The organism is Nisaea nitritireducens, assembly GCF_014904795.1.
GTDB classification, from domain to species: Bacteria; Pseudomonadota; Alphaproteobacteria; order Thalassobaculales; family Thalassobaculaceae; genus Nisaea; species Nisaea nitritireducens.
In genome coordinates, this window is record NZ_JACZFS010000045.1 from 1 (window position 1) to 56027 (window position 56027).

Annotated in this window: 59 protein-coding genes (1 of these 59 running past the window's edge); 27 read left to right on the plus strand and 32 right to left on the minus strand. The window is 60.1% G+C overall.

The genetic code is table 11. The features are described 5' to 3' along the window. From IG629_RS14940 to rfaD, 7 genes are all read right to left on the minus strand, one after another. Positions 1–900 (minus strand): ribose-phosphate pyrophosphokinase (locus IG629_RS14940; protein ID WP_226886769.1); only part of this gene is annotated, 900 nt, incomplete at its 3' end. A gap of 142 nt (positions 901–1042) precedes the next feature. Next, positions 1043–1972, minus strand: a complete 930-nt coding sequence (locus tag IG629_RS14945) for a hypothetical protein (RefSeq protein ID WP_193172747.1) — start codon at positions 1970–1972, stop codon at positions 1043–1045. A 105-nt stretch (positions 1973–2077) separates the two neighbouring features. Then, on the minus strand, positions 2078–3226 hold the full coding sequence (locus tag IG629_RS14950; RefSeq protein ID WP_319025098.1) for a M24 family metallopeptidase: 1149 nt from the start codon (positions 3224–3226) through the stop codon (positions 2078–2080). Positions 3227–3229: 3 nt separating this feature from the next. After that, on the minus strand, positions 3230–3994 hold the full coding sequence (gene pgeF, locus IG629_RS14955; RefSeq protein WP_319025099.1) for a peptidoglycan editing factor PgeF: 765 nt from the start codon (positions 3992–3994) through the stop codon (positions 3230–3232). A 26-nt stretch (positions 3995–4020) separates the two neighbouring features. Beyond that, a complete protein-coding gene (locus IG629_RS14960) occupies positions 4021–5121 on the minus strand; it encodes a class I SAM-dependent methyltransferase (protein ID WP_193172748.1) in 1101 nt (366 codons plus the stop codon). After that, a complete protein-coding gene (lgt, locus tag IG629_RS14965) occupies positions 5118–5933 on the minus strand; it encodes a prolipoprotein diacylglyceryl transferase (RefSeq protein ID WP_193172749.1) in 816 nt (271 codons plus the stop codon). Before lgt ends, IG629_RS14960 begins: the two co-directional genes overlap by 4 nt. Before the next feature lie 17 nt (positions 5934–5950). Further along, a complete protein-coding gene (rfaD, locus tag IG629_RS14970; RefSeq protein ID WP_193172750.1) occupies positions 5951–6943 on the minus strand; it encodes an ADP-glyceromanno-heptose 6-epimerase in 993 nt (330 codons plus the stop codon). A gap of 156 nt (positions 6944–7099) precedes the next feature. On the opposite strand from rfaD, the gene IG629_RS14975 reads away from it, so the two are divergent. From IG629_RS14975 to proC, 3 genes are all read left to right on the plus strand, one after another. Beyond that, positions 7100–7447, plus strand: a complete 348-nt coding sequence (locus IG629_RS14975; protein ID WP_193172751.1) for an accessory factor UbiK family protein — start codon at positions 7100–7102, stop codon at positions 7445–7447. Between the two features lie 229 nt (positions 7448–7676). Further along, on the plus strand, positions 7677–8180 hold the full coding sequence (locus IG629_RS14980; protein WP_193172752.1) for a type III secretion system chaperone family protein: 504 nt from the start codon (positions 7677–7679) through the stop codon (positions 8178–8180). A gap of 7 nt (positions 8181–8187) precedes the next feature. After that, entirely contained in the window at positions 8188–9000 is an 813-nt protein-coding gene (proC, locus tag IG629_RS14985; RefSeq protein ID WP_193172753.1) for a pyrroline-5-carboxylate reductase, read from the plus strand. Here the strand turns inward: proC and IG629_RS14990 are convergent, their stop codons facing one another. After that, on the minus strand, positions 9001–9327 hold the full coding sequence (locus IG629_RS14990; RefSeq protein ID WP_226886760.1) for a cupin domain-containing protein: 327 nt from the start codon (positions 9325–9327) through the stop codon (positions 9001–9003). A gap of 102 nt (positions 9328–9429) precedes the next feature. Between IG629_RS14990 and IG629_RS14995 the strand changes: the two genes are divergently transcribed. The 4 genes from IG629_RS14995 to IG629_RS15010 all read left to right on the plus strand — a co-directional run bounded on the left by IG629_RS14995 (position 9430) and on the right by IG629_RS15010 (position 11613). Next, positions 9430–9864 carry an Lrp/AsnC family transcriptional regulator gene (locus IG629_RS14995; RefSeq protein ID WP_193172754.1) on the plus strand — a complete coding sequence of 145 codons (435 nt, stop codon included), beginning with the start codon at positions 9430–9432 and terminating at the stop codon, positions 9862–9864. Positions 9865–9940: 76 nt separating this feature from the next. Then, positions 9941–10555 (plus strand): TetR/AcrR family transcriptional regulator, encoded by a 615-nt coding sequence (locus IG629_RS15000; protein ID WP_193172755.1) that lies wholly within the window; start codon positions 9941–9943, stop codon positions 10553–10555. Positions 10556–10717: 162 nt separating this feature from the next. Next, positions 10718–11143, plus strand: coding sequence for a phasin family protein (locus IG629_RS15005; protein ID WP_193172756.1), 426 nt, complete (start codon positions 10718–10720; stop codon positions 11141–11143). Positions 11144–11277: 134 nt separating this feature from the next. Further along, on the plus strand, positions 11278–11613 hold the full coding sequence (locus IG629_RS15010) for a tRNA-binding protein (RefSeq protein WP_193172757.1): 336 nt from the start codon (positions 11278–11280) through the stop codon (positions 11611–11613). Here the strand turns inward: IG629_RS15010 and IG629_RS15015 are convergent. The 3 genes from IG629_RS15015 to IG629_RS15025 all read right to left on the minus strand — a co-directional run bounded on the left by IG629_RS15015 (position 11610) and on the right by IG629_RS15025 (position 14308). Then, the gene (locus IG629_RS15015; protein WP_193172758.1) at positions 11610–12968 is read right to left on the minus strand and encodes an ATP-binding protein; all 1359 of its coding nucleotides are present in this window, start codon (positions 12966–12968) and stop codon (positions 11610–11612) included. The two genes, IG629_RS15010 and IG629_RS15015, sit on opposite strands and share 4 nt — an antisense overlap. A gap of 102 nt (positions 12969–13070) precedes the next feature. Then, a complete protein-coding gene (locus tag IG629_RS15020; RefSeq protein WP_193172759.1) occupies positions 13071–13781 on the minus strand; it encodes a response regulator in 711 nt (236 codons plus the stop codon). 8 nt (positions 13782–13789) lie between these two features. After that, positions 13790–14308 (minus strand): MarR family winged helix-turn-helix transcriptional regulator, encoded by a 519-nt coding sequence (locus IG629_RS15025; RefSeq protein WP_193172760.1) that lies wholly within the window; start codon positions 14306–14308, stop codon positions 13790–13792. Between the two features lie 124 nt (positions 14309–14432). Between IG629_RS15025 and IG629_RS15030 the strand changes: the two genes are divergently transcribed. Beyond that, positions 14433–15338, plus strand: coding sequence for a branched-chain amino acid aminotransferase (locus tag IG629_RS15030; protein WP_193172761.1), 906 nt, complete (start codon positions 14433–14435; stop codon positions 15336–15338). 85 nt (positions 15339–15423) lie between these two features. Continuing rightward, positions 15424–16176, plus strand: a complete 753-nt coding sequence (locus tag IG629_RS15035; RefSeq protein ID WP_193172762.1) for a thioesterase family protein — start codon at positions 15424–15426, stop codon at positions 16174–16176. Positions 16177–16329: 153 nt separating this feature from the next. Here the strand turns inward: IG629_RS15035 and IG629_RS15040 are convergent, their stop codons facing one another. The 5 genes from IG629_RS15040 to IG629_RS15060 form a co-directional block, all read right to left on the minus strand. Next, complete coding sequence (locus IG629_RS15040; RefSeq protein WP_449867053.1) at positions 16330–17457, minus strand: type III PLP-dependent enzyme; 1128 nt, start codon at positions 17455–17457, stop codon at positions 16330–16332. Between the two features lie 289 nt (positions 17458–17746). Further along, positions 17747–18469 (minus strand): N-acetylmuramoyl-L-alanine amidase, encoded by a 723-nt coding sequence (locus IG629_RS15045; protein ID WP_193172764.1) that lies wholly within the window; start codon positions 18467–18469, stop codon positions 17747–17749. Between the two features lie 7 nt (positions 18470–18476). After that, positions 18477–19388, minus strand: coding sequence for a DMT family transporter (locus tag IG629_RS15050; RefSeq protein ID WP_193172765.1), 912 nt, complete (start codon positions 19386–19388; stop codon positions 18477–18479). Further along, positions 19385–21244 (minus strand): ATP-binding cassette domain-containing protein, encoded by a 1860-nt coding sequence (locus tag IG629_RS15055; protein WP_193172766.1) that lies wholly within the window; start codon positions 21242–21244, stop codon positions 19385–19387. The genes IG629_RS15050 and IG629_RS15055 overlap by 4 nt, the downstream gene beginning before the upstream one ends. Before the next feature lie 2 nt (positions 21245–21246). Further along, the gene (locus IG629_RS15060) at positions 21247–21981 is read right to left on the minus strand and encodes a TerB family tellurite resistance protein (protein WP_193172767.1); all 735 of its coding nucleotides are present in this window, start codon (positions 21979–21981) and stop codon (positions 21247–21249) included. A 176-nt stretch (positions 21982–22157) separates the two neighbouring features. On the opposite strand from IG629_RS15060, the gene IG629_RS15065 reads away from it, so the two are divergent. After that, positions 22158–23561: an FAD-binding oxidoreductase gene (locus IG629_RS15065; protein WP_193172768.1), complete on the plus strand. Its 1404-nt coding sequence runs from the start codon at positions 22158–22160 to the stop codon at positions 23559–23561. 8 nt (positions 23562–23569) lie between these two features. On the opposite strand, the gene IG629_RS15070 is transcribed toward IG629_RS15065, so the two are convergent. Beyond that, complete coding sequence (locus IG629_RS15070; RefSeq protein WP_193172769.1) at positions 23570–25036, minus strand: PAS domain-containing sensor histidine kinase; 1467 nt, start codon at positions 25034–25036, stop codon at positions 23570–23572. A 96-nt stretch (positions 25037–25132) separates the two neighbouring features. Then, on the minus strand, positions 25133–26251 hold the full coding sequence (locus tag IG629_RS15075; protein ID WP_193172770.1) for a serine hydrolase domain-containing protein: 1119 nt from the start codon (positions 26249–26251) through the stop codon (positions 25133–25135). A 128-nt stretch (positions 26252–26379) separates the two neighbouring features. Here IG629_RS15075 and speB point away from each other — a divergent pair, with 128 nt between their 5' ends. The 7 genes from speB to IG629_RS15110 all read left to right on the plus strand — a co-directional run bounded on the left by speB (position 26380) and on the right by IG629_RS15110 (position 33041). Beyond that, positions 26380–27336, plus strand: a complete 957-nt coding sequence (speB, locus tag IG629_RS15080) for an agmatinase (protein ID WP_028467189.1) — start codon at positions 26380–26382, stop codon at positions 27334–27336. A 4-nt stretch (positions 27337–27340) separates the two neighbouring features. After that, positions 27341–28144 carry a hypothetical protein gene (locus tag IG629_RS15085; RefSeq protein WP_193172771.1) on the plus strand — a complete coding sequence of 268 codons (804 nt, stop codon included), beginning with the start codon at positions 27341–27343 and terminating at the stop codon, positions 28142–28144. A 111-nt stretch (positions 28145–28255) separates the two neighbouring features. After that, positions 28256–29923 (plus strand): hypothetical protein, encoded by a 1668-nt coding sequence (locus IG629_RS15090; RefSeq protein WP_193172772.1) that lies wholly within the window; start codon positions 28256–28258, stop codon positions 29921–29923. After that, positions 29920–30474 carry a hypothetical protein gene (locus IG629_RS15095; protein WP_193172773.1) on the plus strand — a complete coding sequence of 185 codons (555 nt, stop codon included), beginning with the start codon at positions 29920–29922 and terminating at the stop codon, positions 30472–30474. The genes IG629_RS15090 and IG629_RS15095 overlap by 4 nt, the downstream gene beginning before the upstream one ends. Next, positions 30474–31586, plus strand: a complete 1113-nt coding sequence (locus IG629_RS15100; protein WP_193172774.1) for a hypothetical protein — start codon at positions 30474–30476, stop codon at positions 31584–31586. Before IG629_RS15095 ends, IG629_RS15100 begins: the two co-directional genes overlap by 1 nt. Positions 31587–31897: 311 nt before the next feature. Continuing rightward, positions 31898–32848: a DUF1194 domain-containing protein gene (locus tag IG629_RS15105; protein ID WP_226886761.1), complete on the plus strand. Its 951-nt coding sequence runs from the start codon at positions 31898–31900 to the stop codon at positions 32846–32848. Continuing rightward, entirely contained in the window at positions 32808–33041 is a 234-nt protein-coding gene (locus IG629_RS15110) for a sulfurtransferase TusA family protein (protein WP_193172775.1), read from the plus strand. The genes IG629_RS15105 and IG629_RS15110 overlap by 41 nt, the downstream gene beginning before the upstream one ends. Before the next feature lie 31 nt (positions 33042–33072). Here IG629_RS15110 and IG629_RS15115 read toward each other — a convergent pair whose 3' ends face one another. Both IG629_RS15115 and IG629_RS15120 read right to left on the minus strand, forming a co-directional pair. After that, the gene (locus IG629_RS15115) at positions 33073–34020 is read right to left on the minus strand and encodes a threonine ammonia-lyase (RefSeq protein WP_193172776.1); all 948 of its coding nucleotides are present in this window, start codon (positions 34018–34020) and stop codon (positions 33073–33075) included. Further along, positions 34017–34757: an SDR family oxidoreductase gene (locus IG629_RS15120; RefSeq protein ID WP_193172777.1), complete on the minus strand. Its 741-nt coding sequence runs from the start codon at positions 34755–34757 to the stop codon at positions 34017–34019. The genes IG629_RS15115 and IG629_RS15120 overlap by 4 nt, the downstream gene beginning before the upstream one ends. Positions 34758–34885: 128 nt before the next feature. On the opposite strand from IG629_RS15120, the gene IG629_RS15125 reads away from it, so the two are divergent. From IG629_RS15125 to IG629_RS15140, 4 genes are all read left to right on the plus strand, one after another. Continuing rightward, positions 34886–36433, plus strand: a complete 1548-nt coding sequence (locus tag IG629_RS15125; RefSeq protein ID WP_319025100.1) for a UxaA family hydrolase — start codon at positions 34886–34888, stop codon at positions 36431–36433. A 33-nt stretch (positions 36434–36466) separates the two neighbouring features. Next, positions 36467–36958 (plus strand): NUDIX hydrolase, encoded by a 492-nt coding sequence (locus tag IG629_RS15130; protein ID WP_193172778.1) that lies wholly within the window; start codon positions 36467–36469, stop codon positions 36956–36958. A gap of 14 nt (positions 36959–36972) precedes the next feature. Then, a complete protein-coding gene (locus IG629_RS15135) occupies positions 36973–37887 on the plus strand; it encodes an amidohydrolase family protein (protein WP_193172779.1) in 915 nt (304 codons plus the stop codon). 423 nt (positions 37888–38310) lie between these two features. After that, the gene (locus IG629_RS15140; protein ID WP_193172780.1) at positions 38311–39981 is read left to right on the plus strand and encodes a methyl-accepting chemotaxis protein; all 1671 of its coding nucleotides are present in this window, start codon (positions 38311–38313) and stop codon (positions 39979–39981) included. A gap of 150 nt (positions 39982–40131) precedes the next feature. Here the strand turns inward: IG629_RS15140 and IG629_RS15145 are convergent, their stop codons facing one another. Beyond that, the gene (locus IG629_RS15145) at positions 40132–40371 is read right to left on the minus strand and encodes a hypothetical protein (RefSeq protein WP_193172781.1); all 240 of its coding nucleotides are present in this window, start codon (positions 40369–40371) and stop codon (positions 40132–40134) included. A 251-nt stretch (positions 40372–40622) separates the two neighbouring features. On the opposite strand from IG629_RS15145, the gene IG629_RS15150 reads away from it, so the two are divergent. Then, a complete protein-coding gene (locus IG629_RS15150) occupies positions 40623–41642 on the plus strand; it encodes a methyltransferase (protein ID WP_226886763.1) in 1020 nt (339 codons plus the stop codon). A 27-nt stretch (positions 41643–41669) separates the two neighbouring features. Here IG629_RS15150 and IG629_RS15155 read toward each other — a convergent pair whose 3' ends face one another. Next, entirely contained in the window at positions 41670–42236 is a 567-nt protein-coding gene (locus tag IG629_RS15155) for a hypothetical protein (protein ID WP_193172782.1), read from the minus strand. 196 nt (positions 42237–42432) lie between these two features. On the opposite strand from IG629_RS15155, the gene IG629_RS15160 reads away from it, so the two are divergent. Both IG629_RS15160 and IG629_RS15165 read left to right on the plus strand, forming a co-directional pair. Further along, positions 42433–43164, plus strand: coding sequence for a ZIP family metal transporter (locus tag IG629_RS15160; RefSeq protein WP_193172783.1), 732 nt, complete (start codon positions 42433–42435; stop codon positions 43162–43164). 147 nt (positions 43165–43311) lie between these two features. Beyond that, the gene (locus IG629_RS15165) at positions 43312–43902 is read left to right on the plus strand and encodes a hypothetical protein (RefSeq protein ID WP_193172784.1); all 591 of its coding nucleotides are present in this window, start codon (positions 43312–43314) and stop codon (positions 43900–43902) included. 59 nt (positions 43903–43961) lie between these two features. On the opposite strand, the gene IG629_RS15170 is transcribed toward IG629_RS15165, so the two are convergent. The 7 genes from IG629_RS15170 to IG629_RS15200 form a co-directional block, all read right to left on the minus strand. Next, positions 43962–44318: a cupin domain-containing protein gene (locus IG629_RS15170; RefSeq protein ID WP_193172785.1), complete on the minus strand. Its 357-nt coding sequence runs from the start codon at positions 44316–44318 to the stop codon at positions 43962–43964. Positions 44319–44869: 551 nt separating this feature from the next. Beyond that, entirely contained in the window at positions 44870–45466 is a 597-nt protein-coding gene (locus IG629_RS15175) for a hypothetical protein (protein WP_193172786.1), read from the minus strand. Positions 45467–45580: 114 nt separating this feature from the next. Continuing rightward, entirely contained in the window at positions 45581–46042 is a 462-nt protein-coding gene (locus IG629_RS15180; protein WP_193172787.1) for a DUF3237 domain-containing protein, read from the minus strand. Positions 46043–46103: 61 nt separating this feature from the next. Continuing rightward, a complete protein-coding gene (locus IG629_RS15185) occupies positions 46104–46520 on the minus strand; it encodes a response regulator (protein ID WP_193172788.1) in 417 nt (138 codons plus the stop codon). Continuing rightward, entirely contained in the window at positions 46517–48817 is a 2301-nt protein-coding gene (locus IG629_RS15190; RefSeq protein WP_193172789.1) for an ATP-binding protein, read from the minus strand. The genes IG629_RS15185 and IG629_RS15190 overlap by 4 nt, the downstream gene beginning before the upstream one ends. 10 nt (positions 48818–48827) lie before the next feature. Beyond that, complete coding sequence (locus IG629_RS15195; RefSeq protein ID WP_193172790.1) at positions 48828–49202, minus strand: cupredoxin domain-containing protein; 375 nt, start codon at positions 49200–49202, stop codon at positions 48828–48830. Between the two features lie 63 nt (positions 49203–49265). Then, positions 49266–49640, minus strand: coding sequence for an AsnC family protein (locus tag IG629_RS15200; protein ID WP_226886765.1), 375 nt, complete (start codon positions 49638–49640; stop codon positions 49266–49268). A 102-nt stretch (positions 49641–49742) separates the two neighbouring features. Here IG629_RS15200 and IG629_RS15205 point away from each other — a divergent pair, with 102 nt between their 5' ends. Continuing rightward, positions 49743–50459, plus strand: coding sequence for a lysophospholipid acyltransferase family protein (locus IG629_RS15205; protein ID WP_193172791.1), 717 nt, complete (start codon positions 49743–49745; stop codon positions 50457–50459). Here IG629_RS15205 and IG629_RS15210 read toward each other — a convergent pair. Beyond that, entirely contained in the window at positions 50452–50958 is a 507-nt protein-coding gene (locus IG629_RS15210; RefSeq protein WP_193172792.1) for a flagellar basal body-associated FliL family protein, read from the minus strand. The genes IG629_RS15205 and IG629_RS15210 overlap by 8 nt on opposite strands. Before the next feature lie 139 nt (positions 50959–51097). On the opposite strand from IG629_RS15210, the gene IG629_RS15215 reads away from it, so the two are divergent. Next, complete coding sequence (locus IG629_RS15215; RefSeq protein WP_193172793.1) at positions 51098–51358, plus strand: hypothetical protein; 261 nt, start codon at positions 51098–51100, stop codon at positions 51356–51358. Here the strand turns inward: IG629_RS15215 and IG629_RS15220 are convergent. Further along, on the minus strand, positions 51355–53136 hold the full coding sequence (locus tag IG629_RS15220; protein ID WP_193172794.1) for a gamma-glutamyltransferase family protein: 1782 nt from the start codon (positions 53134–53136) through the stop codon (positions 51355–51357). The genes IG629_RS15215 and IG629_RS15220 overlap by 4 nt on opposite strands. A 204-nt stretch (positions 53137–53340) precedes the next feature. Here IG629_RS15220 and IG629_RS15225 point away from each other — a divergent pair, with 204 nt between their 5' ends. Beyond that, positions 53341–55839, plus strand: a complete 2499-nt coding sequence (locus IG629_RS15225; RefSeq protein ID WP_193172795.1) for a DUF1217 domain-containing protein — start codon at positions 53341–53343, stop codon at positions 55837–55839. A 23-nt stretch (positions 55840–55862) separates the two neighbouring features. On the opposite strand, the gene IG629_RS15230 is transcribed toward IG629_RS15225, so the two are convergent. After that, positions 55863–56027 carry the 3' end of an aspartate dehydrogenase gene (locus IG629_RS15230; RefSeq protein WP_226886767.1) on the minus strand. Its footprint extends 651 nt past the window's final position, so the window shows 165 of its 816 coding nt (coding positions 652–816); its start codon lies off the right edge, out of view; its stop codon occupies positions 55863–55865.

Here is a 56027-nt window from a genome sequence, read left to right on the forward strand (position 1 = left end):
GCTGATCCGTCGGATCGACTCGCCGAGCAGCGGGGCGACCGAAATCTGCCGGATATTCCGGGCTACCCGGACGGCTTCGGTGGTCGCGATGCTGTCGGTGGTGACCAGCGATTGCAGCGGAGAGGAGGTCACGCGCGCAACGGCGCCGCCAGACAGCACGCCGTGTGTGATGTAGGCGTCGACGGAAACCGCGCCGGATGCCATCAGAGCTTCGGCCGCATTACAGAGAGTGCCGCCACTGTCGACGATATCGTCGACCAGAATGCAGCGCCGGTCCTTCACGTCGCCGATGATGTTCATGACCTCGGAGACGCCGGCACGCTCGCGGCGTTTGTCGATGATCGCCAGATCGGCGTTCAACGGTTTGGCCAGGGCACGGGCACGCACCACGCCGCCGACATCGGGCGAGACGATGGTGATTTCCTCGTCGCCGTAGCGTTCGGTGATGTCCTTGTGGAACACCGGTGCGGCGAAAAGGTTGTCGGTCGGGATGTCGAAGAAGCCCTGGATCTGACCCGCATGGAGATCCATGGTCACAACCCGGTCGGCTCCGGCGGAGGTGATCAGGTTGGCGACCAGCTTGGCGGAGATCGGTGTCCGTGAACCCGACTTCCGATCCTGCCGGGCATAGCCGTAATAGGGAATGACTGCCGTGATCCGCCGGGCCGAGCTGCGCTTCAGCGCGTCGAGCGTCACCAGCAGCTCCATCAGGTTGTCGTTCGCCGGATAGGAGGTCGGCTGGATGACGAAGACGTCTTCCCCGCGCACGTTCTCCTGGATCTCGACGAACACTTCCATGTCCGAGAATCGGCGGACGTCGGCTTTCGTCAACGGCATGTTGAGGTAGGCGGCGATTGCTTCCGCCAGTGGCCTGTTACTGTTACAGGCCAGGATCTTCATACGAACGTCTGACATTCGTGCCCTGTGATCTCGGTTGGGAAAGGAGCGGTGAAATCCCTATCTTGCTGTGCGTGATCTCCGGGAAATCAGCATCAGTAGAAGCGGGCGGAACATATCAGCGCGTGTTGAAATCGTGCAAGGGTTATTGCCGCTTTGTGACAGGTTTCTCGCCTACTCTCTGGCGCTCATAGGCGCGCAGCAGCGGAAGCAGGCCTTGCAGTGCGCCGTCGGCGATCAGTGGAGAGGCGGCTACCCAATTGTCTTCCATGCTACCGGAAGGCACCGCGTTCTGCTGGTCGATCACGCCGATTTCCCGGGCGGCAGGATCGATGAGGCGCCAGGAAATGGAGACGATATCCGTATCCGAATTGATTGGTTTGATGTCGATCCGTCCCTTCAGGGACAGGATGCCGTCCGGAATCGCTCCGTTGTTCTCGACCGCCACCCCGCGGGCGCGAAGCGTGCGCAACAGGGCCTGACGCAGGATCGCGTTTCCGCTGCCAGCCTTGCCTTCAATCAAATCAACATAAAGCGGGGGCAGACCGGCTGCGGCGACGGTTTCCAGCTGAGGGAGCAGCCAGGCTGCGATCCCCGGCGCATTCTGGTTGGAGATGTCCTTGAAATGGGCCGCGTCGGGCGTCTCCCAGAACGCGGAAGGCGGGACTGAGGAGACACGCTTCTCGCCAATGACCTTGCCGGATGGATCGCTCAGCTCCCAATCAAGCACCAGTTCGGCCGGCTGTCCGATGTGGAGTTGCTGGTAGCCCTGACCTTTAAGGACATAGCTGCGCTTGTTCCGGGCGCTGGCGCTCGCAATGACATTATGTTTGACCAGCGATTGCGAGAGCGCCGCCGCCATGGCTTCTCCGACCCAGGATACAGGTCCCTCGATCGGCTCGACATATATGCCGGCGGCTTCGGGGGCGAGTAGAAACTCGATGTTGGGCTTCGCGTAAGGCTCTCGGCTGAACGGGCGGGGGATTTCCCCGCAGCCGGTCAGGAATAGCGTCAGCAGAACCGGCAGGATGAACAGGCGGCCGAAAAGGTCCCGGCCCGGGAGGCTGTCTTTCATGATGCGGGACTTAAATCACCAGGGCACAGCTGACAAGCAGCCCAAGGACCGTTGCGGCGAACAGGATATGGAGATGAGGCATCCTTCAACTTTTTCCCTGCGGCGCTACTTGTGGACAAGATCGAGCGGCAGTTTCGACAGCCGTTCGTTTCCGTCCTCGGTAACAATGAATGTTTCGCCAAGGGTCATCGCGAGGTCCTTGTCGCTGTCCATCAGGATCATATGGGCGAAGAACACCATACCGGGACGGATTTCAACCGGATTGCCATGGTAGAACATCGGGAAGTCCATCCAGATGGGGGCGAAGACGGCGCCGAGGGAATAGCCGCAGGCATTCATCCGGGCATGCCTGTAGCCGCGCCGATCCATCACACCGGCATGCGCGTCGAACACCGAGCCAACGATATTGCCGGGGCGTAGCGCCTCTCGGCAGGCCTCCAGCGCCTCGACGCAAGCGCTGTGCATGTCCACGTGCGCCGGCTTCAGCGGGCCGATGGGGATCGTGCGCATCATGCAGGCATGGTAGTGCCGGTATGCCCCGGCAAACTCCAATGTCAGTTGATCCTCGGCATCCAGCGTGCGGCGCCCGGTGAAGTAGCGGCAGAGCAGAGCGTCGGAGCCGGAGCCGATGATGAATTCGTTGCCGGGGTAGTCTCCGCCGCCCTTGAAGACAGCCCCCTGCATGGCCGCGAGTATGTCTCCTTCGAAAGCGCCGGGGGCGGTCAGGTCCTGACCGGCAACGAGGGCATCGTCCGCCAGTGCGGCGGCGCGGCGGACAAAGGAGAGCTCCTCCGGCGACTTCACCACGCGCAACTCCGAGACCAGCTCGGAGCTGTCGATGAGTTTGCAGAAACCGTCCAGTTCCGTGTTGATCGCCATGCCGTTCCGTGCGGTCAGGCCATAGGCTTCGTATTCGATGCCGAACGTCTTCCCGGCGCCGCCGAACTCGCTCAACATTGCTTTCAGCTCGCTCGCCGGTGTTGCGCCGTCCCGGTCCACCCAGATCCGGATGTCCTGGATCATGCTGGTGTTCTGCGCCTGCCGGAGGTCCGGCGCCCGTGTCATCAGGGCAAGGCGCCCGTCCGCGCCGAGATAGAGGCACTGGAAGAAGCAGAATCCGAACGTGTCATATCCTGTCAGGTAGAACATGCTCTCCTGGCGGAACATCAGCAGGCCGTCTAGGCCGCGGTCCTGCATGAGGGCGATAGTCCGCGCGCGGCGATCCGCGAGCTCCTTTTCGGTGAAGTGCAGCACAAGCTACTCCGATATGACGATGGTTGAGAGCTGCCGGCCGTAATCCGGCTCGTTGCGCAGACGGGAACGCCGGTAGCTGAAGAAGTTAGGCTCGTCCTTGCAGGTATCGCAATCGAGCCGGTAGACCTCGCCCAGCCCAAGGTTGGACAGACGCGAGGTGCAGTAGTTCGAGAGGTCGAACTGGAAATGACCCTCGCGTGCACCGGCGCTGAAATAGGCGGCGTTGTTCTTGTCCTGCTCCAGGAACGGCTGGGGGAATTCCGGGCCGACCTCGTAGGACGCCTGACCGATACACGGGCCGACGGCGGCCTGGATATTGTCCGCCCGGGCGCCGAGTTCGATCATTGCCTCGACTGTCGCTTCCATGACGCCGTTCAAAGCACCGCGCCAGCCCGCATGGCAGGCACCGATGATGCCATCGGCCGGGTCGGAAAACAGAACCGGCGTGCAATCCGCTGTGAGGACGCCGAGGGCGACGTTCTTGAGGGATGTCACCATGCCGTCGGCGCGCGGCGGCTCGTCCGGTCGCTCATCGCTGTCGATGACATGAACCGTGGCGGAATGGATCTGATTGCAGGTGAAGAGGAACTCCGCATCGCAATCGATCGCCGCCATGGTCCGTGCCCGATTGGCGACAACGGCTTTTCGTGTGTCTCCGGACCCGAGCCCACAATTAAGCGAGCGGTAGATCCCCTGGCTGACCCCGCCGCGTCTTGTATAGAAAGCGTGGCGGATCTTGCCCGTGTTCATTTCGTCAAGCTGTATCACCCTGAAAAGGCTCCTGTTTCACACAGCTACCGGTTTCGTGGCGGGCCGAAACCGGGAAGCGCACCTGCTCCCGGGGCGGCAATCGCCACAACCTTGAACAGCGTGCCCATTTCGGCGGGTTCGATCAAGCGGCGTGCGCCGCTACGGATTGTCGCCGCCTGTGCGGGCGAGGCATTACTAACAAGAGTTTCGACGCGGGCCTCTATGCCAAGCGCGGAAAGAAACTGTCCCTGTGTCACGGTGCCAAAGCAGATGCATCCGCCGGACGCGGCACTGTCGAGCAATGCGTCGAAGTCGACATGGGCGGTCAGATCCGCGGTCCCTGGCCTGTCCAGCACGTCCACATACTGATGGCCGCGCAGTGCCTGAAATGTATCGCCAAAGGCGCTTTTGCCGTGGCCGTAATCGAGGAACAGCCCGGCGCCGCCACAACGGGCAATATGCCGCGATATCTGTTCAGCGACGATCCGGCCGCCCTCGCAGATTTCGAATATGTCGCCATCGGCCGGGGAGAGGGTGGACGGCGCCAGCCCGGTTAGTTCCACAGGTGCCGGCCTATCCGTCCAGCCGAGTTGGCCGTTTATTTCGTCCAAGTGGATGCAGCGCTCCTGCCATGCACCGCCGCGATGGATCAGTTGCCGGATCGGCAGGGCATCGAAAAATTCATTGCCGAGAACGATGGAGGGCTGGTTCGGGAGCGTCTCGGGCCCGTCATGCCAGGTGACGTCGATATCCGGCAGCGTGGCACGCTGAAGCGCGCGAAGCCTCGGGCTGGCCTCGACGAGATGGACGTCAATGGCGTCGCGAAAACCCGGCACGATACGGGCAGCACGAAGCGCATCGGCCATCAATGTGCCGCGGCCGGGGCCGAATTCGACCAGCGCGATTTTGGACGGGCTGCCGGCCTGCTGCCAGACGGCGGCGCACCAGAGGCCGATCAACTCGCCAAAAACCTGGCTGATCTCCGGTGCTGTTATGAAGTCGCCGGCGACCCCGAACGGCTCGCGCGTTGTGTAATAACCGTGCTCGGGATGCAGCAGGGCTTCCCGCATATAGCGCGCGACGGTGAGCGGGCCGTCCGCTTCGATCAGGGCTTTCAGATGAACGGAAAGCGGGTCTGCCGTCATGCGTCTTCCGGGATAGGGGGACGGCGGAGAGCCCAGACCATGACCGCGATCCCGACCAGGATCATCGGTACTGAAAGAAGTTGTCCCATGGTTGCGCCGGCAAAAAGGAAGCCAAGCTGCGCGTCGGGCTCCCGGAAGAACTCGACGATGAAACGGGCAGTGCCGTAACCGGCAAAGAACAGGCCGCCGACGGCTCCGGGATAGCGCCTGATATCGGTGCGGGCGATCAGCAGCACAATGACGACGAAGAGAAGCAGACCTTCCAGGGCCGCTTCATAGAGCTGGCTCGGGTGCCGGGGCATCGGGCCGCCATGCGGAAACACCATGGACCAGGGAACATCCGCGGCCCGACCGTAGAGCTCGCCGTTGATGAAGTTCGCGATGCGTCCGAAGAACAATCCGATCGGCGCTGCCGCTGCCACGATGTCTCCGACTGCAAGCGGATTGATGCCGCGCCGCCGGGCGAACAGGAAAAGCCCGACGAGTGTGCCGAGCATGCCGCCGTGGAAGGCCATCCCGCCTTGCCAGACCATCAGGATTTGCGCCGGATTTTCGAGATAGTATGGAAGATTGTAGAACAGCACATAGCCGAGACGGCCGCCGAGCACGACGCCGAGCGTGGCATAGACAAGCAGGTCATCGAGCGAAGCCGGGTCCATGAAACGTGGCGCGCGGCGGCACAGATGAGCGCAATAGCGCCAGCCGAGCATCAGGCCGGCAATATAAGCCAGTGCGTACCAGCGGACAGCGAACGGCCCGATAGAGAAGATCACCGGATCGATATTCGGGAAAGGCAGGCCAGCCTGCTCCATCAGTGTCGCTCCCGCGCTCAGCGATAAGGATCTTCGGTGTCGAGATAGTCCTGAACGTAGCGTCGCACGCCTTCTTCAAGCGGGGTGAACTGTCCCGGATATCCGGCGTTCCGCAGCTTCTCCATGCGCGCTTCGGTGAAATACTGGTAACGGTCCCGGATCTCCACCGGTGTATCGACGAAATCAATTCGCGGGTCCTTCTCAAGCGCGACATAAACAGCGCGGGCGAGATCGCCGAAGGAGCGGGCCTGGCCGGTGCCGAGATTGAACAGGCCGGAGACATCCGGCGTGTCGTGCAGCCAGATCATCACGTCCACACAATCGCCGACCCAGACGAAATCGCGAAGCTGTCCGCCATCCTCGTAATCCGGGTTGTGTGAGCGGAAAAGAGTGGCCGGCAGGTTGGCTGCTGCGCGCGGGTAGATCTGCGCCACCACACTCTGCTGGCTACCCTTATGGGATTCGTTGGGGCCGTAGACATTGAAGAATTTGAGCCCGGCCCACTGTTTCGGAGTCTTACGCCCCTCGGCAACCAGCCGGGCGATCCGGCGGTCGAACAGATGCTTGCTCCAGCCATAGGGGTTGAGCGGCTGCAGACCGGCAAGGCCCTCGATGCTGGCATCGTCCTCGAAACCTTCGCTGCCGTCGCCATAGGTGGCGGCGGAAGAGGCATAGATCAGCCTCGCATCATTGTCGGCGCACCATTTCCAGAGATCGACGGAAGTCCGGAAGTTCTGTTTTACGATGAAATCGGCATCGCGTTCGGTGGTGGAAGAGCTGGCGCCGAGATGGAACACAGTCTCGACCATGCCTTTATGCGACTCGAGGAAGCTGAAGAGGTCTTCCGGGGGAATGATGTCGGCAAGCTCGCGCTTTGCGATGTTGCGCCACTTCTCGCCGGAGCCGAGCGTGTCGCAGACCACGATGTCCCGGGCCAGGTCCTCGCGTTCGCTGAGCGCGGCGACCAGGTTCGATCCGATAAATCCGGCGCCGCCTGTAACGACAATCATGCTCGTTCCTCCGCTCTTCGCTCTATATGACTGTTTCTCGCCCGACGCGGATTGCTTTCGCAAGCTCGAAAGTAGTAGGTCTGGGGACGGACGCTGCTTGTGCCCCGGGGTTCTGCCGATATTCCGGCAGCCGCGGCCAGATAGGAGGAGCCGCCGATGCAGACGAATAACAGGTTTTTTGACGACATCGCCAAGATGGCGAATGGCGCAATGTCCGCCGCGGCCGGTGTCCGCGAGGAGATGGAACAGCTGATTCGGCAGCAGTTCGAACGTTACCTCGGCGAGCACGATCTGGTGACCTATGAGGAGTTCGCGGCTGTGCGCGAACAGGCAAGCAAGGCGCGGTCCGAGCAGGAAAAGCTTGCAGAACGGGTCGCGGTGCTCGAAAAGGAGCTCGCGAGCCTCAAGGAAGCCAAGGCGAAGACCACGCGCCGGGCACCAAAGCAGGCAAAAACAACGGCTTCCGCCAAATCTGCCTCGCCGGATGCGGCAAAGAACAAATAAGCCGCTGTTTTGTAAAGAAAACTAAATATACCAATATTTCGGACGCGACCCACGAAATATAGGTTGATCGTGGGTTTCGCATTTGAGAGGCTACTTCTTGTGGTGTTTGGCGATTGGCACCACGCTAGATCTAGCCGGGCTGTTAGTCGCGGTCCGGCGGACCGAGCTTCCCTGTCTACGATCGTCCCGGAGCGCCGGACAGCGCACCTCTCAGAGGGGGTTTGATAGTATGTCTCTGACTTACGTCGAAACGGTTGAAGTTCCCCGTAATCCGTTAGACCTGATGGAGGAAATTGTCGGAGCCAATGATTGGGCTCACGAGCGTGCAAGCACAGACGAGCTTGCCGTCGAAATCCAAGGCCGCTGGGCTGACTACCGGCTCTTTTTCCTCTGGCAGGAGGATATGGGAGCGCTTCACTTCTCGTGCATTTTCGAAAGCCGGGTTCCGGTCGAGAAACGGCGCGAGGTCCATTCCCTGCTTGCAATGATCAACGAGAAGCTCTGGCTCGGTCATTTCGACCTCTCCACCGAGGACGGGACGCCGATGTTCCGGCAGACCTGCCTGCTGCGTGGTGCGCATTCCGCGAGCGTCGAGCAGCTTGAGGATCTTGTGGATGTTGCCCTGACCGAATGCGAGCGCTTCTTCCCCGCGTTCCAGTTCGTGATCTGGGGCGGAAAATCGGCGGAAGAGGCGATGCAGGCTTCTCTGCTGGATGTTGTCGGAGAAGCTTGACCTTCAAATGAACAAATCTCTCCTGCTGCTTGGATGCGGCAAAATGGGCGGCGCCCTCCTTCAAGGCTGGCTTGAAAAAGGCTACGCCGCTCATGGCATCTGCGTCATCGAACATTCCGAGGCCGCGACGGCCCAATTCGAAGGCATCGACGGTGTGACGATCGTCCGTGATATTGCGGACGTCCCGGAAGATTTCCATCCGGGCATGATCATGCTGGCGCTCAAGCCCCAGATGATGGATGCGGCGGCTCCGCTCGCCCGCTATGCCGGCCCGGAGACTGCCTTTCTCTCCATCGCCGCCGGCAAGACCATCCAGTACTTCGAGAGCCTTCTCGGCTCCGACGCCGCGATTATCCGGTCAATGCCGAATACGCCGGCCGCGGTCGGGCGCGGGATCACCGCCTATGTCGGCAACAAGGCCGCCAGCCAGGAACAGATGAACCTGGCGGGCGACCTGCTGTCCGCTGTCGGTGAAGCGCTGGAGGTCCCTGAAGAAGGCATGCTCGATGCGGTCACGGCCGTTTCCGGCAGTGGTCCGGCATATGTGTTTCTGGTCATCGAGGTGATGGCGGCGGCAGGTGAAAAGCTTGGCCTTCCGGCAGATCTCGCCATGCGGCTGGCCGCGGCCACCGTGTCCGGTGCGGGGGAGCTTGCCCGGCAATCGGATGAGCCGGCCGCGCAGTTGCGCCAGAACGTCACCAGTCCGGGCGGAACGACGGCGGAAGCCCTCAAAGTGCTGATGGCGGATGACGGCATCGGTCCGGTCTTCGAAAAAGCACTGAAAGCGGCGGCCGACCGTTCCCGGGAACTTGCAGGCTAGCTACACGCTGCCTTCCTGTTCAATAACGAGTATTCTGGCTTCGCCGATCGGCTCGGCGACATGCGAATCTCCGTCCTCGGCGTGGAAGATGTCCCCCGGTGTCAGCCGGATGGACCGTATTTCAGTTCCATCCAGGTATTTCATGTCGACTTCGCCGTCGAGCACGACGAAAACTTCCGGGCCATCGTTCACGTGCCATTTGTAGGCTTTGTCAGTCCAGTGCAGCCGTACGCTGGCATTCGCGATAACCTCGATATCCAGCGCTTGCCAGGCCTTTGAGGGGCGGAAGTCTGCGGCGTTGTAGTGCTTCATTGTGGGGGCCAACATCACGGTTTCAGGATCGTTCCTTGGTCGCAGGAAACGGCGCGGCGGGCAATTTGCGGGCTGACGTATCTGCCTTGCGAAAGGACGTGAATTTGGGAGGACGTCATGCAAAATGACGGAAAGCTGGATCCAACGAACCGGCGGTTGCTGGCTCTGCTGACGGAACACGGCCGTACCAGTGCATCCGATCTGGGCCGAAAGCTCGGCTTGTCGAGAACAGCGGTGCAGGACCGTATCCGGCGCCTGGAAAAAGCCGGAATCATCCTCGGCTACACAGCGATAGTGTCGGATGCCGAAGACCTGCCGCCTGTGGCGGCATTGGTGTCGATAACCATTTCAGAGCGACCCTGCGCCCCTGTCCTTGCGCACCTTCAGACATTGCCGGAAGTCGAGAGATTGTTCTCCGTGGCGGGGCCGACGGACGCGGTGATCCTCGTTCGGGTCTCCGATACGCAGGCGCTGTCTGCACTGGTCGACCGGATAACCGCGATTGAGCATGTCTCTTCAGCGACGGCAGCGGTGGTGTTGGGCGAGTATTAGCAGTAACCGGCGCGATGCGATTGTTTTGGCGCCGGTCCGGGACATATCGTGAAAGGGATGGCAACAGGAGCAGGCCATGGCACCGGTAGACAGCGACAAGGTTCTCGATGCGGTTCTCCAGACTGCGGGCGAGCATGGCTGGAGTGATTTGACCATTGAGATGGTGGCCGAGCGTGCCAGCCTTTCTGCATCTGAGATTATCCGTCTTTATCCGGGCAAGCGCGCGATACTGGATGCCATGGCAGACAGGTTTGAGCGGCAGGCAGACGAGACCGTCGATGCGGAAGCGCGCGATCCGTCCCTGCCGGTGCCGGAGCGGCTTTTTGACGCAATCATGACCCGGTTCGAGCTGCTGCAGGAGCATAGGGACGGTTATGCAGCGATTTTCGGCGCGGCGCGATCGAACCCCTGTTTGGCGCTTGCCGGCTTGGCTCGCCTCACTCCGGCGATGGGCATGGTGCTTCGGCAGACCGGACTCGATCACCGTGGGCCGCTCGGTTGTCTGCGCCGTAAGGTTCTGGGCGCACTCTATATTTCAGTCCTGCAGGTCTGGCTCAATGATGAGAGCGAGGATCTTGGTCCGACCATGGCCGCTCTCGACAAGCGGCTGAGACAGCTCGACGAGATTGTTGCGTCCACCCCCATGCGGCGAAAAAACCATTCAGAAGAAAGCAGTTTTTCAGGGCGGTGAGAGTTTTGTTGCAGTGCAACATATATCTTGACATTTACCTGAGATACGCCGATATCAATGTGGATAGTGCAGTGCAAAATAACGCTGTGACGCGAAAAATAACCACCGTATCCCGGTCATGATGGCACGCGTAATACGGGGTCAAAAATGTGGAGACGTTCAATGGCCAAGCAGGAAAACCCGTTCCTCAATATCGATTTCCAGAAGATGATGATGGACTTCAAGATGCCCGGCATCGATGCCGACGCGCTGATGAATGCGCAGCAGAAGAACATTGAAGCCATCACCAGCGCCAACCAGCTGGCCGCAGAAGGTCTGCAGGCCATTGGCAAGCGTCAGGCGGAACTTTTCCAGCAGGCTGTTGAGGAATCCCAGAAAACCCTCGGCGATCTGATGACGCAGGGTGCGCCGGAAGATCGGATTGCCAAGCAGGCCGAGACGGTGAAGACCACGATCGAGCGCACTGTTACGAACCTCCGCGAAATCTCCGAGATGCTCGCGAAGTCGAACCAGGAAGCCTTCGAAGTGATCAACAAGCGCATCACCGAAAGCCTCGAGGAAGTTCAGTCCCTCACCGGCAAGAAATAAGCTTTCCCCGAGAGAGTGCGAAGAGCCGTCGGAGCTTCTGGTTCCGGCGGCTTTTTGTTTTTCGGGCTGGATTAATCCCACTTCACGACAAATGCATGAGCGCATAAAGTCCGCTTCCGAACAGGGAGCTTCTTATGACCATCGAATTCTCAGACTTTCAAAAAGTTGAGATCCGCGTCGGCACCGTGACCGATGCTCAGCCATATCCCGAGGCCCGCAAGCCGGCGATCAAGCTCTGGATCGATTTCGGACCGGAGATCGGTGAGCGGAAGACTTCAGCGCAGATCACCAAGCACTACACGCCGGAAGATATGAAGGGCAAACAGGTGGTTGCCGTCGTGAACTTCCCGCCGAAACAGATCGGCAAGTTCATGAGCGAATGCCTGGTCGTCGGTTTCCCGGACGAGGATGGCGAAGTGGTACTGATCAGCCCGACACTCGATGTCCCGAATGGCGGGCGGCTGTACTAGACCGGCATTCTGATCCGGACACGCAGGCCGCCCAGCGGCGATTCCTCCAGGCTGATCTCGCCGCCGTGACTATGGACGATGTCGCGGGCGATGGTCAGGCCGAGGCCGGTTCCGCCCGTTTCCGGATTGCGGGACGGGTCGCCGCGATAGAAGGGTTTGAAGACGCGACCGCGCTCAGCCTCAGGGATGCCCGGGCCGTCGTCATCAACGAAAATCTCATAGGCATCGTCGGACGCATCAAGCGTGATACGCACGGTTTTTGCGTGCCGTCTCGCATTTGACACGAGGTTGGTGAGCGCCCGTTTCAGAGATTGCGGTTTCATCTCCACAGGCGGTATGGGGTGGCTGCTGACTTCAAGTTCGAGAGGGATGCCGCCGCGCCGCTCGCCGATAGCAAAATCCGTCACCAGAGCCTTGATATCCGTTGTGACGGCGGCCTCTGTCCCCTCGCCACGGGCAAAGGCGAGATAGCCTTCGACCATCCGCTCCATATCCTGCACATCGGCCTGAAGTTCCTGCACGGCCTTGTCCTCGCCGAGCATGGCGAGTTGCAGTTTCATCCGGGTAAGCGGAGTACGCAGATCGTGCGAGACGCCGCTCAGCATGTCGGTGCGCTGTTTGATCTGGCGCCGGATCCGGGCCCGCATCTGCTGGAAGGCTTCCGCCGCCTGCCGGACTTCGTGCGCGCCTTCCGGTTTGAAGTTGGGAACCTCGCGGCCCAGCCCGAAAGCGCGGGCGGCAATGGCGAGCCGCCGTATCGGTCGGATCTGGTTGCGCATGAAGATCAGCGCGATGGCGAACAGGATCAGGGCGCTGCCCAGCATCCACATGACGAAGATATAGGTGGTCGAGGTATAGAGGCGTTTCTCGTGTGCCAGCACCTCAAGCACGCCATCCGAAAGCTGCACCGTGATGGCGATCTGCCGGTCGCCCGCGTCGGTGTCGACCATGAAGGGGCGGCGCACCTGCTCGGTCATGGCATGACGCATCTGGCGCAGGGTCGGATCGAACAGGGTGACCGTGCCGCGGTTTTCCAGGATGGCGCCGGACCGGTAGGTGACGACCAGTCCAAGATGGTTTCGGGAAAGCCGGTCAATCCTGGCCAGGGCGGCCGGGCTGGAATCCGTCTCGACTTCCGTGACGATCAGGGCAATGTCTCCGGAGAGTGAGGTCGCAAGCCGGCGCACCATCGTGTCCCAATGCCGGTCATAGAAAACATAGGTCGAGATCGCCTGCATCAGGATCAACGGCGTCAGGAAGATCGCCAGCGCCCGTCCGAAAAGAGTCTTCGGCATGCGGCGCTTCAGCCAGGACCGGCGCTTGGTCCGCGGGGCGTTTTCGGCAAGTGTCGCCATCGATCGGATGCGGCTCTTTCTGTTGGCGTTCAGGCGCGAAGATTACGGGTAATGATAAAAGAAATCGGTGCGTGCCGATAGCAGTGCGCATCGGTGTGCCGGTCAGGCGTCGTTCGTATTTGCCTTCAGAACGTATCCTTTACCGCGTACGGTCTGCAGGAAGCGGGGAAACTTGGGATCTTTCTCGATCTTCCGGCGCAATCGGTTGATCTGTACGTCGACGGTGCGTTCATGGCCGTTCACCGCATTGCGGGCAACCAGATCTTGACGGCTGAGCGTGCGCCCCGGCGTCTGGGCAAAGCAGCCGAGCAGCAGTGCTTCCGACTCGGTCAGATGGACCGCGCTGCCTTCCCGCGTAAGCTCACCGCCCGTCCGATCGTAGATATAAGGGCCGAAACTGACACTTGACGTTGCTTCCGACATGTCCGGGGTGGCGGAACGGGTGCGGCGCAGGATCGTGCGGATGCGCAACAACAGCTCGCGCGGCTCGAACGGCTTGGTCAGGTAATCGTCGGCGCCGGTCTCCAACCCTTCGATGCGATCTTCCACTTCCCCCATGGCCGTGAGCAGCAGGATTGGAAGATCGCGGGTCTGTCGCATGGAGCGGGTCAGCTCGAAGCCGGTTTCACCGGGCATCATGACGTCCAGAACAATCAGGTCATAATCGATAGCCGCCAGTTTGCGCCTGGCATCGGCGGCATCGCCTGCGGCGGTAATACGGAAACCGTTCTCGCTCAGAAAGCGGGTCAGCAGGTCGCGCAGCCGACTGTCATCGTCGACTACCAGAATATGCGCCTGATCCACGGTGTTCATCTTACCGTTCAACCCTTGCCGCGGCGTTGTACCGGCATGGTCGGGGTAACAATCTCGAACCGCTCCTGATCGTTCGGATCGATGATGCCACGTAGCACCTCGCGAAACCCTTGAACGGCCTCTGCCCCGGCGGCCTTGTAGGCGCGGGCGATCCGCTTGCGCTGGTTTTCCGTCAGCCGGTGCTCCAGATCGACACCTTTTTCGGTCAGGGTCAGCAGTTTCTTGCGCCGGTCTCCCTGATCGGTGGTCTGGTCGATATAGCCTTCATTGACAAGCTGGCTGAGCACGCGCGACAGGCTCTGCTTGGTGATCTTCAGGATCTTCAGCAGGTCGGTCACCGTGATCCTGGGATTACGGCCGACGAAATAGATGACCCGGTGATGAGCCCGGCCAAGATCGATCTCCGCAAGGATGGCGTCCGGCTCTCCTGTGAAGTCCCGATAGGCAAAAAACAGCATCTCTATGCCTTGCCTCAATTCCTCCTCCCGCAGGAATAGCGGGTTGGCCATGCTTTTTACGTCAACCATGTTGACTTATTTCCTTTTGAATGTTAGTTCTTCGCCCGTGTTTGGGTAACAATCTAACCAAAGCGCCCGTCAACATGAACAATTCGAACGGGTTAGGCTTTGGAGCTTGCTGGGATGAAACTTCATGAGCCTGCTTCCTTTCGATGATCGCGACGGTGCCATCTGGATGGACGGTACCTTGTTGGACTGGCGTGACGCCAAATTGCATGTACTTAGCCACGGGCTGCATTATGCCAGTTCGGTGTTCGAGGGCGAACGGGTTTATAGCGGACAGATCTTCAAGTCCCGCGAGCATACCGAACGGCTGCATCGTTCCGCCGGAATTCTGGGCTTCAAGATCCCTTACGATGTCGATGCCATCGAGGCCGCCAAGCAGGCGGTGATCGACTCTATGGGGATCGTCGACGGTTATGTCCGCCCTGTTGCCTGGCGCGGTAGCGAAATGATGGGCGTCTCCGCCCAGCAGAACACCATTCACCTCGCCGTCGCCGCCTGGGAATGGCCGTCCTACTTTGATCCGGAAGCGAAGATGAAGGGAATCAATCTGGATATCGCCAAGTGGCGCCGTCCGGCTCCCGACACTGCGCCGACGAACAGCAAGGCCGCCGGTCTCTACATGATCGCGACCATGTCCAAGCACGATGCCGAAGCGCGCGGGTTCCACGATGCGCTGATGCTGGATTATCGCGGCTATGTCGCCGAGGCGACCGGCGCCAACATCTTCTTCCTGATGGATGATGGCCGTCTGCACACGCCGACTCCGGACTGCTTCCTCGACGGCATCACCCGCCGCACGGTGAAGCAGCTCGCTATCGATCTCGGCTACGAGATCGTCGAGCGGCATATCCGGCCGGAAGAGATGGCGCGGGCAACCGAATGCTTCCTGACCGGAACTGCCGCGGAAGTAACCCCGGTCGGCACCATCGGCACCTACAAGTTCACGCCGGGCGAGATGACCCGCAAGCTGGTTGACGCCTATGACGTGGCGGTGCGTGCCCACGCGACGGGCGTGCAGGTCGCGGCCGAGTAAGGCAAAACGATCACCGGGCCTGGGGGAACGATCCCGTTCTCTCCGGGCACTGGACATATCTTTCGTGAACGGGGGAAGCTGACATATGACAGCTTCCCCCGTTTGCATATTCGACGGCACCCATTGGGTTCCCGGACCGCTTGCCAAGGGACCTTTCCCGGGGCTGCATGGCGGCGTCGTAGGCGGCCTGCTTGCCGCCGAAATGGAAAAGACATCCCAGGAAAGCGGCGGCGGTATGGGGCTGCAGATGTCCCTTTCCCTGCTGCGCCCGACACCGGTGGAACCGGTCGCGATCTCCGTCCGCACGTTGCGTCAGGGCCGCCGTTCTCTCCAGCTCTCCGCGGAACTCGTCGCTGGCGGCAAGACCTGCGCCGTGGCGAGCGCGCTTTTCCTGACCCCGGAGGCATTACCATTCCTGGAGGAACAACCCGTGGAACGGGTTCCTGTTGCAGGCCAGGATTTCCATGTCGGCCGGAGGATGGACCAGCCCTGGTTTGCCGATGCCTGCGAGATGCGCCGGGAAGAGGGCGGCCGTGTCTGGATGCGGCATCTCAATCCGGTGGTGGAGGAGATGGGGCCGCTGACACGCGTTTTGTCATTGGCGGACTGGGCGACTGGTCTGTCACGCCCGTCCTGGGTCGATGCGGAAAAGGTGGTTTTTCCGAACCCGGAGATCACAATTCACCTGCACCGGCCGCCCGCTGGTGCCTGGCTGGGGGTCGACTCGCAGCCGTTCTGGAATGCCAGCGGTCTCGGTATTACCGCCAGCGACCTCTACGATGAGGCCGGCTATCTAGGCCGGGCAACACAGCCTGTTGTGCTCGCGGTGATGGAGTAAGATGACTACCGTTTCCTGGCTTCGCCCAAAGTTCTTTAATCACTGTCATCCCGTCGAAAGACGGGACCCAGAGATGACGGGCAACGCTCCGTGATCCTCTAGGTCCCTGCGTCCGCAGGGATGACGTATAGGACGATGGGGATGCCTGCGCGCTCAGATGCAGACGCTGGCGAGTGGTGGCAGGCCGTTGAAGGCGACCGAAGAATAGGTCGTCGTGTAGGCACCGGTACCGAGAATCCAGACCTTGTCGCCGACCTTCAGGTCGAGCGGCAGCGGATAGGGGTTTTTCTCGTACATGACATCGACGCTGTCGCAGGTCGGCCCGGCCAACACGGCAGGCACGGCTTCGCCGGAGCGGATGGTCTCGATCTGGTAGCGGATGGCTTCGTCCATGGTCTCGGCCAGTCCGTTGAACTTGCCGATATCGAGATAGACCCAGCGCGGCGCGTCACTGTCGTCCTTCTTGGACACCAGAACGACTTCGGCCTGGATAATGCCGGCATCGGCGACCAGGCCACGGCCCGGCTCGATGATCAGGTCGAGCGTGCGGTCTCCGAACTGCTCGCGCACTGCCGCCATGACGACCGCGCCATATTCCAGCAGGTCGGTCTCGCCATTGTCGTAGCGCGCGGGCATGCCGCCGCCGAGATTGATCATACGCAGGCCGACACCGGACAGGGCCAGCCGCTGCATCAGTTTGGCGACATCGGTCAGCGCTTCGCGCCAGGCGCGCGGGTTTTTCTGCTGAGAGCCGACATGAAAGGAAACACCATAGGCATCGAGGCCGAGGCGGTCGGCCTCAATCAGCAGGTCTCCGGCCATCTTTACGGAGCAGCCGAACTTGCGGGACAGCGGCCAGTCGGCACTGTCGTTCTCCGCCAGGATGCGGCAGAAGACGGACGCGCCCGGCGCGGAGCGGGCCAGCTTCTCGAGCTCGCCTTCGCTGTCGAAGGAGAACAGGCGGACACCGCAATCGAAGGCTTTGCGGATAGCGCTTTCTTTCTTGATGGTGTTGCCGAAGCTGATCCGGCTCGGGCTGACGCCACGGCTCAGCACCAGATCGATCTCACCCATGCTGGCGCAGTCGAAATACCCGCCGAGCGCAGCCACCCGGTCGAGGATCTCGACCGACGGGTTGGCCTTGATGGCATAAAAGATATCGGCGCCGCGGAAACCGGCAGCCAGGGTGTTGTAGCGGGCTTCAACCATCTCGAGGTCGACCGCGAGCTGAGGGCCGTCGATCACTTCGGTAGCGAAATAGTGTGCCAGGCGTCCGGACACGTCGGAAACCGCACGCGCTACCGACTCCTGTTCCAGCTCGACGAGCTGAATGGAGGTGTTTTGATTATCGGAACAAGGAACAGCGGCAATCGCGCCGCGTTTCGGCTCAAGCATCGGTGCTTCCCTCTCGGAACCGGTCCATTGGGACCTGAGTTTCAAAAAGGACGCCTCGTCGTTGCTTAACCTGCTTGGCTATCTCGCCTGGGCCAGTGGCACGTGCGCGCGTCGTGCGGACCATATGAACGTGTTGATGTGGTTATGCAAGTAGAAAGGGGCGCAAAAAGTGCGCTCAGGCATGAATTATTCTTGAATGCACCTCGCGAATGCGCGCTGCTGTCTCCGGCGTCAGGGCACCGGTCAGGTCGCGCGGCATCCAGCGGCGCTGAAACGCGAGCAAGACGCTGCGTGCTGACCGGCTCATCACGGTATCCTCAGGAGCCGCATATCCGATTTCCGAGAGCAGTCGCATCGCCTCCGAGAAATCGATGACTTCGGCGGCTGCTGAAGCCTGGGCGGGCCAGAGGCCGATGCCGCTGCGGGCAAGGCTCTCCCAGTTGAAGAGCTCGCCCGGGTCTTCCTTGCGGTCCGGGGCGACATCGGAATGGGCGAGGACACGCGTCGGCGGGATGGGATGGCGTCCGAGGATGGCTTTGGACAGGTGCGTGAGGCAGTCCATCTGCCTGTCCGGGAAATGTCGATAGCCGTATTGATGGCCCGGATTGACCAACTCGATGCCGATAGAGCGGGCATTGATGTCCGTTGCGCCCTGCCAGGAGGCAACGCCGGCATGCCAGGCCCGTCGGGCTTCATCGACCATCCGGTAGCAGCGGCCGTCCTCGTCGATCAGATAATGGGCGCTGACCTTGGCGTCAGGGTCGGTCAGCCGGTCGAGGGCAGCCTCGGCCGACTGCATGCCGGTATAATGCAGCAGCAGTATGTCGATCCCTGTCCCGTCCGGGCGAGCGTCGTGGTTCGGGGAGGGGCGCTCAATGATGTTCTCTATTCCCCCCATCCCGTACTTACCCCTCGGCTTTAGCTTCGGCTTTGGCTTCCGAGTCCACGCCCGCTTCCAGTTTCGGTGAGGGCGCCGACCGGCCGATGGTAACGGCGCCGACTCCGACGATGGTGAGCGCGGCACCGGCAATCTGGAAGGCGTCCATATGCTCGCCAAGGAAGGTAATGCCGGAGGCAGCGCCGACCAGCGGAGCCAGAATGGTCAGCGGCATGGTCTGTGACACGTCGTATTTCTGCAGAATCTTGTACCAGATCCCGTAGCCGAAAATGGTAACGCCCACTGCCATATAGATGACGCCGCCCCAACCGGCCGTCCCCGCTGTCTGCAGCGCTTCCCATTGCCCGTCCTCGAAGATGAACGAGGAGCCGAGGATCATGGGGGCGGCAAGCACGGACATCCAGGCATTCAGCACGAACGGGTTTATCGCCCCCATCCATTTCACCTGGATATGGGCGAGCCCCCAGAGCAGCGCGGCGATGATGACAAGGCCGAGATCGAACAGGCTGCTGGAGGTCTTCGGCGCGCCGGCCAGCATGGCGACACCGGCGAAGGCAATGGCGATGCCGAGGATCTGCCTCCGGTTCGGGCGCTCGCGGAAGAAAATGACCGCCAGGATCACGGCAAACGGCACCTGGATCTGTGCTGCGATGGCCGCCAGCGAGGCATCGGTACCCTTGAGCCCGGTAAACATGAAGGCGAAATGCAGGACGCCGAGAGTGACCGAGAGACCGAAGATATGCAGAAACTTGATACCCCGCCATCTCAGGAAGGGCACCAGCAGGATGGCGGTTAGCAGGTAGCGCAGGCCGACCAGCATCATCGGTGAGAATTCGGTCATGGCGATCTTGCCGAAGGCGAAATTCATGCCCCAGACCACCATGACAATGACGCCTAGCAGAATGTCCTGTGGCTTCATGAAGCGCGGGCTTTCTCTATCGACTCGCGCAGCTCCTCAAGTTCAAGCCAGCGGTTTTCCGCATCGTCGAGTTCGGTCTGGGCTGCCTCGAGTCGCGCGCTTGCAGCCTTGAACCGTTTGGGATCGCGGGTGAACAGGTCGGGGTTGGCAAGTTCGTTCCCGAGGGTCTCTATTTCCGTTCCGAGTTTGTCGATCGTGTCCGGAAGGGTGTCGAGCGCGCGCTGGTCCTTGTAGCTGAGCTTGGCGCGCGGCTGGGACGGTTTTTCGGCCGGGCTCGCCGATGGCTTGCTCTCGCGCTTTTTTGGTGCGGCCGCTCCTTCGGCTTCCGATTTCCGGAACGCCGCGTAGTCGCTGAAACCGCCGACGAATTCCTCGATCTTGCCGTCGCCCTCGACGGCGATGATGGAGGTCACCACCCGGTCGAGAAAGTCTCGGTCATGGCTGACGAGGATGATCGTGCCGTCATATTCGCCGAGCACTTCCTGCAGCAGATCGAGGGTTTCGATATCAAGATCGTTGGTCGGCTCGTCGAGCACCAGCAGGTTGTGCGGTCCGGCGAACAGCTTCGCCAGCAGCAGCCGGTTGCGCTCACCGCCGGAGAGGTTCTTCACCTGCGCCCGTGCCTGGCGCTCCTCGAACAGGAAGTCGCGGAGATAGGAGACGACATGCTTTGGTTTGCCATGAACGAAGACGGTATCGCCGCCGCCGGGGCAGAGTGTCGACCATAGGGTCGCATCGCCGTCCAGCGTCTCCCGGTACTGGTCGAAATAGACGGTTTCGACCCCGAAGCCTACCCGGACCCGGCCCTTGTCGGGTTTTTCCTGGTCGATCAGCATTTTCAGCAGCGTGGTCTTACCGGCCCCGTTGGCGCCGACCAGACCGATGCGGTCGCCCCGCTTGATGATGGTGGAGAAGTCTTTCGCCAGGACCTTCTCGCTGCCGTCGGGTTGCGTGTAGGACTTTGAAATATGGTTCGCTTCAATGACGAGCTGGCCGCCGGACTCGGCATCTCCGACGCTGAGATTGACCAGCCCCGTCCGCTTCATTCGCTCGGCGCGCTCCCGGCGCATGCCGAGCAGGCCACGGACTCGGCCCATGTTCCGCTTGCGCCGGGCAGTGAGCCCTTCTCGCAGCCACCGGGTTTCCTCGGCGATCTGTTTGTCGACCCGGCGCTGGGTCGCTTCCTCGTCCGCCAGCACCTTGTCCGCCCAATCGGCGAACGCTGAAAAGCCTTCGGAATTGCGGCGCACCTCGCCCCGGTCGATCCAGTAGGTCCTGTTCGACAGCCGGCTGAGGAAGGTCCGGTCATGGCTGATCAGCAGGATGCCGCCCTTGAAGGATTCCAGCTCCTCTTCGAGCCATTCGATAGTCGGCAGATCGAGGTGGTTTGTCGGCTCGTCCAGCAGCAGCACGTCGGGCTCAGACACCATCGCCCGGGCAAGTGCCACGCGGCGGGATTCGCCGCCGGACAGGGCGTCTGTCAGCCGGTCTCCGTCAAGGGAGAGGTGCAGCAGCATGGAATCGACCAGATATTCCGCCGGGTGCTCACCCGGATTGACCGACAGACCGCTCCGGACATGCTCGCGGATGGTGATGCCTTTCGGCAGGGGCGGGTCTTGCGGCAGGTAGGCGATCTTGGCACCGGGCTGCACAAACCGCTCGCCCTGGTCGAGATCAACTAATCCGGCGAGACATTTCAGCAGCGTCGATTTACCGGAGCCGTTGCGGCCGACGAGGCAGATACGTTCGCCCTTGGCGACGGTGACATCTACATCGTCGAACAGAATGCGTTCACTGAGGGTGAGCCGGGCGTTGCGAAGGGCGACGATCGGCGGCGCAGAAGAAGCTCGGGCCATACTCAGTTCATGCCGCGCTGTTTGGCGATACGGTCATAGGCGGCGTTGATGGCGGCCATTTTTTCGGTCGCGGCGGCAACAAATTCCTCCGGCAGACCCTCGGCTATCAGCCGGTCCGGGTGATGCTCACGGATCAGGGTGCGGTAGACCCGTTTGACCTCGGCATCGTCGGCGTCATGAGCAAGTCCGAGCACGCTGTATGGGTCCTCTGCATCCTTGTCGCCGGCGACGGCGCGCATGCGCTGGAAGGCAAGGGCATCGAAGCCGAAGATCTCGGAGAGGCGTTCAAGATAAGTGATCTCATTCTGGTGGATGACACCATCCGCCTTGGCAATATGGAAGAGGCTGAGCAACAGCTCTTCGAGCACGGGAGAGCCCGGATTGAACAGCCGGGCGATCTGCTGCGCGTAGACCTCGAAGCCCTCGGCATCGCGCCGGGCCAGATCCCACACCCGGCCGACATTCCGGATTTCTTCGGGGGGGATGTGGAAGACTTCCCGAAAGGCGGCGATCTCGTCACGGGTGACCACGCCATCCGCCTTCGCCATCTTGGCGCTGAGCACGACAACGCCAATGGTGAACGCGATTTTTCTGGTCGCGGCTTGCTCGTCTTTCGGCGCGTCGGAGCTGGCGAATCTGTCAACAGCATGGCCAGCGGTCGCGCCGAGCAGCGCGCCGATAGGACCGCCGAGCGCGAGACCGGCCGCGCCGCCAATGATTTTACCCCAGATACTCACGTTTCAAGCACTGCCGCGTATTGTGGAACATTTGTAGAATATCATCGGAACATGTCGGCTGCCGGGGATTCCGTCAACAGCGCGTGTCGCCGCACGCGCGACAGCGTAGCCCCCTTGCTGGAGCCTGGAGGCGGGAGTAGTTTGCCAGCCCCACCTTTTTGAATGGAGATCCCGATATGGACGTAGAGGCGAAGCCCGTCGATGCCGCCACCCGCGATGCAGCGCTTGATGCTCTGAAGCAGATATTCGGGGATCGATTCACCACCTCAGAAGCCGTGCGTCACCAGCATGGCAAGGACGAGAGCTATCACACCCCGATGGCACCGGACGCTGTCGTCTTCGCGGAGAGCGAAGAGGAGATCGCCCGTGCCGTTACAGTATGCAATCGGCTGAAATATCCGGTTATCCCGTTCGGCACCGGCACCTCGCTTGAAGGCCATATCGGGGCACTCAGAGGTGGTGTCTCTATTGATACCTCGCTGATGAACCGGGTGCTTGCGGTCCATGCCGAGGATCTGGACGTCACCGTGCAGCCGGGCGTGACCCGCAAGCAGCTGAACGAGCATCTGCGCGATACCGGCCTGTTCTTCCCGATCGACCCGGGGGCCGACGCCTCCATCGGCGGCATGACGGCGACCCGCGCTTCCGGTACCAACGCGGTGCGCTACGGCACCATGCGGGAAAACGTGCTGTCGCTGCGTATCGTCACGCCGAGCGGGGAAATCATCAGGACCTCGCGCCGGGCCCGCAAATCCTCCGCAGGCTATGACCTGACGCGCCTCTTCGTCGGCTCCGAGGGTACGCTCGGGGTGATCACGGAAATTACTCTCAAGGTCTATGGCATCCCGGAAGCGATCTCGTCGGCTGTCTGCCAGTTCGATACACTGGAAGGAGCGGTGGATTCCGTCATCACGACGATCCATGCCGGTGTTCCCGTGGCTCGGATGGAACTGCTGGACGAAGTTCAGATGGGCGCCTGTATCGAGTATTCTAAGCTTGAAGGATACGAGGCCAAGCCGACCATTTTCTTCGAATTCCACGGCAGCGAAGCCGGTGTTAAGGAGCAGGCGGAGACGGTTGAGGGCATCACCGGCGAGTTCGGTGGCAGCTCATTTCAGTGGGCGACCCGGACCGAGGACCGGAATGCGCTCTGGCAGGCCCGGCACGATGCCTTCTATGCCGCACTGGCCCAGCGTACCGGCTCGCAGGGCTGGCCGACGGATGTTTGCGTACCGGTCTCGCGCCTTGCTGAATGTATCCGCGAGACCAAGAAGGACATCGTTGAGTCCGGTCTGTACGCGCCATTGGTCGGCCATGTCGGGGATGGTAATTTCCATCTCGTCTACATCATCGATCCGGAGAATGAAGAAGAGTTGAGCCGGGCGAAGGCGCACAGCGAGCGCATGGTGCACCGCGCCCTCGATATGGACGGGACCTGCACGGGCGAGCACGGGGTCGGCTACGGCAAGATGCCGTATCTGGAGCAGGAACATGGCCCCGCGCTGAACATGATGCGCTCAATCAAGCGGGCGCTCGATCCAAACAACATCATGAATCCGGGGAAGATCGTCGAGATCTGAAGGCGCCTTTAGCAGGCGAGCGTCTCGATCGGGCCTGGAGCTTTCTCAAGGTCCTGAACCGGATAGGCGCGTACGCGATCAGCCGGCAGATGCACACGTACCAGAGTTCCGACACCTGGCTCGCTCTCGAGCTTGATCGTTCCGTCATGCAGTTCGGTCAGGTTCCGGGCAAGAGACAGGCCAAGACCGACGCCGCCGTAGCGCCGGGAGAGATCCTGTTCTGCTTGCTGGAAAGGCTCCATGACACGTTCAAGATCCTTCGCGGATATTCCGACGCCGGTATCTTCAACGGTGATCTCAAGGCCCCCGTCATCGACAGTATTGACACTGACTGAGATCTTTCCGCCCGAAGGGGTGAATTTCACGGCGTTCGTCAGCAAGTTGATCACGACCTGGCGGAGGCGTGTTTCGTCGCCGAGAAATGCCGGAAAATCCTCCGGAATATCCAGGCTGAGGGTGAGTTGCGCCGCTGAGATCTTTTCGTTCAGCATACGCGCGCATGACCGCATCATCCGCTGCACATCGATCACGTTTTCATCCAGCGTCAAGAAGCCGGCCTCGATACGGGAAATATCGAGCAGGTCGTTCAGAACTGTCAGCAGGTGCTGGCCGGTATCGTTGATGTCTTTCGCATATTCAAGATACCGGTCGTTCTGCATTTTCCCGAAGAGCTGATCGGTCAGAATCTCGGAAAATCCGATGATTGCGTTCAAAGGGGTCCGCAACTCGTGGCTCATATTCGCGAGGAATGCGCTCTTCGCCCGGTTCGCGTGATCCGCTTCGTATATCGTTTTCAGTAACTGCGCCTGACGGTCCCGCTCCTCGGTGATATCCGTGCCGGTCCCGCGATAGCCTTTGAACACATCTTCTTCGAAGATCGGCGTGCCGCTGATACGCCGGAAGCATGGCTCACCATTGGCCCCAAGGGCTGCATATTCGAAATCGCGGAACGACTCGCGGGCTTTGAGCGTTTCGCGATGCGCTTCCCACACGTCAGCCCGGTCTCTGTTCCAGCTCAGTGCTTCGAACCGCAGATATGAATCGCCGGGCTGGGCGGCGACTGGTTGTCCGGTGACGTTCTCGTATCTGTCCGACAAGTAAGTCAGTTTGTGCTCAGTATCGACTTCCCAGAACCAGTCGGGCGAGATGGAAGCGAAGTCCTGAAAACGCTTTTCGCTTGCCTTGAGCGCCTTGCTCAATCGGCGGCGGCGCAAATAACCGAATACCAAGAGGGTGATCAGGGCGCCTTGCAGCAGGAAAAAGAGCGCCCCGCACCAAATCAGGGTCGCACTCAGAAACGGAGATCTGGAACTGTCAGCCGTCGCAGAATCAGTGACGGCTTGTGTGGGGGATGATGGCTGGACTGGTGCCGTCGGGGCGGTGTTGGATTGCGCACTGACCGCGGTGTCATACAGCAGCACTATCGCTGCCAATCCCGTGAACAGGACCGCGTAACGCAGAGAATTGATGCGCATTCCTTCAACCTCGGCATTCGCTGTTTTGGAATTCCGTCGGTTCAGTTGGATGTCCAACCGAATGCGCAACAATCCTCTGTTTGGATTAATAAATTCTTACGTCTCCCGGACGGCATCCATCACGGCGGCACAGAATCCATCAAACGCATCGCGTTCGATCCAGCGGACCACGGCGACCATGTCGAGTTCCGGATCGATCCAGATGACGTTCGAGCCTTTGCCCTTGGCGAAATAGCTGGTGCGCGGTGCGGAAGGCGCGGAGCCACCCTCAACGTTGAGCCACCAGAGATAGCCGTAATCCGCATTGATCGGGCACGGAGTTGTGGCCTGGCCGATATAATTATCGGAGATCAGCTGCTTGCCATTCCAGGCGCCGCCACGGGCCATGAGCAGCCCGGTCCGGGCCTGATCGCGAGAGCTGATGAACATGCCGCCGCCCCAGTGCGAGCCGCCGGAGACCGATTGGATTTTCTTGCCGTCTATATCGACCCAGGAATTCTCGTAACCGTGCCATTCCCAGTCGGAGGATGCGCCGATCGGGTCCATGATGCGCTCTTTGATGACTTCCGGAAGCGGCCGCTTCCAGACCCGGAGCAGGGCGAGGGCCAGCCGGTTTACCCGAACATCGTTATATTCCCAGAAAGTGCCGGGGGTCTGCATGTCGCGGGTCTTGCCCTTGAGCGTGCCTTCTCCTGCCTGGGCGTCGAGATCGCGGTTGTGATCGATCCAGTCGGGCTTGCTCCACAGTGTGCCCTGCCACTCGCTGGTCTGCTGCAGCAGTTGCGCCCAGGTGATCGGTTTGTTCTGTGGGTCGTCGAAACCGCCATCGTCAACCAACTCGGCGACCGGACTGTCGAAGCTGGGGATCAGGCCGTCATCCAGCGCCAGACCGGCGCAGATCGAGAGGTAGCTCTTGGCGATGCTGAAGGTGATGTCCGGGCGCGTGGTGTCGCCCCATTCATGGACGATGCGGCCGCCCTTCAGGATTATGCCATGCGGGTCGGCGCGTGGCCGGGTGATGCCGATGACGTCGCGCAGGCCTTCCGGCTCTCCGAACAGATCGTTGTCGAGGGCGCGACGAATATCGCGGTCCATCGTGGATTCGTTCTTGATGGCGAAGTCGCTGGCGGCTTTCAGACCGGAGGCGTCGAAGCCGGCGTCACGCGGGTCGATGCGCTCCCAAGACTCGCTTGAGGCAGGAAAATACTGTGTCATCTCGGTCTCTTGATATCTCGGCAGGAGACGGACAGTAGCGCCCTTCTGTTGGGAGGGTCCAGACTTGCAATCCGCGCTGGCCCAATCGCAAACTGGAACGAAAGCACCGGGACCGGGGGACACAGGCGATGACGATGTCGGATCAGGAAATCAAGGCTATGGGATTGCCGCGTTACACAGGCATTCCGACATTCATGCGCACGCCCTACCGGGAGAGTGCGGCGGGCCTCGATATCGCCCTGGTCGGCGTGCCCTACGATGGCGGCGTGACCAACCGGCCTGGCGCCCGGCACGGACCGCGCGAGGTGCGCAATCAAAGCAGTCTGATGCGCACGATCAATCAGGCGACCGGGGTCTGTCCTTACGAGTTGTGCAGCATTGGCGACGTTGGTGATGCGGTGGTCGAGCGGCCTTTCCAGCTTGAAAGCGCCCATGAAGAGATCGAGCGTTACTACAAGGATCTGGCGGTTACCGGTGCTGTCCCGCTCAGCGTAGGCGGGGATCATTCCATTTCGCTTCCGATCCTGCGGGTTCTGGCCCGGGAGCGACCCGTCGGCCTGATCCAGATCGACGCTCATTGCGATACCGGGGACGATTATCTCGGTTCCCGCTTTCACCACGGCTCGCCATTCTCCCGCGCGGTTGAGGAAGGGCTGCTCGACCCGAAACGCTGCGTGCAGATCGGCATAAGGGGCGGTATCAATTCACGGGACCAGTGGGCCTTCAGTTACGAGCACGGCATGCGCGTGATCCAGATACATGAAGCCTACGAGATGGGGCTGGATGCGGTCATTGCCGAGGCGCGCCGGGTGATCGGCGACGGGCCAACCTATTTCACTTTCGATATCGACGGCATCGATCCGGCTTACGCGCCCGGCACCGGCACGCCGGAGATCGGCGGTTTCACCGCGCTCGAGGCGCAATTGCTCGTGCGCGGGATGAGCGGAGCGAACCTGATTGGCGGGGATGTGGTTGAGGTCTCGCCGCCTTTCGATCCGAGCGGCATTACCGCCCTGACAGGTGCCACGATCATGTTCGAGATCCTCTGTGTCCTCGCCGAGGCCGTCGCGGCACGCAAGAGCTGATCCGATGCGCGTGCTCCTGCTCGCGACCGTGATTGTCTCACTCTTCCTTATGGTGCCGCCGGTTGCTGGTGCGTCAGAGCAAGAGGTCCGGCTGGATGTGGCGGAACTTCGTGGCGGGGCCGTCCCGCGTGTCCATGTTGCCGCGTCTCCGCGCACGCGAAGTGCCGCTTTTTATGCCCGGACGGCGGACGGATTGGTCCAGCCTATCTACTTTAACGGCAGGCTGACGGTGGATGGGGCAGGGCCCGTGCTTCAGATCCCGGCGGGTGAGGAGAAGCTCATCCGGATTGGCGGCACGCCCGGGCTTTTTGTCGCCGCGCGGTCCGGGCTGCGGCAGGACCGGGAGGCGATGTTCGTTCTGCTGGCTGAGAGCCTCCCCGCCGTGCTTACAGAAACGAGACCTATCTCCGCGGATGTTTTTTTCCGACAGTTAGCGGCGGTCGCGCGGGGGCATTTGGGTGCGCTTCACATTCTTCCCTATACGATCGCCGCGGCGGGGCTTGCGCCGGAGGTCTCAAGGCAGGGCGAAGCCGTTGAGTTCGAGATCGCTTTCGACGGATTGGCTCTGGAAGCGGTCTTCACGGTTGCCGATATCCTTACGGTCGAGGGAGACGGGCCGTTGGCGCCTGTTGTCATCAACCTGCCGGAAGCGGGGGGCGGCATTGGCTTCAGCTACAGCAGCCCGGCATCCGGGGCTGAGTTCCGTGAGCGTTTGGGAAAGATCGTCGAGGGCGCGGGATTACCCGGAGCCCGGATCGTCGATCATGGAGACACCACCCATCTGACTGTCATCTTCCCAAAGCCCTGATCCGGTCTGTTCTGTGATGGATAAGATATTGCCGGTAATGGAAAAATCGACAAATATAAACACGTAAAAAACGAATAAATACAAACATATTCACCATATTGGGTAGGTTCGGTGCCAATTTTGGATTTCGGTGGCAGCGCATCTGGTCTCAGGACCGAGATCAGCAATGAGCTGGCTTCGACGCTTGCTGCCGTGCTCGATGCCTCTGGCGACGAAGGCGGGCGCTACGACGCGCGGACCCGCCGCAACCTGGTGCAGACAATCGCCGCCAGGGCTTATGGCAAACCCCTTCTCGAACTCGCCTATCTGATCGCGGCCGCGGACCGGCTTTCCGGCCGTCACGGGTATGTCGGTTTCTTCTGGGGTGTCCGGGCGGCGACGTCTGGTGCCTACAGGGCCGCTGCTTTCGCGGCAGCGGGGCGGAGTGCCGCGCCCAAGGAGATCGAGGCGGGAGCGGATGAACTGATCATCAGCTATCCGGGTCCGGTGTTCAGGGTAAGCTATGGGCGCATGCCCTTTCTGGCGGCGCTGCTGGATTTTTGCGTCACCGCGCTCGGGTTTGCCGAACTGGATGATGAAATATCCGCTTTCCTGTCTGGTCCGAAAGACCGGGAAGACATGCAGTCCTTTGCCAATGGATTGTCCCGGCGGCTCTATGACTTCCTGAAAGATCACCTGCCGTCGCAGCAATATGAGCGGAAGTTTAACGCGATGTGCAGCTTCATCGCGGACAGAACGGACCGGCGGGTCAGTGCCGATGCAATCGATGACAGAACGGTGCTCGCCTTCTGGGAGGAATGCTGTTCCGACCGTCGTTCTGGTGGCGACTTCAAGGGGTTCCGGACGGTTGCGATTAACTTTCTGCATCTGAGGGTGGCGCTGAAGACGGCTGCCGACCGGCTTGCCATCGATGCTGCCGCGCCGATTGGATCGTCAAGGGATGCTGGCGAAGTCGATCCGGAGGAGATTTGCGGTGCCCTCGAGGTGGTCGAGGGTAGGCGGTCCGTGCTTGCGGAATTGGCCCTGCCACCGGCTGACCGGTTGAAGGCCATCAACAAGCGTGAGAGCGCGCGGCTGGAACTGGTGATGGAGGCGGGCGATGCGGCCGCCGTCCTGCCTTTGACCATATTGAGAGCGGAATGTTTCGGCGCGCATCAGGCCCGGATCGTTCAGGCTGTCCGGAAAAGAAAGGCGACAGAGCCTCATGGGGCGGTTGAGGTCTTGATCGATCAGAAGCCGGTCGAGGATTACGGGGCTGCAACGGACGACTTCCAGGAGTTGACGGTGCAGATCAGGAAGGTCCGGCTCGCCCTGATGTTTACCCTGTTCCGGAATGCGCGGCCCGAAGCTTTCGAAATTGGTTTCGATCTGTTCCCGGAGGTCGCACGGGCATTGCGAAACCGGATCAACGAGCCTGAAGCTGACTTTGCTGACAACGTGGTGCCATTGCGCCCGGGCGGGGCGATCGGTCGTTTGCTGCAGGGCGCTGTTGAAGGTGATCCGGAGACGATGCCGGAAGCCGGTCTTTTCAAGGCGTCCCGTCTGGCTTTTGCCAAGGTAAACCGGCGGGGTTTTGAAGAGGAACGGGTGTGCGAGCCCGAGATCATGGAGGCCGCCACGGCATGTGAGCCGTTGTTGCGGGTATGCGGGGAAGAGCTGCGGGCGTTCCTTGCGGCACTTGAACGTCATTTCAACCTGATCCCCGCAGAGCAGGTGTTCGAAGAGGATTGCCGCCGTTTCCATACCGCACTCGCGGCGCTTTACCGGGAGACGGCATGACTGAACCAAAGCTCCCCGGGGACGATGACGGGTTTGCCAAAGCCCTTTTTGTAGCCAGTTCCGCAGACCGGGATCTCCGTCTCTGGCTTTCAGAGGCGGCGGAGGCGGAAGAAAAACCGGTTCCGTTCGCGGCGTTCGTGCAATGTCTTGCGGACCCCGAAAGCGCTACGGGGCGGCGCGTCATGGAAATGGCAGCGCGCCGTCCGGACGTCAGGGCTGCCCTCATGACGTTGGCCAGTCGGTTCGCCCTTGGGCATCTCCCTGCAGTTGCTGCCGCGAGTGATGGCGGCCTGACTGTACGTGAAACGGATGTTTTCCGGATGCGTCTGGAAGCTGCGTATGACGCCGGCGGTTTGGCGTATTTCATCGTGGAACGTCTGGATGACGGAAGTGACATGCCGCGTCTCGCGATTGGCATTCCCGAAGCGGGTGACCCCGTGATGCGGGCTTTGCCTGAAAGCGTCGATGGCGTGGTTCAGCTCATGTTGCCGTCCGATGATCCTTTCCTTCACTTGTTTCGCGACCCGGATAGCCGGTTTCTGTTGGCCTGATGGCGACGATGCCGCTGATCCGGGTGCTGATCGCAACAACGCGCGGGCCGGTAGAGGTCCAGAACATCGCGCGTGAAAACCCGGCGGTCCGCTCCGTCATCTGCGTCGGAGGGGCATTCACGGCCTTGCCGGTCAGCCCAGCCTACGATGCGTTCGTGCGCGAGCCGACAGGTGTTGTGGAGCGCATGACGGGGCATCCAGTTTACCGTACCGATGTTGCCGCACCGATAGAGGCGGGAGAGAGCTGGCAGCTGGGAATGTTCCTGGCTCATGCCTTCCAGCTTTCCGGTGTATTGGCGAAGCCGGGGGACACCGCGGAACAAACGATCCTGGTGACGGGAGGGCTGGACCGGGATCTGAATGTAACCCCGGTCTCGCATGTCGCTGAAAAACTGGCCCGTGCCCGTGCTCCGGATCGGGGCGCGTGCATGTTCCTGTACCCGCGTGGAGCACCCCCCGTCGCGGATGAGGATGGCTGGAAGTCTCTGCCGGTTGAGGACGCGCGGGAAGCGCTGGAGATCTGCCTCGGACAGCAGGCGGCAGAGCGTCTCTTGCCGCAGCAGACTCCGTCTTTATGGAAGAAAGTAATATCAACGCGCGGCCGTTTAACGGTGCCCGTCTTGGTGGGGGCAGGGTTTCTCGTTCTGTTTCTTGCCGCATTCGCGGGCTTTGTTCAGTGGTCCTCTTGGACAGATAGCAGAACTCAAAGCTCCAAGGGGAACGCAACCGGTTTAATCAGTCTTTCTATTGCACCCCGGGACCCCGAGAGCGGTGAATGCGGTAATGCGGTTCCCATCCCGGCTGATCTTAAAGTCTTCAAGGGGCCGGTTTGCTTTGGCCGGATGAGTGTTGCAGAGAGAGGCGAATACCGTATTCAGATGACTATTGACGGTGCTTTCTCCAGCTATGTCGATCAGAGTCGCTACAGACGTGAGCTTGAGCGGGCGACTGACGGCGGTGATCTCTTGGTTCTGCAGATAGATTTCCCCTATTGGGTGAGGGAGCCCGTCCGCCTCGAAGCGGAGGCTGATCTTTTGGCGATGGACGGGATGCCTGTTCGTTCGGCAAGACGAAGCCTAGAGGTGATACCCCGCGGTGGCGCGAATTTTTGAACAAATGCAGTGTAAAGTGATGTGGCGCGACAGTCCCTGTCGGTCATTTTACCGTGATGCATCTTGTGCCTTGAAGCTCCACACTCGGATCACTCTCAGCCTCACCTCTTTGATGTTTCGAAAAAGCGAAAGGATCAGTATATTTGCTTCGGATGTTGGCTTGGAAATGAGTTTTCAAGGCGAGTATTTCCCGCCGCTATTTCAGCCGAAATTCCAAACTGTGTATGGCTTGTGAATAATATTAATCTTTTCCAATTTAAACCGATATCCTGAATTGACTTTTAAGTCTGAATGTCAAGAGGCGAGTAACCATGGGGCGAGCGGGATCTCTCATATATAAAGCTTCTATCGCTCCCGAGCGGCCAAAAAAGTTATCCACAGGTAAGTTTCGGTTTTTTTCAAATAAGTTAAGTCTTCATGTCCGTTTTATGCGCGGCTGTCTGCCGATCGCTTTGGGGCTGCTCTGGGTAGTATCGTATGTGCCTTATGGTATTGCCCAGCCGGTAGATCTCGAGTTGGTTTTTGCCGCCGACGGTTCCGGTTCGATTGACGATGATGAACTTCTCCTGCAACGGCAGGGCTATGCCGATGCATTATTGGATTCGCGTGTTCTAGAGGCCGTGACATCTGGCCGCTGGGGCAAGATCGTTGTCAGCTACATCGAATGGGGTGATGAAGCGTCCCAGCACACGATTGTCGATTGGCGAGAGATTGCGGGACCGAAAGATGCTCGCGCATTTGGTGAGGCTCTGCTTTCCGCGCCAAGAGCCGCCTGGGGGTACAATTCGATCAGCGAGGCGATCGCCTATTCCACGGACAAGATTCTGACGAATACCTATGAGGGCGTGCGGATGGTCATCGATGTTTCCGGTGATGGCCCACAGATTGGCGGCCGGCCGATTGACTGGGCCCGGGATCGGGCGGTGGATGCGGGTATCACCATCAATGCTTTGGTTGTAAAGAGTCGTGGCGGTGGGCATCGGGGGCCGGGAAACATTCCGCTGGAAATGCATTACCGGCTGGACGTGATTGGCGGGCTCGGTGCCTTCGCTATGGTGGCGGACGAAGAGACGCCGTTCGCAGACGTCCTGCTTGCCAAGATTATCCGCGAGATTGCCGATGCTCGTCCGACGGGACACGGCCGAGACGTTACCGGGATTGGCATTACGGATCCTGCGATCCAATATGCAGAAAACGCGATCACCTGTGGGACGGAGACTTATGAGCGAACCGGCACTTACCCTGGATGCAAGCGGCCTTAAATGCCCGCTGCCGGTGTTGAAAACCCGTAAGGCCATCAAGGGCCTTGAGGCGGGCCAATTGATCTCCGTGCAGTCGACGGACCCGGCCTCGCCGCTGGATTTCAAACATTTCTGTAACAGCGGCGGTCATGAGCTTGTCAGCGAAGCTGAGGCGGAGGGCACTTTCACCTTTGTCATCCGCAAGGGCGCCTGAACAGGCGCCCTTGTCGGCGATAGAGGCTCCGCTAGCCCGCGGGTAGCCCGTCCGTGCCGGCGCCGCAGACAATGACGGCGACGGTGCTGCCAGCCGGTGCGGAGATCTTGCCTGTCATGAGCGCGGCCTGGGCCGCCGCACCGCTGAGTTCGGCGGACAGGCCTGTCTCTTCCCACAGCCATTCGGCGGCAGCTTTCATTTCCGCGTCAGTGACCAGTACCAGCTCGTCCACATTCTTCGAGATCAGCTCGAAATTAAGTGCGGCGGAGCTGCGCGGCGCCAGGGTTCCCGCTGCCGTCTCGATCTTGTCCAGCGTCACCAGATGGCCCGCCGCGCGCGCGGCATGATGGGTCGGCGCCCCGGTCGGCTCGACACCGATGACCTTGATGCCCGGTTTCAGCAGCTTGGCGGCAGTCGAAACACCGGAGATCAGCCCGCCGCCGCCGATTGCAACGACAAGCGTGTCGATTTCCGGCGCGTCTTCCAGCATTTCAAGCGCGATGGTGCCCTGTCCGGCGATGACGCGCGGATCGGCGAAGGGGTGGATGTAGGTCAGGCCACCCGCTTCTGCGTGGGCGAGGGCTGCCTTGTTCGCATCGTCCCAGACGGCGCCTTCGATGACGGTTTCTGCTCCCAGGGATTTCAGCTTTTCCACCTTCGAAGGCGGCGTGCTCGAGGGGAGATAGATCACCGCCGGGCAGCCGGTCATGCGGGCGCCGAAAGCGACACCGAGGCCGTGATTGCCGCCGGAGGCCGTGATCAGCCCGCGGGCACGCTCTTCATCCGAGAGAGACATCACGGTATTCGTGGCGCCGCGCACCTTGAAGGAACCGGTCGGTTGCAGGTTTTCGAGCTTCAGCAGCAACCGGGCGCCGGGCGCCGGATCGCTTTTCAGGGCGACGGCGTCCAGCAGCGGTGTGCGGCGGACCTTGCCGCGTATACGTTCCGCGGCGGCCTTGAAGTCGGACAGGTCGGTCAATTGAGGATGCCTCCATCGATTACAAATGCTTGGCCGGTTGTGTAGGCGCTTTCGTCCGAGGCGAGGTAAAGCACCATCGCCGCAATTTCCTCCGCCGTGCCAAGGCGGCCGAGTGGCTGACGGGCGATGAAGTCCTTGCGGGCCTGCACCGGATCGTCGAAAGCGTTGATCCGTCCATCCAGGGACGGAGACTGAACAGTGCCGGGGCAGACCGCGTTGCAGCGGATGCCCTGTTTCATGAAATCGGCGGAGATCGACTTGGTGAGGCCGATCACCGCCGCCTTGCTTGATCCATAGACGCAGCGCAGGGGAATCCCCTTCATGCTGGAGCTGACCGAAGACATGTTGATGATCGAGCCACCTCCTGCTTCGAGCATTGCGGGCAAGAAGGCCCTGCACATGCGGAACATCGCCTTGACGTTCAGATTGAAGGAGAAATCCCAATCCTCGTCGGATGTATCGAGGATTGAGCCGTGATGCACGAAGCCGGCGCAGTTGAACAGCGCATCCACCGCGCCGATCTCCGCTGCCGCGGCTTTCACCGCATCGCCGTCGAGGACGTCGAGCAGGCGCGTGCTGACACCGGCGAGTCCATCAAGTTCGGCGAGCTTTTCCCGGTTGATATCGGTCGCGATGACTGTCGCCCCTTCGCGGCTGAAGGCCTCGACAGTGGCCCGGCCGATACCCTGCGCGGATGCTGTCACAAGAGCGGTTTTCCCCGACAAACGTCCAGACATGATGTTTCCCCCGATTTTTATTTTCTTGATGCTCATGAGTACGGCATCGAGTTTCCCTGCGGCAAGCGTTTGCGCGGCACATGTGGTGGGCTATCATGACCACAATTAAATAAAAGGGAGTGCTGGTGGTGGCTGAAGCAGGCGGAGCGCAGGACGCGCAGAGACTGACGGTCCGATTGAACCCGGCGGACAATGTCGTTACCTCGCGGTCCGAGATTGGCGCCAACGTCAAGATCCCGGAGGAGATGGTGGCAACGCTCGCGCCAATTCCGCAGGGACACAAGATTGCGACGCGCCGTATCGGTGTCGGCGAGCCAGTGAAAAAATATAATCAGGTCATCGGCTTCGCGACCGAGGATATCCGGCCCGGCGCCCATGTTCATACTCATAATGTCGCCATGCAGGACTTCGAGCGCGACTACGCCTTTTGCATGGACAGGACCGAGACGGATTTTATACCGGAGGCGGAGCGCGCGACCTTCCAGGGGTTCCGGCGGAAGAACGGTAAGGTCGGGACGCGGAACTACATCGGTGTGCTGACGAGCGTGAACTGTTCGGCTTCAGCGGCGAAGTATATTGCCGAGGCGGTGACGCCGGAGCTGCTGCAGAAATATCCGAATGTTGATGGTGTTGTGGCGCTCAGTCACGCAACGGGCTGCGGCATGGCCGATACGGGCGAGGGGTACGAGAACCTGCAGCGCACGCTCTGGGGCTTTGCCGGACATCCGAACTTTGCCGGGATCATTCTTGTCGGCCTTGGTTGCGAGGTGAACCAGATCGACTTCCTGCTGGAAGCTCATCAGCTTGAGCGGGGTCCGCGCCTGCGAACCATGACGCTGCAGGAGACAGGCGGCACCCGGAAGACCATTGAAAAGGGCCTGGCCCTTATCGAGGAAATGCTGCCGCTGGCCAACCAGAGCCGACGCGAGACATGCCCCGCTTCGGAGCTGACACTGGCCCTGCAATGCGGCGGCTCGGATGCGTATTCAGGCATGACCGCGAACCCGTCTCTCGGTTATGCGGCGGACCTGCTTGTCCGCCATGGCGGCACCGCCGTGCTGGCCGAGACGCCCGAGATTTACGGGGCGGAACATCTGCTGACCCGTCGGGCCGTGAGCAAGGAAGTGGGCGAGAAGCTGATCGAGCGCATCAAGTGGTGGGAAGCCTATTGCGCCCGCAACGGCGGCGAGATGAACAACAATCCGTCCCCCGGTAACAAGGCGGGCGGTCTCACCACCATTCTCGAAAAATCGCTCGGCGCAACGGCCAAGGGCGGTACCACGAACCTCACTGGCGTCTACAAGTACGGTGAGCGGATCGACACCAAGGGCTTTGTCTTTATGGATAGCCCCGGCTTCGATCCCTGCTCGATCACTGGTCAGGTGGCGAGCGGCAGTAATGTGGTCGCCTTTACCACCGGGCGCGGCTCCTGTTATGGCTGCAAACCGGCGCCTTCGATGAAGCTGGCGACAAATACGCCGATGTATCGTCGCATGGTCGAGGATATGGACATCAATTGCGGGGCCGTGCTGGACGAGGGCATGACGATCGAGCAAATGGGCGAGGAGATCTTCCAGCAGGTGCTGGCCGTCGCCTCCGGCGAGAAGACCAAGAGCGAGAAACTTGGCATTGGCGATCATGAGTTTATCCCCTGGCAGGTCGGGGCGGTCATGTAGTGATCGCCGGAGCGATCGTGATGGGTGATCCAGATGGGCGATGATTTCGCCGACAGTTATCTCGGCCAGCTTCGGAAGCTGATCGGCAGCCGCATGGTGCTGATGCCGGGTGCGCGCTGCGTCATTCTAGATGATCAGGATCGTGTGCTTCTGCAGCTCCGGGGTGATTTCCATGTCTGGGGATTGCCTGCCGGGTTCTCCGAGCCTGGCGAGAGCGTGCTGCAGACGCTTGTCCGGGAGGTGCGGGAGGAAACCGGTCTGAACGTGCTCGATCCCACGCCATGGGGCCACGCTTCCTCACCGGAGGAAGCCACGCTGGTCTATCCCAATGGCGATACGATCCAGGGTTTCGGTGTGGATTTCGTGGTCCGTGAGTGGAGTGGGGAGCTTACGATCGACGGGACCGAGACCCTGGCGCTGGACTGGTTTCCGCTGGACGATCTGCCGGAGATGATCCATGCCCATAAAAGTGCGCTCGGTCATTTCGCCCGGTATCGGGAAACCGGCACGTTCCAGCTCTTCTGACCACCGGAAACAGCATGTCCTTTGAAGCTTTCCTTGGTGAACTCCGCGCGGATGCGGACGAGCGCCGCATCACGCCGCCCCCCGGCTCTGTTGACTGCGACGTTCGCATCACAAGCGTTTCCGGCAAGGCACCTCCAAAAGATCTGCCGGAGCACCCGCCGGAAGCGTATCGCGACGTTCAGGAAGAAATCGGCCTGTCGCGGGTGGTCCTGATCCAGGCGGACGAGCTTGGCTTCGACAACAGTACGCTGCTTGCCTCTCTCGAAGCACTGGCCGTCGCTCCGGACGGTTATGTCGAGGACTGCGCGCGGGCCTTCTGCATGGTGCGCCCGGGGATCGAGGCAGGGGAGCTTGAAGATCTTGCGGCCGCTGGTGTCACGGGGATGCGCGTGACCATGCTGCGGCACCGGGAAAGTTGTCCGTGGGACGAAATCGACCGCCATGTCCGCCGGGTGCATGATCTGACCGGCTGGAATATCGAGCTGGCGATGGACGGCTCGGACCTGCACGAGGTCGAGCAGATGGTCCGCGCCTGGCCTGGAAATATCATCCTGCCAGACCTTGGCGGGTTCCGCTTCTCCCGCAGCCTGACGCAGCCGGGGTTTCGGGCGCTTCGCCATATCGTCGACAAAGGAAATGTCTGGGTGAAGCTTTCGGCGCCTTACGCGATTGGTAAAGACGGTAACCCGGAAGATCCGGAAGTGACTGAACTTGCGCGTGCGCTCGTCGACTGGGCGCCGGAGCGCATGGTCTGGGGTAGCGCCTGGCCGCATTTGAGCTGGCCGGGAGAGGCTGATTCCTTACCCGTAAATTCGGGCTTGATGGAATCACTCGGCGCCTGGGTTTCCGATGGGGAAGTGCGGGATCGCATTTTGCTTCAGAATCCGGAAGCATTGTATGGCTTTGGGGCGTGGCCGATCGCAAAATAATTCGGCACATTCAGGCGATAGCCAAGAAAGTCGAACGCGAGCAAGCCCCGGATGAAGATCAGTCCAAGCGGCGGCGCCGTCCGGCCGGTGTCGAGTAGTCGCCGCGCAGATACGGCCGCGCATCATCACAACTCCCAGATATTTCCATTTCGGCGTAGAATATTTTTGAGTCCTTATATTCAATAAGGTCACTTCTTGTTGATTGTAGCGCATTGATATTTTTGTTGTTTGTTTCTCCGAATAGCATTCGAATAAGGACGTATTTGAAATTGCTGACTTCACAAAGTCATAGTAAGTTTTAGTTAAGGAATATTGCCTACTTTGTACATCAAGCGGTGTCTTAGTCCGTCGAGAGATATGTTTGCAAAGTGGGTGGGGTACATGAATATTTCCAGCATAAGCGTGCGGAATAAGGTCACCTCTGTGACTGTTATTCTTGTTGCCATTGCAATGCTTGCGACAGCGTATTCAGCGATCTTCCTGATCGCGGATTATGTTGAGAAACAGGCGGCGACGGCTCAGGATCGTAACTTGCGAACGGCAGCCATGATGTTGTCGGACAGTTACGAAAATCTCGTTGTCACAAAGAAGGGCGACGGACTTTCAGTTTCCTGGAAGGGACAGATCCCCGCATTCGAAGAGCACGCTGCCATCGACGATGTTGGCTTTGCCACCGGCGAAACGGCGACGATCTTTGCCTGGGACGAGGAAACCGGGGACTTCTGGCGCCGTACCACGAACATCAAGAAGAACGACGGCAGCCGTGCCATCGGCACGCCGCTTGGCAAGAAAGGCAAGGTCTACCCGATCATCACCAAGGGGCAGACTTTCCGCGGGCTGGCGACAATCCTCGGCAAGGAATACTTCACCCTCTATGAGCCGATATTCTCCACCACTGACAAGAGCAAGGTTATCGGTATCCTCTATGTGGGCGTCGGCCGTACCGCCATCGCGCAGATCAAGGACGAGCTGACATTCAGCCTGCTGAGCGTTATGGGTGTGCTCGCCATTATCGCAGTGGCGATCTCTGTACTGGTTGTCGGTCGCCTTTTGAAGCCGTTCCCGGTCTTGCGCGGGGTCATTCACCGGCTTTCCGCCAACGAGCTTGATGTCGATGTTCCCTATCTCGACCGTAAAGACGATGTTGGCGATCTGGCTCAGGCTGTGGAGATGTTCAAGACCGCGTCCATGGAGAGCCGTACTCTTTCAGATCAGCGTATTGAGGACGAGAAGCGAGGCGATGCCGAAAAGCGGCAGATGATGGTTCGAACCGCCGACGACTTTGAAACCACGGTGGGCAGCATGGTCGATCATGTTTCCACCTCTCTGCAACAGTTCAATACGTCCGCCAGAGACATGTCGGCGACGGCGGAGGAAACCAAGGCGAAAGCCGGGCTCGTCGTGACCGCGTCCGAGGATGCCGCCCGGAACATCCAGACCGTGGCGGCCGCCACCGAGGAGCTCAGCGCCTCGATCACGGAAATCGGCCAACAGGTCTCGCAGGCATCCAGCATCGCCTCCGGTGCGGTGCGCGAAGCGGCAGATACGAACAGCAAGGTGCAGGGTCTGGCGGAAGCCGCGCAGAAAATCGGCGAAGTCGTGGGCCTCATCACGGACATCGCCGAGCAGACCAACCTGCTTGCCCTGAACGCCACCATTGAAGCCGCACGGGCCGGCGAGGCGGGCAAGGGCTTTGCGGTCGTTGCCTCCGAGGTGAAGAACCTGGCCAGCCAGACAGGTAAGGCGACCGAGGAAATCTCGGCCCAGATCCAGGGCATTCAGGCTTCCACGGATGAATCGGTGACGGCAATCGGGGCGATCACGCAAACCATCGAGCAGGTGGATCAGATCGCGGCCGCTATCTCCGCCGCCGTTGAGGAGCAGACAGCAGCCACGCAGGAAATTGCCAGAAACGTGGAAGAGGCCTCAAGTGGCACGAACCAGGTGAACAGCAATATCTCCGAAGTTTCCGCCGCCACCCAGGTGACAGGAGAGGTTGCCCAGACGATCCAGAGCGAATCTCTCGCCCTGTCGCAGGACGCGGAAAAGCTGAAAGCCGAGATCCAGCGTTTCCTTGCCGGTATCCGTTCTTGATCTAGGAGCCTGGCCAGACCTTTTTGGGTCCAGACCTATAGCGCGGAGAAGCTGAAAAGCTTCTCCGCGTCTCTGTTTCGGCATACCCAGAGAAATCAGAGAAACCGTCATCGGGAGACCGTGACGGTTTTTGCCGTAGCTTGATCGCGTTTATTGCGGGTCGTGATCCGCGGAGACGACAAGTCGCCAGAGAATATCGCCCAGACTCTCGTCATGTTGATGGTGGTTCTGCGGCGGCAACGGCTCTCCTTGATTTGACGCCACTTCTTTCCGGCAACCTTCGCAGCGATAGATTCCGGAGCGTGGCGCGTCGTCGCCGGGCCGGTGGAGTTCGTCGAAGACGTGGACCGCCGATTTCAAGAGATACCGATCATCCTTGTAGAGTGCCATGGTCGCCCCCGTTCTCTTTCTGGTTGAGTTATCGTTCAGCCGATAGAGGGGGGAGTCAAGAAAGTGCGCTGCCGGGCGATCCGCCGGTGCCTGAAAAACCTCGTCAATCCCCATGTTCGTTTGCGGTGCAGCATAAATTGACGTGCGCTGAAGCTGCTAAGTCCAATCCCTGTCGCAAAAAACCCTACTGTTTTGCAGCTTTTGGCGAATTCAGATAAGTTATGTCGCAATAACGATAAAAGAACAGGGATATGACGATGACGTTGCTGACCAACGCCGAAGAAATTTCCGATATTGCGTTCGGCTTCATGGGATCGAAGGCGTTATTCGCTGCGCTGCATCATGGAATTTTCACCTGCCTTGCGGACGGCCCGCTCTCCGTTGAGGAGCTCGGCGAGGCGACCGGCCTGCATCCGGATCGGGTCCAGACCCTGCTGACCGCGCTGGCGGCGCTCGGCGTCGTCTCCTCGGAAGACGGGCGCTTCGCCAATTCCCCCGCCGCGGAGGCTTTCCTGGTGAAAGGCGCCAAGTACGATTTCGGCGACTATCTGCGCCTGCAGGTGGACCGGCAGATGTACGGTCTGCTGGATCAGATCGAGGATGCCATCGCCAATAAGTTGCCGGAGGATGCCACCAGTTCCTACGCCGACTGGTTCTCCGATCCGGAGCAGGCCAAGCTTTATTCCCGCAGCCAGCATGCCGGCTCCCTTGGCCCGGCGCGTGGTCTGGCGAAACAGGTGGATCTCTCAGGCGGCAAGAAGCTGCTGGATGTCGGCGGCGGTACCGGCGCTTTTGCCATTACCTTGTGCAAGGCTTTCCCGGACCTCACAGCGACCATTGTCGATTTCCCGAACGTCGCCGCGCTCGGCAAAGGCTATGTCGAGAAGGCCGGGCTCAGCGACCGGATCGAATATGTCATTGGCGATGCTCTGCGCACCGAATGGCCGCGCGAGCAGGACGCGATCCTGATGTCCTATCTGTTTTCCGGCGTGGCCGGTGACGAGCATGACAGCCTGCTGAAGCGCGCCTACGATCATCTGGTTCCCGGCGGCCGCCTGCTGATCCACGATTTCGTGGTTACCGCCGACCGCACAGGCCCGAAACTCGCCGCCCTCTGGCAGCTCCAGCACACCGCCTTCACGCCTGAAGCGCGTTCGCTCGACGATGAATGGCTGGCGGAGCAGCTGAAGAAGACGGGTTTCACAGACGTGAAGGTTGGCCCGATGATCCCGGGCATGACAATGCTGGCGGAAGCGGTCCGCCCGGAGTGATCCCGGACGGCCGCCGATACCCGCTGCTCAACCCGTAGAGGAAAGGGCGTGGACGTGTACGTCGCGCCCGGAATGTTTCTTCAGGATGTCGACAGCGCGCTGCTCATGCGCTTTGTCCCAGGTGCGCACCCAGAGTAGCAGGCCGCCATGGTCGAGCTGTTCCTGCAGACCCTTCGCATGGCGGTCCCCGAGCAGTTTCGCCATGATACCGCCGGCGAACCCGCCCGCGCCGCCCGCAATGGCGGCCCCGATGATCGCGGCCGCCATGGTGCCACCGGATGCCAGGATGGCGCCGGCCGCGGTGGTGGCCGCGATATAAAGCGGAGCGCCGATCAGGCCGCCTTCCGCATCGCCAATCGATTCCGTGGAGACATAGCAGCAGCGGGCGGCCTTCGGGTCGTCCTCGAGGTCCGAAACCTTCTCGTATTTGTGGCCGAGCTTCTCCTCGACCGTACGCTCACCGGCAAGCAGGCTCAGCTCGGCGCGGTTGAAGCCGGAACTCGTCAGATCATCGACCGCTTCCTGCAATGCCTCGGCGGTTTCGAAATATCCTACGGCTTCACGGATAGCGTCGTTTGCTTGCGCGGTGGGCATCACAGTCTCCTCTGGGTGAGTCGGGCTCCCTTGGACGAGCCGATCTGGCCGGGAACAGTTTTCGAGTGCGCGTGATGATAGCATTGCGTAAGGGGCTGTACACCATCGCCTCGAGCCCCGCATCTTGCCCAAGCGCGGGAGACAGGGGCAATGTCGGATCTGGAGCCTGGGGCGGGAACGGAAAAGCGGGACAGGGATGGGTGAGAATTTTGCGCTGACGCTGGCGGCCAGCCTGCTGGCGGGCGGGGTAACGACGGCCGGTATCCTCGCGATCCGTCGTTACGAGGGCTGGGCAAGGCAAAACAGCACATACTTTGTCTGCTTCGCGGCCGGTGTCCTGATTGCCGTCTCCTTCCTGCATATTGTGCCGACTTCTTTTGCCATGGCCCCCGAGGCGCCGGCCTGCCTCTTCGCCGGGTACATGCTGACTCACCTCCTCAACCGGTTCCTCACCACCTATGTCTGCGACAGGCCGGAGACCGCACGGCTGGCGATCGGCCTGGTGCCGCTTTTCGGTATCGGCTTTCATTCCTTCCTCGACGGCGTGGTTTATTCCATCAGCTTCAGCGTTAGCCTGCTGACGGGAGGGCTGGTTGCTCTCGGCATGGTGCTGCACGAGTTTCCCGAGGGAATCGTGACCTATGCGATGCTGGTCCGCGGTGGGGTCTCCGGGCGCCGCGCCTTCTGGCTCGCCTTCCTCGCTTCGGCGGCGACGACCCCGCTCGGCACCCTGGTCTCCTATCCCTGGATCAGCCGTATCGACCAGGACCTGCTCGGCGCCCTGCTCGCCCTCTCGGCGGGCGCCCTGATCTATGTCGGCGCCACCCACCTGTTGCCCCAGGCCGAACGCGAGCCGCGCCGCTTCAGCCTGCTCGCACTCGCGGCGGGGGGCCTGGTGGCTCTGGGGATTGTTTTGAGCAAGGGGTGAGAGCGAAGGTCAGTATTCGGTGCCGTATCTTCGTAATTTCAGAACGGTCGCCCATAAGAGCGTTTTCAGAAATTAGCTAACATACTTCCTTGATTCCCTGTTTTCTTGGGTCTTTTTACGATGCTATAGGAAGCAATATTGTTCTCGATGAGTGGATGGGGTGGGTTTGTGAAAGGGTTTTTGCTGAATGTGCTGCGAGAAGTGGGTAACTCGGTGCGCTACGGTGATGCGAAATGCGTCGTAATTGCCGGCGTTAGTTTTACGCTTCTAATGTCGTATTTTCGGTTTTTATGGGACGCGCCAGGAAAGACTTGGGGGATTATGGCCTCTATTGATGTTTCTGGCTTAGACGGAAAAGATACTCTTATTATAGCCTTGTTGTTTTCTTCTTTTGTTTTGTCAGCGCTGGCGCTTATTCCCTCTACTTCGAGGAAATCCTACAGAATAAGTTTTTTAAATTGGGTGAATAAAAAACTCTATCAGAGTGAAGCAATCTCAAAAAGCAATGGAATAGTTTATTTTCGCGACATCGCCATGTATGAAACTCTGGAAGAATACGGGGTTTCATTGGAAAGTAAATTCGAATCCGGAAAGGGTTTGGATCAAGTAGAATGTGATCTTTCTGCGCAGGTGTGGGTTGTGTCCCGGATTGCAACTGCGAAGTTCATTGTTGCCAATTTTTCTGTTTATTTTCTTTTCTCCGCAGTCGCTCTGTTTTTCGTTATGTCGGTTTTTTGATCCGGTGACTGTGCACCCGCCGGTTTCGAACTCCTCGAGACCCGGCCCGCTGAGTGACGTTAGCCCTCCAGGTCGGTCTGGATGAAGCGGTCGTTCAGGTGAATGTCCGTGGTCTCCAGCCGGCCCGGGCCGAGATTCTCGAACTTGTGCGGCACGTCCGCCGGGCCGAAGACGATCTGCCCCGCCTCGGCCTCGAAACTCCGGTCGCCGACCGTGAAGCGCGCCCGGCCCTGACGGATGATGAAGAGCTCGTCATAGGGATGCAGATGCAGCTTCGGCCCGCTGCCGACCCTGTCGCTGGAGAAAAACAGCACCGTCACATCCGTGCCGACCGCCCCACCCTCGAACCGGCCGACCCACTGGTCTTTTTCCCGGGCCCAGTCACTGCGCTTGATTAGTGCGGGGGAGCGGTTCATGGCGGACGGTCCTTCTATATCGGTGTCTTTGGCTGGGCTTTGATATGGGAGTTCAGGGGGCCAGTTGGCCCGAAATCGTGGAATCAAATATGCTTCGTTTAAGTCTCTTTATTTTACTCGAAAGACTAGAGTGCTGATCCTTTAGTCTCCTCTCTATCTGGATCAGGCGCGTCCTGCAATTTTACTGGCTAATAGGGGTGTGCCCGCATACCATTTCAACTTTAATGGGAGGTGGGATTGGCCAGAATTACTCGGGTAACAGAAAACGAAATAGCGTTTGCCGTTCTTCAAATTGCTGCAACACAACCGAACGGGATAGCGACCTTTCAGCGTATAAAGCGGGAGATCCCTGACTATATAGAGTTGTCTGAGGCAGATAGACGGCGTTCAATTACGCGTCCAAATGAAGAGGTTTGGGAACAGCTTATCCGAAATATAAAATCACACTACGAGGCACTCGGTAATTACATTTGTGAAGGTTATCTAGAGCATGTTCCGCGTTCTGGGTACCGCATCACAGATCAGGGAAGGAGGCATCTACACTCACGCTCTTAATCGGAGTAACGCGCCTTGTAGCCGGGCTCGAGCCAGCGTAGCTCTGTTCCGCTCGGGGCGTCCTTGTCCCACACGAACCATGCATAGGCTGTTGTGCCGCTGCCTTTCCGCTCTGCCCCGGCTGGATAGAAGGTTATCCGCTCGCTGAACACCCAAACGCGTGATGGTGGTGATTCAGAGAAAATAGTGCGTTGGCGGTTGGCGCCTTCCAAAAACGCTAACCGTAAGAGAAGTGCAAATTTTTGGTCTACTGAAGATAACCCCGATCGCACAAACCCCTCGGCGGCGTTATACGGTGGGTTGGTTACGATGTTTGATGCTCGTCGATTAGGCGATAAAAAGTCGACGCCTCTTTCGCCATAACCTCGATCGTAGAGGTCTGAACTAGCAACAGGTCTACCCGTATCTTCTAGAACGACCGACATGGAACCGTCGCCGCAGGCAGGCTCCCAAATGTCGCCTTTGAAGCTTTCATTATCGATCAAAGCATACGTCGCCCACCGAGGCGTCGGAAAGAAATCAGGACCGCCTAGATCTGCGAACCGCTTCAGCGTCGGCTTGTAGCCACCATTGAGATTGTATGTCGTATCCATGTGGAAAATTATAATAGAATCAGTATATTAGTCAATGCTCCCTAAGTGATTCTAACGACTCGATTTTTCGAGTTTGTACTGGATAATGAGCCAAGTTGGAATGAATCGCTCCCCTCACAACACCCGATACACATTATAAAGTGGCCCGCTCGGCGTCCGGTCTCCACTTCCCACGCAGACAGCCTTGTTCAGCCAGAGATACTTGTCAGCCGATGTCTCGAAGCTGGGCGTGATCCGGAAGTAATAATCGTCGCGGTTCACCGGCTGGCCGGCATTCATCCGGGCCATGACTTCTTCGGGGCCGTGGCGCAGGCCCTTGTAGGTCATGTAGATCAGGGCGCCGTCATCGGCTTCCAGCACCAGGCGGACGTCGAGTTGCGTGACGCCATCGTTGCGCACGAGAATCCAGTCGCCGCCACCGCCGCGCACGGTGCCTTTGATCGCGGGACCCTCAAAACTGCCGCCGGTAACCTTGGCGATCTTGCGCTCGCCGAAAGGCGTGTGGCCGAGCAGTTGCAGCGGGGCTTCCACCGCGAGGGTGATGTCGAAGAGATGCTCTGTCTGGATGTGGCTCATTGTCCGGTCCTCCCATGACGCCCCTGCGGGCTTATCGTTAACGGGGAGTATGACCGGGTTTTCAGAGCTTGAAAATCGCTTCGACTTTGCTTTTCAGCTGATCGGGCGTGAAAGGCTTGGCGATATAGGCATCGACGCCGTATTTGCGGGCGGCGATGACAAAATCCTTGTTCGCGTTTCCGGTCAGCATGACGAAGCGCATCTTCGGGTAGGTCTTGCGCACGGCGCGCAGGAATTCGAGGCCGTTGATCTCCGGCATGTTCCAGTCGGAGACGATCAGTTGCACGTCGCCGTCCAGTTCTTTCAACAGCTTCAGCGCCTTCAGACCGTCCGCCGCATGAAAGATCCGGCGGAATCCCATCAGCTTCAGCGCGCCCTGGGCGAGTTTGGTCGCCATCGGTTCGTCCTCGGCGACGATCACCTGATACTCGGCAAAGTTGGGAGGGATGGGGCTGTTGTGATCCGGCATAAAACTCATTGGACGGCCTGGTTGTCGAAAAGTGTACGGCTATGCTCAAGAGCGGCAAGCAGGTTTTCCGCCGCGCCCATGCAATCCTCTAAATGATCTGCTTCGGCGCCGTTTTCAACCGAAAGTGCAGCCCGGTAGACGTCGCGCAAACCGACGGAGGCAGCCGCGCTCTTTAGCGTATGGGCAGCCTCGCTCAGCCCGGCGGCGTTCCGGGTCTTGAGATGGTCCTCGATGATGGCGGCATGGGCATCGACCGCGCCGAGAAAGTCGGAAACCATTTCATCCGCGAATTCCTGGCCGAGCTGGTCCCGGTAGGTGGCGAGAATGTCCGGCTCCAGCGCCGGGCCGTCCTGCATCAGCCGCTCAGCCACAGGGGAGGCGGAGTCCGCCGGCATTTCGTCCGGCCAGTCGTCATCGCTATCGCCGTTATCAAGGCCGTCCAGTCTCAGCACACGGGCAAGCGCACCGAACAGCAGGCCCGGGTGGATCGGTTTGGCGACATAGGTATCCATGCCGGAAGCAAGGCAGCGCTGAACCTCTTCCGCGGTTGCCGCCGCCGTGGCGGCAACGATGGGAATGTCCGACAGCGGCGGGTCGAGGGCGCGAATGCGGCGGGTCGCTTCCAGCCCGTCCATCACCGGCATGTTCATGTCCATCAGCACCGCGTCGAACGTGCCGGGCGGCTCTGCCTCCAGCGCGGCGAGGGCTGCAGCGCCGTCCGGCACGATCCGCACCGAATGACCCTCAGCCTCCAGCAGTCCTCGGGCGACCTGCTGGTTCACCAGATTGTCCTCGGCGACGAGGAGGGTGAGCGGCGGCAATTTCTCGGCACTTGCCGGCAGGTCGCGGTTGTCCGGCACTGCGCCATCGGCGAGCGGGATCTCGAACCAGAAGGTGCTGCCTTCACCGGGAATGCTGTCGACGGCGATCTGGCCGCCCATCAGCTCCACGATTTGCTTGCAGATGGCGAGGCCGAGGCCGGTGCCGCCATATTGCCGGGCCGTGGAGCTGTCGGCCTGGCTGAATTCCTGGAACAGCCGGTCGACCTTGTCCTGCGGGATGCCGATACCGGTATCGGTGACACTGAACCGATAGCTGCCCTCCGTCTCGCCGGCGCTGACGGAGACGGTGACGCCGCCCTCTTCGGTGAATTTCAGGGCATTGCCGACCAGGTTCAGCAGCACCTGGCGCAGCCGGGCTGAATCGCCCTTCAGGTAGCGTGGGCAGTTCTCGTCCACATCGGCGCGGAAGGTGAGGCCCTTTTCCTCCGCCCGTCCCTGCATCAGGGCGAGGGAGCCGTCGACCATGCGCCGCAGGTCGAAATCAAGCAGCTCAAGATCGAGCTTGCCGGCCTCGAGTTTGGAGAAGTCGAGGATGCCGTTCAGCAGATGCATCAGGCCTTCGGCGCTTTCCAGCACTGTCTCGGCGAAATGCCTTTCCTCACCGCCGAGCGGCCGGCGTAGCAGCAACCGGGTCATGCCGATAACGCCGTTCATCGGGGTGCGGATCTCGTGGCTCATCATGGCCAGGAAGTCCGACTTCGCCTTGGCGGCGGCCTCGGCACTGTCCCTGGCCTCGCGCACCTCGTTCATGACGTCGCGGAACACCAGCAGGGAACGGGCCATGCCGCCGATCTCGTCGCCCCGGGTCCGGTCGCGCGAGTCGACCGCGACGGAGCGGTCACCGGCCGCGAGTGAGATGGTGCCCTTGGCGAGCCGGTTCAGCGGCCGGATGATGTTGCGGGCCAGCAGGCCGGCGACGATCAGGGAGACGACCAGCACACCGCCGAGGATGTAGGTTGTCAGCCGTTTGGTGTCGTTGACACTCTGCTCGGCGGCAAGCCAGAAGCGGTATCCGTCCTCGGCCGCGACCTGTACCAGGATGTCGAGATTGACTTTGATCCGCTCCGCTATGGCATCCCGCTCGGGTTTCATGGTCGGTTCGGTCCGCGCGGTATGGGCAGCGTCCCACCAGGCCTCGAAGTCCGTCTGCAGGTTTCCGGCAAGCTCCAGCGTCCGTTCCGACATTCGGCGATCCGAGGCGACCTCAAGGTCGATGAAGAAGTCCTCGCGGAGTTGCGCGAGACGTTCTTCAGACGAGGCGCCGGTCAGCCGTTCCTCAAGTTCCATGACCAGGAAATTGGTTTGGGCCGAACGGGCGAAATTGATCGATTGCAGCGGCCGGTCATACATCGCCTTGGCGATGTCGCCGAGCGACCAGGTGGCAAAGAAGCTGGTCCCCGCGAGAGCGCCGGCGGCTAGCACGGCCACCAGAAACGCGCCGATCAGTTTGAGGCGGAGGGACATCGCGTGCCGGTTATTCGGTGACGGTGATCTTCAGGCGCATCCGCGGATGGATCCGGCAGCGGATATCGACGATGCCGAGTTTCTCCAGCACCACGTCCCGCTCCTCGCCGGGCGGCTGCAAGCCGATATCGAAGCTGGCGCCCTCGGTCTCTGAATAGACGTTGTGTCCGTAGAAATCGTCGTTCACGAAGCGCACCATGTCGCCTTTTTTCACGGTGACAGCGGCGGGCGTGAAATTGCGGCCCTTCTGGCTGATTGTCGCGGCGGGATCTGCTGCCATGGCAATGATGGCTCCGGACATACCGAGGAAAACGGTCGCCGAAAGCATGACGCGAAACAATCCTGGAAGAGACATGAAACCGTCCACTTCATTTTCTGAATACATGACTATATCGGAAGTAAGGGTAATTAATCAGCTTTCATCGGCGTGATTACCAGCGAAACCGCACTACCCGTACCTCACAAATAAGCGATTCAGTTCCAGCCGGTGGAAGGTTTCGGCCTGCGGGCCGTGATCCGGGCCGAAATATAGGCCTAGCCCGGCGCAATGCTGGAAGAAGCCGGGACCGGGTAGACCGTCCCGGGCTTTCGAGATCGCGACCGCCGATCGCAGCGGCTGGCTGATCCGGTGATCGCGTGTTGTCAGATCCTCGAGCGCCTCGGTCAGGCGGTGGATGCGGTGCGGGCCTGTGATACCAGCCGCTTCCGCGAGCTCCGCATAGGTGATCGTCCGCTGCGCCCGGGCCTGTTCCTCAAGCGCGTCGATCATGCGGGAGAACCAGGGTTCATGGTTGTGGCGTCCGGCACCGTGTGCATCGCTCATCTGGTCTTCGGGCTCCGCTGGACCGGGGCGAGCGGTCAGTTTTGCCCTGACAGGCCCGGCATTCTTCAGTAAAGGGTGTCCCATAAATCAAGGGACTCCGAAATGAAAGCCTTCCGGGCAACGCTCTTTAACGTTCTCTTCTACACGCTCACGCCGATTGTTGGCCTGCTATTGCTGCCGGCTTGTCTCGGACCGCGAAGCTGGGTTTGCGCCGTCAGGGATCTCTGGTCGCGAAGTGTCATTGCGCTGCTCGGCCTTGTGGTTGGATTGCGCTGGCGGTTGACCGGCGGGGAGTCCATGCCGGACGGCCCGGTGCTGATTGCCTGCAAGCACCAGTCCGCGTGGGAGACGATCGCGCTGCAGCTGTTTTGCCGGGATCCGGCTATCGTGCTGAAGCAGGAACTGCTGAAATTGCCGGTGTTCGGCTGGTATCTCCGCCGTGTCGGCATGGTGCCGATCGACCGATCCGCCGGCGCGGGTGCGCTGAAATTGATGGTCAAGGCGGCAGAGGAGCGGGTTGCCGAAGGCCGACCGGTGGTGATTTTCCCGCAGGGCACCCGCGTCGCCCCCGGAACCGAACAAGCCTATCATCCGGGTGTTTACGCACTTTACCGTGCGTTGAACCTTCCGGTGGTGCCCATCGCCCTTAATTCCGGTCAGTTCTGGGCTCGGGAGAGCTTCATGAAATATCCGGGCGTGGTCGACGTTCATGTGCTGGAGCCGATCCCTGCCGGTCTCGACCGGAAGACCTTCATGGCCAAGCTCGAAGAGGTCATTGAAACCGAGACAGGCAAGCTGGAAAAAGCCGCCGCTATTTGATCGTCATCTTCAGGATCTGCAGGTTGAGCAGGTCCTCCTTGTCGATGATCTCGCGCAGCCGGACCCAGAGCCCGTCGCGGATCCTGTTAATACCGTCGAACCCGTTCAGCTCCTGCTCGTTCAGGCTGCTGGCGAAGATAATCACCTTGTCCCGGATTCGTGGTTCAAGCGTCGTTACCCGGATCTGCGCTGCCTCGTCTTTCAGCTCCAGTGCAACGCTGAGCAACATGAATATGGGATAGTGCCGTTCGGTCTGCAGGTTGATAACGAATTCTTCAAGCTGAAATGTAACGGCGCCAGGAGGGGGAGCGGCGAAGGTCGGTGGCGCTTCGTTCAGGAAAGGCTCTTCTTTCGGCTCGCTGTTCGCAGCCGCCATGCCGTTTTTCTTCTGCGTCCCGAGCGGATCGAATCCTGGAATCAACCCGAACATCACAGCCCCCATTCCAGCGCCGACGATGAGCATCAGCGGCAGGGTGACGAAGATGATGAGTTTCTTCACGGGGCTCGCTCCATTCTGGCCGGGACCGTTATTGCTTATGCACTAGCAGTTATCCTATTTGAATGAACAGCTTTTCCACTGCAATCCACTGGAGTTTCGGTCCTATGATACGGTTGTGGCCCGAAGGAGTGGGGGGATAATGCAGGATAAGGAAGCGCGCGAGTGGCTGGACTTTTTCTCGAAGCAGCCCCACGAGCGCCTGACGCAGGAGTCCGCGGGCGATGTCCCGAAGGTGGTATCATTCGTGATTGACCTCGTTGATGATCGGTTCGTCATCACGCTCCGGTTCGAGGATGGACGGGAGCGCGCGATATCGCTCAATGACGATCTCGCGCTTTATCTCCGGGAATACCTTACGACAGGCCTGATGGAACACGCCGCGCGGAGCCGGCCGCTCTAGCGGCCGACGGCGTAGCCCTGCATGCCGCGCGGATTGGCGGCGGCCCGCAGCATATCGCCATCCTTTGCGGCCGCCGTCAGACGGCCTTCAGACCAGGGGTCGCCGATCTCCAGATCGTGCCCGCGTCGGCGCAGTTCGGCATAGGTCTCCTGCGGGAACCTGTCTTCCAGGACCAGACGCTTGTTGATCCGGCCGCGCGGCCAGAACGAGCTCGGGAAATGCTCGTTGTGGAAGGCCGGGCAGTCGATTGCTTCCTGCAGGTTCATGCCATGATCCGCATGGTGCAGGAACAGCAGCAGGGACCATTGGTCCTGTTGATCTCCACCCGGCGTGCCAAACGGCATATAGGCTTCGCCGTCACGCAGTGCGAAGGAGGGCGACAGCGTTGTCCGCGGGCGTTTCCCCGGCGCCAGCGTGGAGGGTGAACCTTCCTCGAGCCAGAACATCTGGGCCCGGTTGCCGAGGCAGAAGCCGAGTTCCGGGATGATCGGCGAGCTTTGCAGCCAGCCGCCGCTCGGCGTCGCCGAGACCATGTTGCCGTCCTTGTCGACAATATCGATATGGACCGTGTCGCCCCGGGCCTCGCCCATCTTGCCGACGGTCGGCTCGCCAACGCCCATGCCCGCGCCGGAGATGTCCTGCGCATGCGGTAGCAGGGAATGGGAGATGTTGTTGCTGTAGCCTTCGATGGTACCGGCAATGAAGGCGTCGGAAGCGTCCTTGCCCAGAAGCGCCCGGCGGCTTTCCGCATAGGCGTCGCTCAGCAGGGTTTCCATCGGAACATCGACAAAATCCGGATCGCCGTAATAGGCCTCGCGGTCCGCGTAGGAGAGTTTGGAGGTCTCGGTCACAGCATGGACGAAATCCGGGCCGGTCGGATCCATGTCTGCGATGCCCATGGTTTTCAGCAGGGAAAGCTGCTGCAGCATCACGGGGCCCTGGCTCCAGGCGCCGCATTTCGCGACGGTGTACCGGCCATAGTCGTAGGTCAGTGGATCTTCGTAAGTGGCGGACCAGCCCGACAGGTCGTCGCCGGTCAGCAGGCCTTTATGGCGCCGCCCGGTCGCATCCATGTAAGCGTCCCGGCAGAACCGGTCGATGGTCTCCGCGATCCAGCCGCGATACCAGATGTCCCGTGCGCGGTCGATTTGGGCCTCGCGGCTGCCGCCGCCGGTTTCCGACTCGCGGACGATCCGCTCATAGGTATCGGCCAGCTTCGGGTTGGAGAACATGCCCCCCGGAGTGGGTGCCTTGCCGTCTTTCAGGTAGATCGCGGCGGATGTCGGCCATTCGGTCTCAAAGAGCCCGCGCACCGTCTCGACCGTGTCGGTGATTTTCGAGACCACCGGATAGCCGTTGCGGGCGTAACCAATGGCATATTCCAGAACATCGCCGAGGCCCATGGTGCCGTGGTCGCGCAGCATCAGCATCCAGGTATCGAACGCGCCCGGCGTCACGGCAGCCAGCAAGCCGCTGCCGGGGATCAGATCGAGGCCGAGATCGCGGATCGCCGGGATCGTCGCGGCTTTCGGCGCAGGTCCCTGGCCGCAGATTACCTGTGTGCGGTTCTCTTTGGCGCTGTGCATGATCAGGGGCAAGTCGCCGCCCGGGCCGTTCAGATGCGGCTCGACGATCTGCAGGACGAACCCTGCGGCAACCGCCGCATCGAACGCATTGCCGCCGCGCTCCAGGATCGCCATACCGGCCGAGGAAGCCAGCCAGTGAGTAGAGGCAACAACACCGAAGGTGCCGCGAATTTCGGGTCTGGTCGTAAACATGATGGATCCGCGAGGGTGGGTTGGAATGGGACGCAACTATAGTCCCGGTATGCCCGCGGGTCCAATTCCACCGGACTCTATCCTGCATTGTAAGTTGCGGCGAAAAATGCTATATGTTTCGCGATCTCAGAAGAGATGGCCCACTTTGTGCATGTTAATTTTTGTTAATCAATCTGCACAAAGCAAGCAGAAGCAGAGGGTTCCATGACTAACGCCGCCGCCGCATTGAGCATTTTGGGTGGGTCCTTCAACGCCGGTAGCGGCGGAACGACCACTGGTGTAGCCGCGTTTGCAAAATACAAACGGGACCCGGAAGGCGCGCGTCGTGACTTCTACGAAAGCGCGGCTGTTCAGAAAAACATCAAGAGTTTCCAGTCGAGTGCGAACGAGATCAATTCGCTCGAGGATTTCCTGGCAGATCGGAAAACTCTCGAATTCGTCCTGACGGCCTTCGGTCTGGAATCGGAACTCAATAATCCCGGTAAGCTGAAAGCGATCATCAACAGCGATCCGGATGATGTGAATTCCTATGCGAACCGGTTGGCCGACTCGCGTTATGGCGAGCTTGCGAAATTTCTGAACGTAAAGAACGAAGGCTTTACCAAGCTGCAAAGTGCTGACGCGCAGACTGAGGTCATCGACGATTACCTTACCAATGCGTTTGAAGTTTCGATTGGACTTGAGAACCCGGCGGCACGTGAGGCCGTGTTTTTCCTGCGGCGCGTCAATGAAATTGATAGCGCGCTCGAAATTCTTGGTGATTTACCGCTGCGGAATATCGTGACGACAGCCCTTGGCTTGCCGGCTCAGATCGCCAAACAGTCCGTGCTCAAGCAGCAGTCCTTGATCGATGCAAAACTCGATTTCGACAAGCTGAATACGCTGGACCGGGAAGAGGAAAATGCGTCGAAGACCAAACTCGATCTGGTCAATGACGATCTGAGCGCCGTCAAAACCGGGCTTGCCGCCGTCACGAATGCGAGCCTTGAGTTGTCGACCGTGCAGCAGCAGCTCGAAGACCTTCGCATTCATTTGCAGGACATCGACAATATTACTGATCCGGGCGGGGTTCTTGCGGATGAAATCCCTGTTCAGGAAGCGGCTATCCCGGAGCTGATCCGTCAGCAGGGACTGATCGCGGCGGCCGAAAAAGCGCTCTTGAGCACCGACCCGAATCTGACCCGGATCGATGCGATATTCAAAGAAGCGGCCAACGTAGAGACCCAGGAAGAACTCGACGGACTGAAAAGTGAATTTGATCGGCTGGTGACTGAGATCACCAGCGCGGACGGCTTTATCAAGGGATCGAATTACAGCGACAGCACCGCCGGTACGACCGAGAATTTGCTGTTGCCGTCAGGTGATGGAGGCAGCGGTATCGATGCCCTGCCGTCGGCCAAGGCGACGACAGTGGTCAAGTCGGATGGCACTGCGGTTGTGACCAGCTCGCTCGATCTCTCAGACTTTCTGACTAATCTGGATAATACCAACACGGCTTTTCAGGCAATCAACCTTGGGAGTCTGTCTTCCGATATTTCGTCGGCGAAGACCGATTTTGAGGCTGTCGAAAGCGATTTCAAATCCGCGCAGGTTCAGAACGGCGTGAATGCTTCCAGTTTTGCCGGCAGCGTGAGTGGTGTGAACTTCGGTTATTCGCTGAATACCCAGTCTCTTTCTCAAGGTATTTCCGCTGTCGATGACGGACTTACGCGCCTTTCGAAGGCCGCGGCAGTGATTTCTGAAATTCGGACCCTGGCATTTAATGCGCAAGCGGAAGATGCCGATATCGACGAGTTGAACACGACTTATGGTGGGAAACTCGAAGAGCTGGCATCCCTGATCAATGACGCCGGGACGGCGACCGACGGGACTAACACATTCACGTTCGACAATCTGTTGACCGGCGGCACGATCAGCTATGAAGCCGATGCAGCGTCCGGGAAGAGTATTGATGCGCGTGGCGGTGCTCTGGATACCGTGATTCTTGGCGCGCTTCCGACCACTCTTAGCGCTGGAAATGCGAACGGTATTCTGAGCGATATCGATACGACGGTGACGGATTCCTTGAGTGAGTTGAAAGATAATCTGGTCACGGATCGGAAAATCTTTGATTTTGCGGCGAATGTCGCGGATCCGCTGGGGGCAATCGATGCTGAAATCCGTCAGATCAGTGGTGACCTCGACGCGCTTATCGAGCGTGCGGGGGATAGCGGGGACAACCTGCTCAAAGAATTTGGCAATGATCTTAAAGTTGTTCTTGGAACGCTGAGCACGACAATTACTGTCGATGCGCAAGGCGGCTTCAAGGAAGATTTCGAAAACGCGCTGAGTTCACTTCAGTATGTCGCTGTCAGTGGCGGGGTAGCGGCTTCGCGTGAGAGTATTCTTAACGACGCCCTGTTTTCGGTTGGCTCGACGCTTAGCCGGCTCAACGCTGAAAAGTTCACACTGAATATCCAGAATTCGATTCTGGGTGAGAAAAAATCCTCGCTCACCAATACGAGTGGGTCAGCGGAGTCCCTCGATTTTCTGAAGCCGCTTGAGAACACGAACTATGCGATCAAGTTCATCGAGCAATATCTGGTGAAGAAGGACCTCGAAGCGATCGGCGGCAGCACCACGACGCAGCCCAAGAACGCGTCCCTGGTCGGCCTGTTCCAGGATATCAGCGGCGGTGGCGGTCTGCTCAATCTGCTCAGCTAGACCGCCTGCTCAGTTGAGGGGGGTCAGGTTCCCGCAGTCAGCGGCGCGTTCAAGCGACGCAGAGTTGCAATCACGCTGAGTGCGGTGATCTTGCCCGTCTTCGGATTCTCTTCTGTCGGAATATTCTCAATCGTCATGGTGAAGCGCGCGCTGTCCGCCTCGACCCTTATTGTATGGGTGTTGCGGGT

Bases quoted from the DNA above. Each gene is read 5' to 3' on its own strand.
- IG629_RS14945 (WP_193172747.1), bottom strand. From the start codon at position 1,972: ATGAAAGACAGCCTCCCGGGCCGGGACCTTTTCGGCCGCCTGTTCATC.
- IG629_RS14960 (WP_193172748.1), bottom strand. From the start codon at position 5,121: ATGACGGCAGACCCGCTTTCCGTTCATCTGAAAGCCCTGATCGAAGCG.
- lgt (WP_193172749.1), bottom strand. From the start codon at position 5,933: ATGGAGCAGGCTGGCCTGCCTTTCCCGAATATCGATCCGGTGATCTTC.
- rfaD (WP_193172750.1), bottom strand. From the start codon at position 6,943: ATGATTGTCGTTACAGGCGGCGCCGGATTTATCGGATCGAACCTGGTC.
- IG629_RS14975 (WP_193172751.1), top strand. From the start codon at position 7,100: ATGCAGACGAATAACAGGTTTTTTGACGACATCGCCAAGATGGCGAAT.
- IG629_RS14980 (WP_193172752.1), top strand. From the start codon at position 7,677: ATGTCTCTGACTTACGTCGAAACGGTTGAAGTTCCCCGTAATCCGTTA.
- proC (WP_193172753.1), top strand. From the start codon at position 8,188: ATGAACAAATCTCTCCTGCTGCTTGGATGCGGCAAAATGGGCGGCGCC.
- IG629_RS14990 (WP_226886760.1), bottom strand. From the start codon at position 9,327: ATGTTGGCCCCCACAATGAAGCACTACAACGCCGCAGACTTCCGCCCC.
- IG629_RS14995 (WP_193172754.1), top strand. From the start codon at position 9,430: ATGCAAAATGACGGAAAGCTGGATCCAACGAACCGGCGGTTGCTGGCT.
- IG629_RS15000 (WP_193172755.1), top strand. From the start codon at position 9,941: ATGGCACCGGTAGACAGCGACAAGGTTCTCGATGCGGTTCTCCAGACT.
- IG629_RS15005 (WP_193172756.1), top strand. From the start codon at position 10,718: ATGGCCAAGCAGGAAAACCCGTTCCTCAATATCGATTTCCAGAAGATG.
- IG629_RS15010 (WP_193172757.1), top strand. From the start codon at position 11,278: ATGACCATCGAATTCTCAGACTTTCAAAAAGTTGAGATCCGCGTCGGC.
- IG629_RS15015 (WP_193172758.1), bottom strand. From the start codon at position 12,968: ATGGCGACACTTGCCGAAAACGCCCCGCGGACCAAGCGCCGGTCCTGG.
- IG629_RS15020 (WP_193172759.1), bottom strand. From the start codon at position 13,781: ATGAACACCGTGGATCAGGCGCATATTCTGGTAGTCGACGATGACAGT.
- IG629_RS15025 (WP_193172760.1), bottom strand. From the start codon at position 14,308: ATGGTTGACGTAAAAAGCATGGCCAACCCGCTATTCCTGCGGGAGGAG.
- IG629_RS15030 (WP_193172761.1), top strand. From the start codon at position 14,433: ATGAGCCTGCTTCCTTTCGATGATCGCGACGGTGCCATCTGGATGGAC.
- IG629_RS15035 (WP_193172762.1), top strand. From the start codon at position 15,424: ATGACAGCTTCCCCCGTTTGCATATTCGACGGCACCCATTGGGTTCCC.
- IG629_RS15045 (WP_193172764.1), bottom strand. From the start codon at position 18,469: ATGGGGGGAATAGAGAACATCATTGAGCGCCCCTCCCCGAACCACGAC.
- IG629_RS15050 (WP_193172765.1), bottom strand. From the start codon at position 19,388: ATGAAGCCACAGGACATTCTGCTAGGCGTCATTGTCATGGTGGTCTGG.
- IG629_RS15055 (WP_193172766.1), bottom strand. From the start codon at position 21,244: ATGGCCCGAGCTTCTTCTGCGCCGCCGATCGTCGCCCTTCGCAACGCC.
- IG629_RS15065 (WP_193172768.1), top strand. From the start codon at position 22,158: ATGGACGTAGAGGCGAAGCCCGTCGATGCCGCCACCCGCGATGCAGCG.
- IG629_RS15070 (WP_193172769.1), bottom strand. From the start codon at position 25,036: ATGCGCATCAATTCTCTGCGTTACGCGGTCCTGTTCACGGGATTGGCA.
- IG629_RS15075 (WP_193172770.1), bottom strand. From the start codon at position 26,251: ATGACACAGTATTTTCCTGCCTCAAGCGAGTCTTGGGAGCGCATCGAC.
- speB (WP_028467189.1), top strand. From the start codon at position 26,380: ATGACGATGTCGGATCAGGAAATCAAGGCTATGGGATTGCCGCGTTAC.
- IG629_RS15085 (WP_193172771.1), top strand. From the start codon at position 27,341: ATGCGCGTGCTCCTGCTCGCGACCGTGATTGTCTCACTCTTCCTTATG.
- IG629_RS15095 (WP_193172773.1), top strand. From the start codon at position 29,920: ATGACTGAACCAAAGCTCCCCGGGGACGATGACGGGTTTGCCAAAGCC.
- IG629_RS15100 (WP_193172774.1), top strand. From the start codon at position 30,474: ATGGCGACGATGCCGCTGATCCGGGTGCTGATCGCAACAACGCGCGGG.
- IG629_RS15105 (WP_226886761.1), top strand. From the start codon at position 31,898: ATGGGGCGAGCGGGATCTCTCATATATAAAGCTTCTATCGCTCCCGAG.
- IG629_RS15110 (WP_193172775.1), top strand. From the start codon at position 32,808: ATGAGCGAACCGGCACTTACCCTGGATGCAAGCGGCCTTAAATGCCCG.
- IG629_RS15120 (WP_193172777.1), bottom strand. From the start codon at position 34,757: ATGTCTGGACGTTTGTCGGGGAAAACCGCTCTTGTGACAGCATCCGCG.
- IG629_RS15130 (WP_193172778.1), top strand. From the start codon at position 36,467: ATGGGCGATGATTTCGCCGACAGTTATCTCGGCCAGCTTCGGAAGCTG.
- IG629_RS15135 (WP_193172779.1), top strand. From the start codon at position 36,973: ATGTCCTTTGAAGCTTTCCTTGGTGAACTCCGCGCGGATGCGGACGAG.
- IG629_RS15145 (WP_193172781.1), bottom strand. From the start codon at position 40,371: ATGGCACTCTACAAGGATGATCGGTATCTCTTGAAATCGGCGGTCCAC.
- IG629_RS15150 (WP_226886763.1), top strand. From the start codon at position 40,623: ATGACGATGACGTTGCTGACCAACGCCGAAGAAATTTCCGATATTGCG.
- IG629_RS15155 (WP_193172782.1), bottom strand. From the start codon at position 42,236: ATGCCCACCGCGCAAGCAAACGACGCTATCCGTGAAGCCGTAGGATAT.
- IG629_RS15160 (WP_193172783.1), top strand. From the start codon at position 42,433: ATGGGTGAGAATTTTGCGCTGACGCTGGCGGCCAGCCTGCTGGCGGGC.
- IG629_RS15165 (WP_193172784.1), top strand. From the start codon at position 43,312: ATGAGTGGATGGGGTGGGTTTGTGAAAGGGTTTTTGCTGAATGTGCTG.
- IG629_RS15170 (WP_193172785.1), bottom strand. From the start codon at position 44,318: ATGAACCGCTCCCCCGCACTAATCAAGCGCAGTGACTGGGCCCGGGAA.
- IG629_RS15175 (WP_193172786.1), bottom strand. From the start codon at position 45,466: ATGGATACGACATACAATCTCAATGGTGGCTACAAGCCGACGCTGAAG.
- IG629_RS15180 (WP_193172787.1), bottom strand. From the start codon at position 46,042: ATGAGCCACATCCAGACAGAGCATCTCTTCGACATCACCCTCGCGGTG.
- IG629_RS15185 (WP_193172788.1), bottom strand. From the start codon at position 46,520: ATGAGTTTTATGCCGGATCACAACAGCCCCATCCCTCCCAACTTTGCC.
- IG629_RS15190 (WP_193172789.1), bottom strand. From the start codon at position 48,817: ATGTCCCTCCGCCTCAAACTGATCGGCGCGTTTCTGGTGGCCGTGCTA.
- IG629_RS15195 (WP_193172790.1), bottom strand. From the start codon at position 49,202: ATGTATTCAGAAAATGAAGTGGACGGTTTCATGTCTCTTCCAGGATTG.
- IG629_RS15200 (WP_226886765.1), bottom strand. From the start codon at position 49,640: ATGAGCGATGCACACGGTGCCGGACGCCACAACCATGAACCCTGGTTC.
- IG629_RS15205 (WP_193172791.1), top strand. From the start codon at position 49,743: ATGAAAGCCTTCCGGGCAACGCTCTTTAACGTTCTCTTCTACACGCTC.
- IG629_RS15215 (WP_193172793.1), top strand. From the start codon at position 51,098: ATGCAGGATAAGGAAGCGCGCGAGTGGCTGGACTTTTTCTCGAAGCAG.
- IG629_RS15220 (WP_193172794.1), bottom strand. From the start codon at position 53,136: ATGTTTACGACCAGACCCGAAATTCGCGGCACCTTCGGTGTTGTTGCC.
- IG629_RS15225 (WP_193172795.1), top strand. From the start codon at position 53,341: ATGACTAACGCCGCCGCCGCATTGAGCATTTTGGGTGGGTCCTTCAAC.